This is a genomic window from Serratia sp. NPDC078593 (genome assembly GCF_050268245.1).
In the GTDB taxonomy this organism is placed as follows: Bacteria; Pseudomonadota; Gammaproteobacteria; order Enterobacterales; family Enterobacteriaceae; genus JBNNGK01.
The window spans coordinates 1-57,671 of the sequence record NZ_JBNNGK010000008.1; the positions used below are offsets into that span (position 1 = coordinate 1).

General features: G+C 49.6%; 53 protein-coding genes and 1 pseudogene (1 of these 54 running past the window's edge). 26 read left to right on the plus strand and 28 right to left on the minus strand.

Annotated features, from left to right (window positions below; translation table 11 throughout):
* Window positions 1–99: 99 nt before the first annotated feature.
* Complete coding sequence (gene znuB, locus ACQKDS_RS10610; RefSeq protein WP_399669780.1) at window positions 100–885, minus strand: zinc ABC transporter permease subunit ZnuB; 786 nt, start codon at window positions 883–885, stop codon at window positions 100–102.
* Complete coding sequence (gene znuC, locus ACQKDS_RS10615; protein WP_399669783.1) at window positions 882–1,640, minus strand: zinc ABC transporter ATP-binding protein ZnuC; 759 nt, start codon at window positions 1,638–1,640, stop codon at window positions 882–884. The genes znuB and znuC overlap by 4 nt, the downstream gene beginning before the upstream one ends.
* A 78-nt stretch (window positions 1,641–1,718) precedes the next feature.
* Here znuC and znuA point away from each other — a divergent pair, with 78 nt between their 5' ends.
* From znuA to lpxM, 3 genes are all read left to right on the plus strand, one after another.
* Window positions 1,719–2,678, plus strand: a complete 960-nt coding sequence (gene znuA, locus ACQKDS_RS10620) for a zinc ABC transporter substrate-binding protein ZnuA (protein ID WP_399669786.1) — start codon at window positions 1,719–1,721, stop codon at window positions 2,676–2,678.
* A 21-nt stretch (window positions 2,679–2,699) separates the two neighbouring features.
* Window positions 2,700–4,022, plus strand: a complete 1,323-nt coding sequence (gene mepM, locus ACQKDS_RS10625) for a murein DD-endopeptidase MepM (RefSeq protein WP_399669789.1) — start codon at window positions 2,700–2,702, stop codon at window positions 4,020–4,022.
* Between the two features lie 131 nt (window positions 4,023–4,153).
* Entirely contained in the window at window positions 4,154–5,122 is a 969-nt protein-coding gene (gene lpxM, locus ACQKDS_RS10630; protein WP_399669792.1) for a lauroyl-Kdo(2)-lipid IV(A) myristoyltransferase, read from the plus strand.
* A gap of 52 nt (window positions 5,123–5,174) precedes the next feature.
* On the opposite strand, the gene ACQKDS_RS10635 is transcribed toward lpxM, so the two are convergent.
* The 3 genes from ACQKDS_RS10635 to ACQKDS_RS10645 all read right to left on the minus strand — a co-directional run bounded on the left by ACQKDS_RS10635 (window position 5,175) and on the right by ACQKDS_RS10645 (window position 8,674).
* Window positions 5,175–6,107 carry a leucine-rich repeat domain-containing protein gene (locus ACQKDS_RS10635; protein WP_399669795.1) on the minus strand — a complete coding sequence of 311 codons (933 nt, stop codon included), beginning with the start codon at window positions 6,105–6,107 and terminating at the stop codon, window positions 5,175–5,177.
* Between the two features lie 55 nt (window positions 6,108–6,162).
* Complete coding sequence (gene pyk, locus ACQKDS_RS10640) at window positions 6,163–7,605, minus strand: pyruvate kinase (RefSeq protein WP_399669798.1); 1,443 nt, start codon at window positions 7,603–7,605, stop codon at window positions 6,163–6,165.
* 196 nt (window positions 7,606–7,801) lie between these two features.
* Window positions 7,802–8,674, minus strand: a complete 873-nt coding sequence (locus ACQKDS_RS10645) for a MurR/RpiR family transcriptional regulator (RefSeq protein ID WP_399669801.1) — start codon at window positions 8,672–8,674, stop codon at window positions 7,802–7,804.
* A 378-nt stretch (window positions 8,675–9,052) separates the two neighbouring features.
* Here ACQKDS_RS10645 and zwf point away from each other — a divergent pair, with 378 nt between their 5' ends.
* The 4 genes from zwf to mdtI all read left to right on the plus strand — a co-directional run bounded on the left by zwf (window position 9,053) and on the right by mdtI (window position 12,715).
* The gene (gene zwf, locus ACQKDS_RS10650; RefSeq protein ID WP_399669804.1) at window positions 9,053–10,528 is read left to right on the plus strand and encodes a glucose-6-phosphate dehydrogenase; all 1,476 of its coding nucleotides are present in this window, start codon (window positions 9,053–9,055) and stop codon (window positions 10,526–10,528) included.
* A 290-nt stretch (window positions 10,529–10,818) separates the two neighbouring features.
* Entirely contained in the window at window positions 10,819–11,460 is a 642-nt protein-coding gene (locus ACQKDS_RS10655) for a bifunctional 4-hydroxy-2-oxoglutarate aldolase/2-dehydro-3-deoxy-phosphogluconate aldolase (RefSeq protein WP_399669807.1), read from the plus strand.
* A 570-nt stretch (window positions 11,461–12,030) separates the two neighbouring features.
* A complete protein-coding gene (gene mdtJ / locus ACQKDS_RS10660) occupies window positions 12,031–12,399 on the plus strand; it encodes a multidrug/spermidine efflux SMR transporter subunit MdtJ (RefSeq protein ID WP_399669809.1) in 369 nt (122 codons plus the stop codon).
* On the plus strand, window positions 12,386–12,715 hold the full coding sequence (mdtI, locus tag ACQKDS_RS10665; protein WP_399669812.1) for a multidrug/spermidine efflux SMR transporter subunit MdtI: 330 nt from the start codon (window positions 12,386–12,388) through the stop codon (window positions 12,713–12,715). Before mdtJ ends, mdtI begins: the two co-directional genes overlap by 14 nt.
* 53 nt (window positions 12,716–12,768) lie before the next feature.
* Here the strand turns inward: mdtI and ACQKDS_RS10670 are convergent, their stop codons facing one another.
* A complete protein-coding gene (locus ACQKDS_RS10670) occupies window positions 12,769–13,113 on the minus strand; it encodes a RidA family protein (protein ID WP_399669815.1) in 345 nt (114 codons plus the stop codon).
* Window positions 13,114–13,236: 123 nt separating this feature from the next.
* Here ACQKDS_RS10670 and ACQKDS_RS10675 point away from each other — a divergent pair, with 123 nt between their 5' ends.
* The 5 genes and pseudogenes from ACQKDS_RS10675 (at window position 13,237) to rnd (ending at window position 19,686) form a co-directional block, all read left to right on the plus strand.
* Window positions 13,237–15,138, plus strand: a complete 1,902-nt coding sequence (locus ACQKDS_RS10675; RefSeq protein ID WP_399669818.1) for an ATP-dependent DNA helicase — start codon at window positions 13,237–13,239, stop codon at window positions 15,136–15,138.
* Window positions 15,139–15,196: 58 nt separating this feature from the next.
* Window positions 15,197–15,898, plus strand: a complete 702-nt coding sequence (gene tsaB, locus ACQKDS_RS10680; RefSeq protein ID WP_399669821.1) for a tRNA (adenosine(37)-N6)-threonylcarbamoyltransferase complex dimerization subunit type 1 TsaB — start codon at window positions 15,197–15,199, stop codon at window positions 15,896–15,898.
* Window positions 15,899–15,998: 100 nt separating this feature from the next.
* Complete coding sequence (locus tag ACQKDS_RS10685) at window positions 15,999–16,589, plus strand: Slp family lipoprotein (RefSeq protein WP_399669824.1); 591 nt, start codon at window positions 15,999–16,001, stop codon at window positions 16,587–16,589.
* A gap of 208 nt (window positions 16,590–16,797) precedes the next feature.
* Window positions 16,798–18,479, plus strand: a pseudogene (gene fadD / locus ACQKDS_RS10690) (long-chain-fatty-acid--CoA ligase FadD).
* 85 nt (window positions 18,480–18,564) lie between these two features.
* Window positions 18,565–19,686: a ribonuclease D gene (rnd, locus tag ACQKDS_RS10695; protein ID WP_399669827.1), complete on the plus strand. Its 1,122-nt coding sequence runs from the start codon at window positions 18,565–18,567 to the stop codon at window positions 19,684–19,686.
* Window positions 19,687–19,923: 237 nt separating this feature from the next.
* Here rnd and minE read toward each other — a convergent pair whose 3' ends face one another.
* From minE to minC, 3 genes are read right to left on the minus strand one after another with little or no spacing between them, the layout of a single operon-like run.
* Window positions 19,924–20,193 (minus strand): cell division topological specificity factor MinE, encoded by a 270-nt coding sequence (gene minE, locus ACQKDS_RS10700; protein ID WP_088499709.1) that lies wholly within the window; start codon window positions 20,191–20,193, stop codon window positions 19,924–19,926.
* Window positions 20,194–20,196: 3 nt separating this feature from the next.
* Entirely contained in the window at window positions 20,197–21,009 is an 813-nt protein-coding gene (minD, locus tag ACQKDS_RS10705) for a septum site-determining protein MinD (RefSeq protein ID WP_399669831.1), read from the minus strand.
* A gap of 25 nt (window positions 21,010–21,034) precedes the next feature.
* Window positions 21,035–21,730 (minus strand): septum site-determining protein MinC, encoded by a 696-nt coding sequence (gene minC / locus ACQKDS_RS10710; RefSeq protein WP_399669834.1) that lies wholly within the window; start codon window positions 21,728–21,730, stop codon window positions 21,035–21,037.
* Window positions 21,731–21,866: 136 nt separating this feature from the next.
* On the opposite strand from minC, the gene ACQKDS_RS10715 reads away from it, so the two are divergent.
* The 4 genes from ACQKDS_RS10715 to ACQKDS_RS10730 all read left to right on the plus strand — a co-directional run bounded on the left by ACQKDS_RS10715 (window position 21,867) and on the right by ACQKDS_RS10730 (window position 24,821).
* The gene (locus ACQKDS_RS10715; protein ID WP_399669837.1) at window positions 21,867–22,136 is read left to right on the plus strand and encodes a YcgL domain-containing protein; all 270 of its coding nucleotides are present in this window, start codon (window positions 21,867–21,869) and stop codon (window positions 22,134–22,136) included.
* A gap of 81 nt (window positions 22,137–22,217) precedes the next feature.
* Window positions 22,218–23,282, plus strand: a complete 1,065-nt coding sequence (locus tag ACQKDS_RS10720; protein WP_399669840.1) for a lytic transglycosylase domain-containing protein — start codon at window positions 22,218–22,220, stop codon at window positions 23,280–23,282.
* A 191-nt stretch (window positions 23,283–23,473) separates the two neighbouring features.
* Window positions 23,474–24,130 (plus strand): fumarylacetoacetate hydrolase family protein, encoded by a 657-nt coding sequence (locus tag ACQKDS_RS10725; protein WP_399669843.1) that lies wholly within the window; start codon window positions 23,474–23,476, stop codon window positions 24,128–24,130.
* Window positions 24,131–24,374: 244 nt separating this feature from the next.
* Window positions 24,375–24,821: a YcgN family cysteine cluster protein gene (locus ACQKDS_RS10730; RefSeq protein WP_399669846.1), complete on the plus strand. Its 447-nt coding sequence runs from the start codon at window positions 24,375–24,377 to the stop codon at window positions 24,819–24,821.
* A gap of 376 nt (window positions 24,822–25,197) precedes the next feature.
* Here the strand turns inward: ACQKDS_RS10730 and dsbB are convergent, their stop codons facing one another.
* Together dsbB and nhaB are read right to left on the minus strand one after the other, a co-directional pair.
* Window positions 25,198–25,728, minus strand: coding sequence for a disulfide bond formation protein DsbB (gene dsbB, locus ACQKDS_RS10735; RefSeq protein WP_399669848.1), 531 nt, complete (start codon window positions 25,726–25,728; stop codon window positions 25,198–25,200).
* A gap of 125 nt (window positions 25,729–25,853) precedes the next feature.
* The gene (nhaB, locus tag ACQKDS_RS10740; protein WP_399669851.1) at window positions 25,854–27,443 is read right to left on the minus strand and encodes a sodium/proton antiporter NhaB; all 1,590 of its coding nucleotides are present in this window, start codon (window positions 27,441–27,443) and stop codon (window positions 25,854–25,856) included.
* 240 nt (window positions 27,444–27,683) lie between these two features.
* On the opposite strand from nhaB, the gene fadR reads away from it, so the two are divergent.
* A complete protein-coding gene (gene fadR, locus ACQKDS_RS10745; RefSeq protein WP_399669853.1) occupies window positions 27,684–28,403 on the plus strand; it encodes a fatty acid metabolism transcriptional regulator FadR in 720 nt (239 codons plus the stop codon).
* A gap of 313 nt (window positions 28,404–28,716) precedes the next feature.
* Here the strand turns inward: fadR and ACQKDS_RS10750 are convergent, their stop codons facing one another.
* Window positions 28,717–29,748 carry a fatty acid desaturase gene (locus ACQKDS_RS10750; protein WP_399669856.1) on the minus strand — a complete coding sequence of 344 codons (1,032 nt, stop codon included), beginning with the start codon at window positions 29,746–29,748 and terminating at the stop codon, window positions 28,717–28,719.
* 360 nt (window positions 29,749–30,108) lie between these two features.
* The gene (locus tag ACQKDS_RS10755; protein ID WP_399669859.1) at window positions 30,109–31,644 is read right to left on the minus strand and encodes a SpoVR family protein; all 1,536 of its coding nucleotides are present in this window, start codon (window positions 31,642–31,644) and stop codon (window positions 30,109–30,111) included.
* Window positions 31,645–32,167: 523 nt separating this feature from the next.
* Between ACQKDS_RS10755 and ACQKDS_RS10760 the strand changes: the two genes are divergently transcribed.
* Together ACQKDS_RS10760 and dadX are read left to right on the plus strand one after the other, a co-directional pair.
* A complete protein-coding gene (locus tag ACQKDS_RS10760) occupies window positions 32,168–33,472 on the plus strand; it encodes a D-amino acid dehydrogenase (RefSeq protein ID WP_399669862.1) in 1,305 nt (434 codons plus the stop codon).
* 62 nt (window positions 33,473–33,534) lie between these two features.
* Window positions 33,535–34,605 (plus strand): catabolic alanine racemase DadX, encoded by a 1,071-nt coding sequence (gene dadX, locus ACQKDS_RS10765; protein WP_399669865.1) that lies wholly within the window; start codon window positions 33,535–33,537, stop codon window positions 34,603–34,605.
* Between the two features lie 5 nt (window positions 34,606–34,610).
* On the opposite strand, the gene ACQKDS_RS10770 is transcribed toward dadX, so the two are convergent.
* The 6 genes from ACQKDS_RS10770 to ACQKDS_RS10795 all read right to left on the minus strand — a co-directional run bounded on the left by ACQKDS_RS10770 (window position 34,611) and on the right by ACQKDS_RS10795 (window position 41,348).
* The gene (locus ACQKDS_RS10770; protein ID WP_399669868.1) at window positions 34,611–35,804 is read right to left on the minus strand and encodes a multidrug effflux MFS transporter; all 1,194 of its coding nucleotides are present in this window, start codon (window positions 35,802–35,804) and stop codon (window positions 34,611–34,613) included.
* A gap of 99 nt (window positions 35,805–35,903) precedes the next feature.
* Window positions 35,904–36,461, minus strand: a complete 558-nt coding sequence (locus tag ACQKDS_RS10775) for a 3'-5' exonuclease (protein WP_399669871.1) — start codon at window positions 36,459–36,461, stop codon at window positions 35,904–35,906.
* Between the two features lie 29 nt (window positions 36,462–36,490).
* Window positions 36,491–38,245, minus strand: a complete 1,755-nt coding sequence (locus ACQKDS_RS10780; RefSeq protein ID WP_399669873.1) for an ABC transporter permease subunit — start codon at window positions 38,243–38,245, stop codon at window positions 36,491–36,493.
* Window positions 38,245–39,753 carry an ABC transporter substrate-binding protein gene (locus ACQKDS_RS10785; protein ID WP_399669875.1) on the minus strand — a complete coding sequence of 503 codons (1,509 nt, stop codon included), beginning with the start codon at window positions 39,751–39,753 and terminating at the stop codon, window positions 38,245–38,247. Before ACQKDS_RS10785 ends, ACQKDS_RS10780 begins: the two co-directional genes overlap by 1 nt.
* 18 nt (window positions 39,754–39,771) lie before the next feature.
* Window positions 39,772–40,536 carry an ABC transporter ATP-binding protein gene (locus ACQKDS_RS10790; RefSeq protein ID WP_399669878.1) on the minus strand — a complete coding sequence of 255 codons (765 nt, stop codon included), beginning with the start codon at window positions 40,534–40,536 and terminating at the stop codon, window positions 39,772–39,774.
* Between the two features lie 2 nt (window positions 40,537–40,538).
* On the minus strand, window positions 40,539–41,348 hold the full coding sequence (locus ACQKDS_RS10795; RefSeq protein WP_399669881.1) for an ATP-binding cassette domain-containing protein: 810 nt from the start codon (window positions 41,346–41,348) through the stop codon (window positions 40,539–40,541).
* 152 nt (window positions 41,349–41,500) lie between these two features.
* Between ACQKDS_RS10795 and ACQKDS_RS10800 the strand changes: the two genes are divergently transcribed.
* Window positions 41,501–41,680, plus strand: a complete 180-nt coding sequence (locus ACQKDS_RS10800; RefSeq protein WP_399669884.1) for a hypothetical protein — start codon at window positions 41,501–41,503, stop codon at window positions 41,678–41,680.
* Here ACQKDS_RS10800 and ACQKDS_RS10805 read toward each other — a convergent pair.
* Window positions 41,668–42,150 carry a hypothetical protein gene (locus tag ACQKDS_RS10805; RefSeq protein WP_399669887.1) on the minus strand — a complete coding sequence of 161 codons (483 nt, stop codon included), beginning with the start codon at window positions 42,148–42,150 and terminating at the stop codon, window positions 41,668–41,670. The two genes, ACQKDS_RS10800 and ACQKDS_RS10805, sit on opposite strands and share 13 nt — an antisense overlap.
* Window positions 42,151–43,001: 851 nt before the next feature.
* Here ACQKDS_RS10805 and ACQKDS_RS10810 point away from each other — a divergent pair.
* Window positions 43,002–45,119, plus strand: coding sequence for a TonB-dependent siderophore receptor (locus ACQKDS_RS10810; protein ID WP_399669890.1), 2,118 nt, complete (start codon window positions 43,002–43,004; stop codon window positions 45,117–45,119).
* A 49-nt stretch (window positions 45,120–45,168) separates the two neighbouring features.
* Here ACQKDS_RS10810 and ACQKDS_RS10815 read toward each other — a convergent pair whose 3' ends face one another.
* Window positions 45,169–45,345, minus strand: a complete 177-nt coding sequence (locus ACQKDS_RS10815; RefSeq protein WP_399669893.1) for a GhoT/OrtT family toxin — start codon at window positions 45,343–45,345, stop codon at window positions 45,169–45,171.
* Window positions 45,346–45,705: 360 nt separating this feature from the next.
* Here ACQKDS_RS10815 and ACQKDS_RS10820 point away from each other — a divergent pair, with 360 nt between their 5' ends.
* Window positions 45,706–46,731, plus strand: a complete 1,026-nt coding sequence (locus ACQKDS_RS10820) for a CAP-Gly protein (RefSeq protein WP_399669896.1) — start codon at window positions 45,706–45,708, stop codon at window positions 46,729–46,731.
* A 185-nt stretch (window positions 46,732–46,916) separates the two neighbouring features.
* Window positions 46,917–47,078 carry a YqaE/Pmp3 family membrane protein gene (locus ACQKDS_RS10825; protein WP_399670277.1) on the plus strand — a complete coding sequence of 54 codons (162 nt, stop codon included), beginning with the start codon at window positions 46,917–46,919 and terminating at the stop codon, window positions 47,076–47,078.
* Between the two features lie 195 nt (window positions 47,079–47,273).
* On the opposite strand, the gene ACQKDS_RS10830 is transcribed toward ACQKDS_RS10825, so the two are convergent.
* Both ACQKDS_RS10830 and yeaG read right to left on the minus strand, forming a co-directional pair.
* Window positions 47,274–48,545: a YeaH/YhbH family protein gene (locus tag ACQKDS_RS10830; protein ID WP_399669899.1), complete on the minus strand. Its 1,272-nt coding sequence runs from the start codon at window positions 48,543–48,545 to the stop codon at window positions 47,274–47,276.
* A 187-nt stretch (window positions 48,546–48,732) separates the two neighbouring features.
* Entirely contained in the window at window positions 48,733–50,667 is a 1,935-nt protein-coding gene (gene yeaG, locus ACQKDS_RS10835) for a protein kinase YeaG (RefSeq protein ID WP_399669902.1), read from the minus strand.
* Between the two features lie 432 nt (window positions 50,668–51,099).
* Here yeaG and ACQKDS_RS10840 point away from each other — a divergent pair, with 432 nt between their 5' ends.
* Window positions 51,100–51,864 carry a MipA/OmpV family protein gene (locus ACQKDS_RS10840; RefSeq protein WP_399669905.1) on the plus strand — a complete coding sequence of 255 codons (765 nt, stop codon included), beginning with the start codon at window positions 51,100–51,102 and terminating at the stop codon, window positions 51,862–51,864.
* Between the two features lie 206 nt (window positions 51,865–52,070).
* Here the strand turns inward: ACQKDS_RS10840 and ACQKDS_RS10845 are convergent, their stop codons facing one another.
* Window positions 52,071–52,946, minus strand: coding sequence for a D-hexose-6-phosphate mutarotase (locus tag ACQKDS_RS10845; protein WP_399669907.1), 876 nt, complete (start codon window positions 52,944–52,946; stop codon window positions 52,071–52,073).
* 90 nt (window positions 52,947–53,036) lie between these two features.
* Window positions 53,037–54,032: a glyceraldehyde-3-phosphate dehydrogenase gene (gene gapA, locus ACQKDS_RS10850; protein ID WP_399669910.1), complete on the minus strand. Its 996-nt coding sequence runs from the start codon at window positions 54,030–54,032 to the stop codon at window positions 53,037–53,039.
* A gap of 347 nt (window positions 54,033–54,379) precedes the next feature.
* Here gapA and msrB point away from each other — a divergent pair, with 347 nt between their 5' ends.
* Window positions 54,380–54,793: a peptide-methionine (R)-S-oxide reductase MsrB gene (gene msrB, locus ACQKDS_RS10855; protein WP_399669913.1), complete on the plus strand. Its 414-nt coding sequence runs from the start codon at window positions 54,380–54,382 to the stop codon at window positions 54,791–54,793.
* 61 nt (window positions 54,794–54,854) lie between these two features.
* A complete protein-coding gene (locus ACQKDS_RS10860) occupies window positions 54,855–55,127 on the plus strand; it encodes a YeaC family protein (RefSeq protein WP_399669916.1) in 273 nt (90 codons plus the stop codon).
* A 185-nt stretch (window positions 55,128–55,312) separates the two neighbouring features.
* On the opposite strand, the gene pncA is transcribed toward ACQKDS_RS10860, so the two are convergent.
* The 3 genes from pncA to sppA form a co-directional block, all read right to left on the minus strand.
* Window positions 55,313–55,945 carry a bifunctional nicotinamidase/pyrazinamidase gene (gene pncA, locus ACQKDS_RS10865; protein ID WP_399669919.1) on the minus strand — a complete coding sequence of 211 codons (633 nt, stop codon included), beginning with the start codon at window positions 55,943–55,945 and terminating at the stop codon, window positions 55,313–55,315.
* Between the two features lie 15 nt (window positions 55,946–55,960).
* Entirely contained in the window at window positions 55,961–56,977 is a 1,017-nt protein-coding gene (gene ansA, locus ACQKDS_RS10870; protein ID WP_399669922.1) for an asparaginase, read from the minus strand.
* A 92-nt stretch (window positions 56,978–57,069) separates the two neighbouring features.
* A protein-coding gene (sppA, locus tag ACQKDS_RS10875) for a signal peptide peptidase SppA (RefSeq protein WP_399669925.1) crosses the window boundary here: on the minus strand, window positions 57,070–57,671 show its 3' end. It continues 1,252 nt past the right edge of the window; only the last 602 of its 1,854 coding nucleotides appear in the window; its start codon lies beyond the right edge, outside the window; the stop codon is at window positions 57,070–57,072.

Sequence of the window (57,671 nt, forward strand, 5' to 3'; positions counted from 1 at the left end):
TGTCAGATTGCTATGCGCCTGTTAGGGCGCGGCTGGTAACAGAGCCTTATAGGCGCATATGAAAAACCTCCGGCTATGCCGGAGGATATTTATTTTGTGCTAAGCCTGCTGCTTCTTGGTTAAGCTAAGCACGAACAGAATGGCTGCGCTTAGCACCACTGAAGGGCCGGCGGGCGTATCGTAGCAGGCCGAAAAGGTTAACCCGCCGGTGACGGCAATCATGCCAAATAGCACCGCATAACCGGCCATTTGCTCGGGGGTACGGGCAAAGCGACGCGCGGTGGCGGCAGGAATAATGAGCAGTGAGGTGATGATCAGTGCGCCGACGAACTTCATCGCCAAACCGATAGTTAATGCCGTCACCAGCATTAATACGGTGCGCGCCCGTACCAGATTAACTCCGTCAACATGGGCCATTTCCGGGCTGATGGTCATCGACAACAAATCACGCCATTGCCACGCCAGCACGACCAACACCATCACTACGCCGATTGCGATCATCGTGATATCGCTTAGCGTCACCGATAGCAAATCGCCAAATAGATAGGCCATGAGATCGACGCGCACGTTCGACATCAGTGCAACGACGACTAAACCCAGTGATAAGGCGCTATGTGCCATGATGCCCAGCAAGGTATCGACGGAAAGCTGTGGCCGGCGTTCCAGCCACACTAAGGCCAATGCCAGTACCAAGGTGACGGCGATGACGGCGTAAAAAGGATTTACATTGAGCAGCAAACCAAACGCGACGCCCAGCAGTGAGGCATGTGCCAAGGTATCGCCGAAATAAGACATGCGCCGCCAAACGACAAAGGAACCTAACGGGCCGGCCGCACTGGCTAACAAAATCCCGGCGAGCCAGCCGGGGAACAACAATTCAATCATGCTTCACGACCCTCGGTTTTTTTTAACACAATTCTTCCTTTCAGATCGTGGCGGTGGTTATGGTGGTGGCGGTAAATGGCTAATTGTTCGGCTCCGCGATTGCCAAACATGGCGATAAACTCGGGGTGCATTGATACCACTTCTGGGGTGCCGGAGCAGCAAATATGCTGATTCAGGCACAGAACTTCATCCGTTTTTGCCATCACTAAATGCAGGTCGTGCGATACCATCAATACGGCACAGCCCAGCTCTTTGCGCAATTGATCGATCAGATCATACAGAGCCAATTGACCATTGACATCAACACCTTGTGTTGGCTCATCGAGTACCAATAACTGCGGTTTATTGAGCAACGCGCGTGCGAGTAGAACGCGTTGATTTTCTCCACCAGACAGTTTTTGCATCGGTTGATCGAGCAAGTGCGCGGCATTGACCCGTTTCAATGCGGGTAAAATATCGGCTTTTTTCACGCCAGGTTTCAGGCGCATAAACCGGCTAACCGTTAATGGCAAGGTGGCGTCCAGATGTAATTTTTGTGGGACGTAGCCAATGCGCAAACCCGGTAGGCGTTCAACCTCACCTTGCGTGGGGGCGATCAGCCCCAAAACCACACGAACTAGAGTCGATTTACCCGCGCCATTGGGGCCAAGTAGCGTCAAAATACGCCCTGGTTGCAGGTTGAGTGAAATATTCGACAGCACATTACGGCTGCCAAAAGAGAGGGAGATATTTTTTAGTGTTGTCAGTGTAGACATGTCTGATTACATTTTGCAGAACTAACCGAATGTTATAATATCACGCCTCACTGATGAACACGATGGGGATAATTGACAATGAGACAAAAAAATAAATGGCTGCAGCGAACCTTATTAGCGAGTGCGCTGATGCTGGCTGGCAGCGCTTATGCTGCGGTGGTGACGACGTTACGCCCGATAGGATTTATTGCCTCAGAAATTGCAGATGGGGTTACCGATACGGAAATACTGTTGCCGGATGGTGCCTCACCGCATGATTTTGCCTTGCGGCCATCAGATATTCAGCGTTTGAGATCGGCCGATCTGGTGATATGGGTCGGGCCGGAAATGGAGGCGTTTTTGACTAAAGCGTTGCAACCCATCGCAAATAATAAGCAGTTGGCCATTGCCGAGTTATCAACGGTTAAACCGTTGTTGATGAAAGGTGACGACGACGATGATCATCATCATGACCATGCGGATCATGCGCATAGTCATGCGGGTCACGAACATCACCATGATCATCACCATGATCATCACCATGGTGAATATAATATGCACGTTTGGCTGTCGCCAGAAATAGCAAAAGTGACTGCGATCGCGATTCACGACAGATTGTTGGAACTTATGCCGCAAAACAAGGACAAATTAGACGCAAACCTGCGCCAGTTCGAGGATCAGCTAGCGCAAACTGACAAAAATCTTGTTAAGATGCTTACGCCTGTGCAAGGTAAGGGTTATTTTGTTTTTCATGATGCTTATGGCTACTTTGAAAAACACTTCGGTCTGGCTCCATTAGGCCATTTTACCGTCAACCCTGAAATCCAGCCTGGAGCGCAGCGCTTACATCAAATTCGAACACAGTTGGTTGAGCAGAAAGCAGAATGTGTTTTTGCTGAACCACAATTCAGGCCGGCCGTAATCAATGCCGTTGCCAAGGGGACCAATGTGCGTTCTGGAACGCTGGATCCGTTGGGTAGCGGCATCGCATTGGGGAAGGGCAGCTACGGGAATTTCCTGACAGCGCTGTCGAACCAATACGTGAGCTGCCTGAATTAGAGATTATGAGGATAAAATCGAGTGCAGCAGATAGTCCGAACTATCGCTCTGGCGTATAACAACCTGCCACGACCCCATCGCGTTATGCTGGGGTCGTTGACAGTGGTTACTTTGGCCGTTGCCGTTTGGCGGCCTTTTGTTTATCACCCAGAACAGAACCCCATCGTTAAAAATGTTGAGCTAGAATCCGGTCAGTTACGTTCGCTGTTGCCAGAGGCCAGTGAACCCATTGATATCGACCAACCTACCCCCGATGATGACATCCCGCAGGATGAGCTGGACCAAAAGGTCGCCGGAGAGGAAGGTGTGCATGAATATGTCGTCTCAACCGGGGATACGCTGAGCAGTATTTTGACCCAGTACGGCATCGAAATGTCGGATGTGGCCTTGCTGGCGTCGCAAAATCGCGAATTACGTAACTTAAAAATCGGTCAACAACTGTCCTGGACAGTCAATGATGCCGGCGATCTTCAACGCTTGACGTGGGAAGTGTCTCGCCGTGAAACGCGTACCTATGATCGCACGGGGGATACCTTCAAAGAAACGAAGGAAACCCAGAAGGGTGAATGGCGCAATCAGGTGCTCAGTGGCCGCTTAAGCGGTAGCTTTGTCAGCAGCGCGTCGGCGGCAGGCCTGAACCGCGGCGAAATCAGCGCGGTAATTAAAGCATTACAGTGGCAATTGGATTTTCGCAAGTTACGTAAAGGCGACCGTTTTTCTGTGTTGATGTCTCGTGAAATATTTGAAGGCAAGAGCGAGCAAAGCCATCTACTTGGCGTACGTTTGCGCACCGGCGGCAAAGATTATTATGCTATTCGTGCCGAAGACGGTAAATTTTACGATCGCCAAGGTTCTGGTTTAGCGCGTGGTTTTATGCGCTTCCCTACTACGAAGCAGTTCCGTATTTCTTCCAACTTTAATCCGCGCCGTGTTAACCCGGTTACGGGGCGTATTGCACCGCATAAAGGTGTTGACTTCGCTATGCCGCAGGGCACGCCGGTATTGGCTGTAGGGGACGGTGAGGTGGTCATCGCTAAGCGCAGCGGCGCTGCTGGCAACTATGTGGCAATTCGCCATGGCCGCCAATACACGACGCGTTACATGCACTTGAAAAAGCTGCTGGTTAAGCCTGGGCAGAAAGTTAAACGCGGCGATCGTATCGCGCTTTCCGGCAATACGGGGCGTTCAACCGGTCCACATCTGCACTATGAATTCTGGGTAGGCAATCAGGTGGTGAACCCGTTGACGGCGAAACTGCCGCGCTCCGAAGGTTTGAGCGGAAAAGACCGCAGCGATTACTTAGCTCAGGTGCGTCAAGTCGTGCCGCAACTGCAGCTGGATTAATCCCCTCAATACAATTAACGCGTCGGTCTGATGTTCAGGCCGACGCTTTCTTTTGGCGCTTTGTGATAGTTAATTGCAAATCCTTCCTCCGCAATTATTATTAGTCGAACCGCTAAATTAAGAGTTAGTGCATGCAAAACGAGAACAAGTCGAACGTAGAGTTCATTCCACAATTTAAAAAAGCCTTTCTCCATCCGCGTTATTGGGGAGTTTGGCTGGGAACGGGCTTGATGGCCGGTGTTTCGATGATCCCTGCGCGTATGCGCGATCCGGTACTTGGCGCGTTGGGTAGGCTGGTCGGAAAAGTTGCCAAAGGCGCACGACGCCGGGCTCGCATTAATTTGCTGTATTGCCTGCCGGAGATCTCGGAAAGTGAACGTGAACACATCATCGATGAAATGTTCGCTACTGCACCGCAATCGATGGTGTTAATGGCTGAGCTGGCATGCACCAACCCGCAGCGGGTATTGCAGCGGGTGAATTGGCACGGTGAGGAGGTGCTGGAGAAGATTCGTGCCGAAGGGCGTAACGTCATTTTCCTGGTACCGCACGGGTGGGCCGTCGATGTGCCTGCAATGTTGATGGCGGCTCGCGGCCAGCCCATGGCAGCCATGTTCCATAACCAGCGTAACCAACTGGTGGATTATTTGTGGAATGCGGTACGGCGAAAATTTGGTGGACGAATGCATGCACGTAATGACGGCATCAAACCATTTATCAGTTCTGTTCGTCAGGGATACTGGGGATATTATCTGCCAGACCAAGATCACGGTGCGGAACACAGCGAATTTGTCGATTTCTTTGCGACGTACAAGGCAACGTTGCCAGCAGTCGGGCGTTTAATGAAGGTTTGTCGTGCGGCGATTGTCCCTTTATTCCCGGTTTATAATGGCAAAACCAGTATGCTAGATATTTATATTCGTGAGCCAATGGATGATTTGGCGCAGGCCGACGATCTTCGCATTGCACGCCGAATGAATGAAGAAGTGGAAAACTTGGTTGCACCGAATCCTGAACAATACACGTGGATACTTAAGTTGTTGAAGACGAGAAAAGAGGGGGAGGTTGAGCCTTACTCACGCGACGACTTATACCGTTAACTCCCAATACTGCGCAACGGGCACCGATTAATCACTTCGGTGCTTTTGGCTTTCACAGATGAACCATACAACCCTGGCTTATCAAACGATCAATCACTGCAGGAGTGTGAACGAAATCGTTCCAGCGTAAATCAAGCCGCCGCAGGTTTTTCATATCTGCCATATTGTCGGGTAACTCGCTGAGATGGTTGGCGCGTAGATCCAGTGATTGTAATGATGCCAGTTGGGCAACGCTGTCGGGTAGCCGTGTTAAACGGTTAAACCGTAAGTTGACCTCGTGGAGCTGGTCTAGCTGGCAGAATGTATCTGGGAACTGTTCAATAAGGTTATTTGAGAGATCGAGAGTGGTTAATGCTGTCAAACCGGCAATACTATTCGGTAGCACGGTTAACCGATTATTCATCAGATGCAATTCGCGTAAGTTGGTCAATTGGCCGATCGTATCCGGGACTAAAGCGATTCGATTATTATAAAGCCGTAGTTCTTGTAAGGCTGATAGTTCGCATACAGCAGAAGGTAGCTGAGTTAAATGATTATCGGTGATATTCAAATAGCGTAATGCTGTGAGCTTAGCTAGCGTTGCGGGTACGTCGTCAAATAGGTTATTGCTGAGATAGAGATAGGTTAACTGCGAGAGCTGACCGATCTCCTCAGGGATGAACGATGCCCGATTGTGCCCAAAATCAAACATCTGTAACGCGCGCAGCGCACCGATTTCCGGCGGTAATTGTGTCAGTTGATTACATGAAATATTCAATACCTGCAAATTCGTGTGGTTGAATATTTTCTGCGGAAATATCGTAAGGCAATTATTGTACAAACTGATTTTACGCAATGCTGAACCATCGAGTTCTTGCGGGGCGAGCTGTGTCAGTTTCAGATTATCGCGTTCAAGATGTGTTGCTGGCTCAAGGTGACTCGGCGGCGTATGCTGATGATACATCTCGGTGACGTCCTGATGAGAGAGTAAAAGAGGAAGAGCCATTTAGCGCAACAAGAAGAATGCCGGTTAGCATTAACCAACCGGCATAGAAGGCACATTACTCAACGCGTAGAATGCGGCTCGTGTTGGTGGTGCCAACGGTGCCCATCACATCGCCCTGGGTAACCAGAACCAAATCCCCAGACAGCAGATACCCCTTATCACGCAGGCGGCTGATCGCATCATTGGCGGCGGCAACGCCATCAATATGACTGTCAAAATATACGGGTGTCACACCACGATATAATGCAGTGAGGTTCAGCGTATTCTCGTGGCGAGACATAGCGAAGATAGGCAAGCCAGAGCTAATACGCGACATCATCAGCGCGGTACGGCCGGACTCCGTCATCGCGATAATCGCGGTCACCCCTTTCAGATGGTTGGCCGCGTACATGGAGGACATGGCTATCGCTTCTTCGATGTTGTCAAATTGCACATCAAGACGGTGTTTGGACACATTGATACTTGGGATTTTCTCAGCACCTAAACAGACGCGGGCCATCGCCGCGACGGTTTCCGCCGGGTATTGGCCCGCGGCAGTCTCTGCGGATAACATGACCGCATCCGTTCCATCCAGCACGGCGTTCGCCACGTCCATCACTTCCGCGCGGGTTGGCATCGGGTTGGTAATCATGGATTCCATCATTTGCGTGGCGGTAATCACGGCGCGATTAAGCGTGCGGGCACGACGAATCAGCGTCTTCTGGATGCCGACCAATTCAGGATCGCCAATTTCTACACCCAAATCGCCCCGCGCGACCATCACAACGTCTGACGCCAGAATAATATCGTCCATTGCTTCTTCGCTGCAGACGGCCTCAGCGCGCTCAACCTTGGAGACAATTTTGGCGTTACAGCCGGCATCTCGCGCCAGACGGCGCGCGTAATTTAAGTCTTCGCCGGTACGCGGGAAAGATACCGCTAAGTAGTCAACGCCAATTTTTGCCGCGGTGACGATATCAGCTTTATCTTTTTCAGTCAGCGCCTCAGCAGACAGGCCACCACCCAGTTTGTTGATGCCTTTGTTGTTCGACAGTGGGCCGCCGACGGTGACTTCAGTGAAGACTTTCATCCCCTGAACTTCAATGACTTTCAGTTGTACTCGGCCATCATCGAGCAGCAGTATGTCACCGGGGACGACATCAGTAGGTAGGCCTTTGTAGTCAATACCAACCTTTTCTTTATCGCCTTCGCCTTTCGCCATGTTGGCATCGAGCAGGAATTTGTCGCCGATATTCAGGAAAATTTTGCCTTCCTTGAAGGTGGAAACGCGAATTTTTGGCCCTTGAAGATCGCCAAGGATTGCAACATGACGCCCCAATTTAGCAGCAATCTTACGCACTTTGTCCGCACGAGCCTGATGATCTTCCGCAGTGCCGTGAGAAAAGTTAAGCCGAACTACGTTGGCACCCGCAGCAATGATCTTTTCCAGATTATTGTCGCGGTCAGTAGCCGGACCCAGTGTGGTAACAATTTTGGTTCTTCTGAGCCGTCTTGACATGTCTTACTCCGTTGACTGGTGTAGCAAATAAAGTGGTGCGAGAAGCCTCGGATAATGAAACCCAGTGCGAAATATCATTAAACTACACGGATGTTTCACCTGGGTTACCCGCATGTGCGTACTGACACGGTACAGCCTATAATGCTGCCGATCAAATGGCCCATGGTGAGCCTGCGTACGCTGGTTTTTATTTCGATTACTTTTCAAACGTGTTAGGAATGATAGCGCCTTTATCAAAGCGCGATTCTTTCAACGCTTCCTTGACCCGCTTCAAGTTATCTCTGAATTTAGCCCCTCGGCGTAAAGTAAATCCGGTTGCTAACACATCAATGAGCGTTAATTGTGCAATTCGCGACACCATTGGCATATAAACGTCGGTATCTTCGGGAACATCGAGCAGCAGTGCTAGCGTTGCTTCGTGCGCCAATGGGGTGTCGTGTGAGGTAATGGCGATGACGGTAGCGTCGTTTTCGCGTGCTAGTTGCGCCATTTCCACCAGATTTTTGGTTCGGCCAGTGTGCGAGATCAAGACGACGACGTCACCCTCGGCGGAGTTCATGCAGCTCATACGTTGCATCACGATGTCGTCAAAGTAGATCACGGGAATATTGAAGCGGAAAAATTTATTCATCGCATCATGAGCGACTGCCGCAGAGGCGCCTAAACCGAAAAACGAGATCTTTTTTGCCTGTGTTAACAGATCAACCGCACGATTTATTGCGGCAATATCCAGATTAGCCTTTACATTATCCAGGCTGGCCATGACGGATTCAAAAATTTTACTGGTATAGGAATCGACGCTGTCGTCTTCTTCAACGTTGCGATTCACATAGGGCGTACCATTTGCCAGGCTTTGCGCCAGATGTAATTTGAAGTCTGGAAAGCCTTTGGTGTCGAGCCTGCGACAAAAGCGATTAACCGTTGGTTCACTGACGTCGGCCATGCGTGCCAGCGTGGCGATACTGGAGTGAATGGCCGTTTGTGGCGCCGCGAGGATCACCTCAGCGACTTTCCGTTCAGATTTGCTCAGGTGTTCCAGATGGCCCTGGATTTTTTCCAGCGTATTCATATGGCGGGATCACTCATGGTTTTTTCTCCTAAGCTCAGATTGATTGGGTATATCGATTTCAATCAAAGGAGAAATCAATGCCGATTTAGTGAAAATATACTACGTGCCGGTAACCGTTGGCAGTGTCGACAGAGTCATTGTTGTGATTTTTCATCAGAACATGAGCTGTGTCTAACTTTCATAATGGTAAAAGAGCGTCAAAAAAGACAAAAAATTACAATATCCCGCACCTGCGGCGGTTGTTTTGCCGCGTAGTGCATAACAGTAGAATTTCTGAGGCTTTTTTTCTGCTTTTGATCCGGGTTTACTGGCCGTAGGCAAAGAGAGTACATTAGTAATGTAAGAAAATTACAAATATCCTGCAACGAGGAGATGAACATGGCGGTAACCTCTACAGCCCAGGCGTGTGACCTGGTTATTTTCGGCGCGAAGGGCGATTTGGCGCGTCGTAAGCTGCTGCCTTCCCTGTACCAATTAGAGAAAGCCGATCACATCCACCCGGATACCCGTATTATCGGGGTGGGGCGCGCCGAATGGGATAAAGAAGCCTATACCAAAGTAGTGAAAGAAGCGCTCGCTACATTTATGAAAGAAGAGCTGGATGAAGAGTTGTGGGCACGGCTCAGTGCGCGTCTTGATTTTTGTAATCTTGATGTTAATGACAGTAAGAACTTTGCCAAACTTGGCAAAATGCTCGATCAAAAAAATCGCACCACGATTAACTATTTTGCGATGCCGCCAAGCACTTTCGGCGCAATCTGCAAAGGGCTGGGTGAAGCGAAGCTGAATGCCGATCCTGCACGCGTGGTTATGGAAAAGCCATTGGGTACCGATCTGGCTTCTTCCCGGGTGATTAACGATCAGGTGGCTGAGTACTTTAACGAATCACAGGTTTACCGTATCGACCACTATCTTGGCAAAGAAACGGTGCTGAACCTGTTGGCGTTGCGCTTCGCTAACTCACTTTTCTCTTCCAATTGGGATAACCGCACCATCGATCACGTGCAGATTACCGTGGCGGAAGAAGTGGGTATCGAAGGGCGTTGGGGCTATTTTGATCAAGCCGGGCAAATGCGCGACATGATTCAGAATCACCTGTTGCAAATTCTGACTATGATTGCCATGTCGCCACCGGCCGATCTGACAACCGACCGTATTCGTGACGAAAAAGTGAAAGTATTGCGTTCATTACGCCGCATTGACCAGACTAATGTCCGTGAAACGACGGTGCGTGGCCAGTACACTGCCGGTTTTGTGCAGGGTAAAAAAGTACCAGGCTATCTGGAAGAGGAGGGCGCGAACAAAACCAGCAACACGGAAACATTTGTGTCTATCCGTGTTGATATCGATAACTGGCAGTGGGCTGGCGTACCGTTCTACCTGCGTACCGGCAAGCGTCTGCCGACTAAATGTTCAGAAGTCGTGGTGTACTTCAAAAACCCGCCACTCAATCTATTCAGTGATTCGTATCAGCAGCTACCGCAGAACAAATTGACCATTCGTTTGCAACCGGATGAGGGTATTGAAATTCAGGTACTGAATAAGGTACCGGGCTTAGATCACAAACACCGTCTGCAAACCACCAAATTGGATCTGAGCTTCTCAGAAACCTTCAACCAGGAACATGTGGCAGATGCCTACGAGCGTTTGTTGTTAGAAACCATGCGCGGTATCCAGGCGCTGTTCGTGCGTCGTGATGAGGTGGAAGAGGCATGGAAGTGGATTGACTCTATCATGAACGCATGGAAAGCCGACAACGAAGCACCGAAACCCTATCAGTCAGGGACTTGGGGGCCAGTGGCATCGGTCGCGATGATTACCCGAGATGGTCGTTCTTGGAACGAATTCGAATAATGAACTGCCGGCAGCTTGGCTGCCGGCTCTGACAGCAAATAATCTTTTACTGCTGCCACGTAGGAGCGTCGTGCAGCCTCTGGCGCCTATTTCTATCACCATTTGGAAGTGTGAGCCGAATCTGCTTGGATCCTACGCGTTCAGCAACTTTATCACTTTATTATTAATCTCGGCTTTTTAACTGCATTACGCAGAATGAGGGTGCGGCCGGACGTCTACGATCTCGTATCGCAGCGCCCTGTGGCAGGGGCGTGCCAGACAACAACCTCAAGTAGTGGAGAATAACCACCATGTCTAATTGGAAAACCAGTGCTGAACAGATCTTGGCGGCCGGGCCAGTCGTCCCGGTTATTGTGATCAATAAACTGGAACAGGCGGTGCCGTTGGCAAAAGCGCTGGTTGCCGGTGGCGTAAGAGTATTGGAAGTGACGCTGCGCACAGATTGCGCTGTGGACGCGATTCGAGCAATCGCGAATGCGGTGCCGGATGCGATTATTGGTGCCGGTACCGTGTTGAATTCGCAGCAGTTACAACAGGTAACCGATGCGGGAGCGCAATTCGCTATAAGCCCGGGCCTGACAGACAATCTGCTCAAGGCTGCTGTTGCGGGCAGTATCCCGCTGATTCCAGGCATCAGTAGCGTTTCTGAATTGATGTTGGGTATGGATTATGGTCTGCGTGAGTTTAAATTCTTCCCGGCAGAAGCAAACGGCGGCGTAAAAGCGCTGCAAGCGATAGCTGGCCCATTCCCAGAGGTACGATTCTGCCCGACTGGCGGTATTTCGCCGAAAAATTACCGCGATTATCTGGCATTAAAAAGTGTGTTGTGCATCGGAGGATCGTGGCTCGTCCCGACAGAAGCGTTGGAAAAAGGTGACTTTGCACGCATCACCGAATTAGCGCGTGAAGCGGTCAGCGGTGCGCGTGATTAGCGCTACCATGCGCATACGCTGTTTGAGTTGTTAAACATTTCAAGAATTCAGAAGGTTCAAGCAGTTGTTGAGCCTTTTTTTATTTTTGATTTATTTAATTAACTTATTTTTATGCTTATTTTTTGAATTTTTTGTGAAAATAGAGGTTTGATTTATATTTTTCGCTGTGGTACAACTATCTCCGTTAACATTAATACTAATGAGGATATTGAGCAAATCGCACGTGGTGTTTTCCGTTGATGTGCGGCTGAAGATAGAGAATAAAATTATGATAACACTTAACGAAATCACACTCAGAACTTCGCCTTGTCAGCTCTTCCTATCCGCTATCCTTGCCAGTGAACAACACTGGTGCAGCGAGCTATAGCGTCTTTCTCCCTTAACCGGTATTGCTGATAATAGGGGTAATCTCACCTCGTTCAGCATCGTCGGGTAAACCACTTTATTACGTTTGGGTCAGTTTATCCCCAGGTATCTTTGTGTCTACTGCGCCGTATTACGCCGCATAGACAAGATAAATTGGGATAAATACGCCTTTGCGTGCGTTATTTGCCGTTTGGGAGAGAAATCATGATTTATTGGATCTTTTTAGCCTTGGCCATAGTGGCCGAAATTATTGGTACGCTGTCGATGAAATATGCCAGCATCACGGGGGGGATGACTGGGCATATTGTCATGTATGTGATGATAACCTGTTCATACGTGATGTTGTCAGTAGCGATTAAGCGCGTGGCGCTCGGTGTCGCTTATGCGCTATGGGAAGGTATCGGCATTCTGTTTATTACCTTGTTCAGTGTGATGTGGTTTGATGAACCGATCTCTGTGCTGAAAGTGTTGGGGCTGATAACGCTGATCGCGGGAATATTGCTGCTGAAGTCGGGTACTCGCAAAAGCCGAAAACAGGCGATTGCGCGAGGTGACAATCATGCAACAGCTTGAGTTATACCATATCGGGTTTTTGGCGTTGGCCATCGTACTTGAAATTATCGCGAACATCTTTTTGAAAATGTCGGATGGTTTTCGCAAACTGTGGTTGGGATTATTGTCGCTCTTGTCGGTGTTAGGGGCGTTTAGCGCATTGGCACAGGCAGTGAAGGGCATTGATCTGTCCGTTGCCTACGCGTTGTGGGGCGGATTCGGTATTGCTGCCACCATTGCTGCCGGTTGGATTCTATTTGGCCAACGGTTGAATACAAAAGGTTGGATAGGATTGGTATTGCTGTTGGCGGGGATGGTGATCATTAAAGTTGCTTAACGCAACGCCGTTGTCAGTGATGCGGCGGGCAATTGTTTCGCCCGCCGTTTATTTTACTGTGCAGCAATGATTTTAATTTCAACCTTATACTTCGGATTCATCAATTTTGCTTGCACGGTGCAACGTACGGGGGCATTACCGGGGACGACCCAGGCATCCCAAGCGGCATTCATTGCAGCGAAGTCTGCGCTGTCGGCAAGAAAAATGGTCGCATCTAAAATACGACTTTTATCTGAGCCTACCCGAGCCAACAGCACGTCAATGGCTGCCAATGCGTTTGCCGTTTGTGCGGTGGCGTCGTCGTCCAGATTTTCCGGTACGCTGGTGTAATAAACGGTTTCATTGTGGATGACCGCTTCCGACCAGCGCTGCTCAGGATCAATTCGTTCAATATTCATTCAGTTATCTCCATGTCATCATCATCGCTAGATTAACACAGCACTGCGCGGGTTGCTGCCCCCTGCACGGGGGCGCGTATTGTGTATATAATCACAGTTGAATTTTCCCGGCAGAGAGATAGCGTGGCAGACGATTTCGCAATAGAAGGTGCCTTGGCGCAGGCAATCAGCGGCTTTAAACCGCGTGAAGCGCAGCGATTAATGGCCGAGGCGGTAACCGAAGCGATTAACTTTAAGCAATCTCTGGTGGTAGAAGCGGGCACGGGTACGGGCAAAACGTTTGCCTATTTGGCTCCTGCACTTCGCTCCAAGCGAAAAGTCATTATTTCGACCGGTTCTAAAGCACTGCAGGATCAACTGTACGCGCGTGATTTGCCGACCATGGTTAATGCCTTAAAATTTAAAGGTAAATTGGCATTACTGAAAGGGCGCTCTAACTACTTATGTCTGGAGCGTTTGGAGCAGCAATCCATGGCCGGTGGTGAACTGGCTGGCCAAACGCTGATCGATCTGGTGCGTCTGCGTGGTTGGTCATCGCAAACGGTGGAAGGTGACATCAGCACGTGCAGCGAGGTAGCAGAAGACAGTTTTGTCTGGCCGCTGGTGACCAGCACCAATGACAACTGTCTAGGTAGCGATTGCCCACTGTATAAAGAGTGCTTTGTGGTTAAAGCGCGTCGTCGAGCAATGGATGCTGACGTGGTGGTGGTCAATCATCATCTGTTCCTGGCGGATATGGTGGTCAAAGAGAGCGGTTTTGCTGAATTGATCCCTGACGCAGATGTGATGATTTTCGATGAGGCACACCAGATCCCGGATATTGCCAGCCAATACTTCGGGAAACAACTGACCAGCCGTCAACTAATGGATCTCGCCAAAGATATCACTATTGCCTATCGCACCGAGGTGCGTGATTCTGCCCAATTGCAAAAAAGTGCAGACCGTTTAAATCAAAGCACGCAGGATTTTCGGCTGGCTCTAGGGGAACCCGGGTTTCGCGGTAATCTGCGTGAGGTACTGAACCAACCCAACGTACAGCGTGCGCTGCTGTTACTCGATGATGCCTTAGAACTGTGTTACGACGTCATTAAACTGTCGCTGGGGCGTTCAGCTTTACTGGACGCCGCGTTTGAGCGGGCGACGCAGTATCGTGCACGGCTTAAACTGTTGAAACAGGTCAATGAACCGGGGTTCAGTTATTGGTATGAATGCCATTCACGTAATTTTATTTTAGCGTTAACGCCGCTGACGGTGTCCGATCGTTTTCGTGAGCTGATGGATGACAAGCCGGGAAGTTGGATTTTTACCTCTGCGACGTTATCGGTGAATGAACAAATGAGCCATTTTACCGATCGGCTCGGGCTCAATCAGGCCAAAACGTTACTGCTACCTAGCCCGTTTGATTACGCTAATCAGGCGTTGCTGTGTGTACCCCGTTTTCTACCTTCGCCTAATCAACCCGGCGGAGCGCGGCAGCTGGCGCGCATGTTGCGCCCGTTGATTGAAGCGAATCAGGGGCGCTGTTTTTTTCTGTGTACCTCCCATCAAATGATGCGCGAATTGGCTGAAGAGTTTCGTGCCATCATGACGTTACCCGTATTGTTACAAGGGGAAACCAGTAAAGGCCAATTATTGGCGCAGTTTGTTGAAGCTGGTAATGCGTTGCTGGTGGCAACCAGCAGTTTTTGGGAAGGCGTAGACGTACGTGGCGATGCGCTGTCGTGCGTGATTATCGATAAACTGCCTTTTACTTCGCCGGACGATCCGCTGCTGAAAGCGCGCATTGAAGATTGCCGCTTACGCGGCGGTGATCCGTTTAATGATGTACAACTGCCCGACGCGGTGATCACCTTGAAGCAGGGCGTGGGGCGTCTAATTCGCGATAGCGACGATCGCGGTGTGTTGGTGATTTGCGATAATCGGTTGGTGATGCGTCCTTATGGTGAGGTGTTTCTCAACAGCTTGCCGCCGACACCGCGCACCCGCGATTTGGCGCAGGCCATTGACTTCCTGAAGGCGGAATAGTCGTAACATATGGGCTGTGCTATAATTCGCGCCCTATTTTCTCCCGCCTGAGGTTGGCATGTCCCCGCGAATTTTAGCGATAGATACGGCGACGGAAGCCTGTTCCGTTGCCCTCTGGAATCAAGGTGAAACTCACGCCCTGTTTGAACTGTGTCCACGCGAGCATACACAACGTATTTTGCCCTTGGTGCAGCAGATATTGGCGGAGTCTGGCTTATCACTCTCTCAGCTCGATGCGTTGGCCTTTGGTCGGGGCCCGGGCAGCTTTACTGGCGTGCGCATTGGTATTGGTATCGCGCAAGGTTTGGCGCTGGGTGCCGAGCTGCCAATGTTAGGCATTTCTACCTTACAAACTATGGCCCAGGGTGCCTGGCGTATGACCGGTGCTGAACGCGTATTGGCCGCTATTGATGCCCGCATGGGGGAGGTTTACTGGGGGCAGTTTGAACGCCAGCCTGACGGCAGTTGGCAGGAAAGCGCAGGTGAAGCGGTACTGTCGCCAGCGCAGGCATTAGATCGTGCGCAACGATTGGCCGGGGAATGGGCGCAAGTGGGCACCGGTTGGCAAACTTATCCTGAGTTGGTTGCCGGTGCGCCGATAACGCTCCGCGATGGACACATGTTATTGCCGCAGGCTGAAGATATGTTACCACTGGCGTTACGCGCTTGGCAGCGAGGTTTAGCGGTTAGCGTGGAAAATGCGGAACCAACCTATTTGCGCAATGAAGTAACCTGGAAAAAGTTACCGGGACGCGAATAATCGCGTTTCGTTGAGTCTGGGTTAAAGCAAGGATGGCGCACATTGCAACTTGCGGCTAAAAACGCAGTCGAAGTTACAGCATTTTCAGGAGATTGCGATCATGTTAATTCATACTGTAACGAAAATACGGTCGCTGCTGGCGATAGCTGGTGGCGTTATGCTGTTGTCCGGTTGCGTGACCGTACCGGATGTGATCAAAGGTAACTCGCCTACGCCGGTTGTTGATCTTGCGTCGGTGCAAAACGCACCCAGTATGTTTAGCGGGGCTGACGCGCGCTTTGGCGGCAAGGTAATAAGCGTACTCAATGAGCAGGGTAAGACCGTGCTGGAGATTGCAGCGGCACCGCTGGATGCAGGCGCGCGGCCGATTCTTGGTGAACCCTCTCAGGGCCGGTTGCTGGCATCGGTTAAGGGGTTTCTTGAACCTTCCGATTTCAGAGGCCATTTGGTGACAGTGGTCGGGCCCATCACTGGGGTGCAGCAGGGAAAAATTGGTACCACGCCGTATAAATTTGTCACCATGGATGCCACGGGTTTTAAACGTTGGCGGTTGGCGCAACAAATCGTTATGCCACCTGCCCCGATGGGGCCATGGGGCTGGCGAAGTGGGCCATGGGGGCCTGGCTGGGGCGCAGGTTACGGCTGGTATAACCCAGGCCCTGCCCAGGTGCAGACTATCGTTACCGAATAAGTTACGTGTAGAACATTCAATGTTATTAGGGCGGCTTATAGGCTGCCCTTTTCTTTTGGTGAAAGGATTCGCTAGCAATTAGTGACCTACATCGCAACCTGAATATTGTTTAAAACGCAAACTGGTACGCTGAGTTAAAATATTGTTAAAGTTTGCTGCGTGTTTGGGGGCTGCGATAATAATGAGTAATGATTTCAGGAGTAATACCTTGGATAAGGTCTGGTTAAAACGTTACCCGGCAGATGTTCCGGCAGAAATCGACGCCATTCGTCTTTAGTCGAAATGTTTGAAAGCGCGGCACTGCGTTATGCCGATCAACCGGCCTTCATCAACATGGGCGAAGTGATGACCTTCCGAAAACTGGAAGAGCGCAGCCGTGCTTTTGCCGCCTATTTGCAAAATGAACTGGGCTTGCACAAAGGCGACCGTGTTGCCCTGATGATGCCTAACTTATTGCAATATCCGATTGCGCTATTCGGTGTTTTACGTGCTGGCATGGTGGTGGTTAATGTTAACCCGCTTTATACCCCGCGCGAGCTGGAGCATCAGTTAAATGACAGTGGGGCAGCGGCGATTGTCATCGTATCCAATTTCGCGCATACGCTGGAAAAAGTGGTATTCAAAACCCAAGTAAAACACGTCATTTTGACGCGTATGGGCGATCAGCTCTCTGCTGCCAAAGGTACCTTGGTTAACTTTGTGGTGAAGTATATTAAACGTTTGGTGCCGAAGTATAATTTACCGGACGCTATTTCGTTTAGAGTTGCTTTGCAGCGTGGCCGCCGGTTGCAATATGTGAAACCGGACATCATTAATTCCGATTTGGCGTTTTTGCAATATACCGGTGGCACGACCGGCGTCGCCAAAGGCACGATGCTGACGCACCGCAATATGCAGGCCAACTTGGAACAAGCGAAAGCCGCCTATGCGCCTTTATTCCGTGATGGACAGGAGTTGGTGGTCACTGCATTACCGTTGTACCACATCTTTGCTCTGACGGTGAATTGCCTGCTGTTTATTGATCTGGGCGGGCGCAACCTATTGATTACCAATCCTCGTGATATTCCCGGCTTGGTAAAAGAGTTAGGCAAATATCCGTTTACCGCGATGAGCGGCGTGAATACGCTATTCAACGCGTTGCTCAATAATGAAGAGTTCCACAAGCTGGATTTTTCTACGCTGCGTTTTTCCGTCGGCGGGGGGATGTCGGTACAAAAATCGGTGGCGGATCGCTGGGAGAAAACCACCGGTAAGCATTTACTGGAAGGTTATGGTCTGACGGAATGTGCGCCGTTAGTGGCAGGTAATCCGTATGATTTGAAACACTACAGTGGCAGTATCGGTTTGCCGGTACCGTCAACCGACATTCGGTTGGTAGACGATAACGGTCAAGATGTTGCTCTGGGCGAACCGGGCGAACTGTGGGTCAAAGGGCCGCAAGTTATGTTAGGCTATTGGCAGCGGCCTGAAGCGACCGATGAAGTGCTGAAAGACGGCTGGCTGGCCACTGGCGATATTGTCACCGTGGATAAGGACGGTTTTATCCGGGTAGTCGATCGTAAGAAAGATATGATTCTGGTTTCAGGATTTAACGTTTATCCGAATGAAATTGAAGAGGTTGTCAGTCAGCATGCGAAGGTATTGGAATGCGCGGCGATTGGTGTCCCAAGTGATGTATCCGGTGAGGCCGTCAAGATTTGTGTGGTAAAGAAAGATGCGTCGCTCACTAAAGATGAGCTGTTAACACATTGTCGTCGTTATCTTACCGGGTATAAAGTGCCTAAGATTGTCGATTTTCGCGATGAGTTGCCAAAATCGAACGTAGGCAAAATTTTGCGGCGGGAGCTGCGCGACGAACAGAATACGCCAAAGTCGACCAAGATGGATTGATTTCTGCCTCGCAGTCCCTTTTATGAACAACGCCGGTGAATACCGGCGTTGCTGTGTTTGAATCATGAAATAAGAGAATGATGTTTTGAATTATACGTTGATCACAACCGATGCCGGATTGCAGCAGGTCTGCGAGCAGGCAAGAAAACATGCCCAGATTGCGCTCGATACCGAATTTGTCAGAACGCGCACCTACTATCCGCAGTTAGGTCTGATCCAGTTATACGATGGTGAACAACTCTCCCTGATCGATCCATTGCCGATCACGCATTGGCAGCCGTTTATCGACTTGCTGGTCGATACGGCAGTAGTGAAGTTTTTACATGCGGGTAGTGAAGATCTTGAGGTTTTCCTGAATGCCTTCAAGGTATTGCCGACGCCATTAGTGGATACTCAGATTCTAGCGGCCTTTACTGGCAAGCCGTTGTCATGTGGTTTTGCTACGTTGGTGGCGGAATATATGCAGGTCGAATTGGACAAAAGCGAATCGCGAACCGATTGGTTGGCACGCCCACTAACCGAACGTCAGTGTATTTATGCCGCGGCTGATGTGTTCTATTTACTGCCGATGGCGAAACAACTGGTGTTGGAAACCGAACAGGCCGGTTGGACAGCCGCTGCCAGCAGTGAGTGCCTGTTGTTGTGCCAACGGCGTAGTGAGGCATTGACGCCCGAATTGGCCTATCGTGAAATCACAAATGCATGGCAATTGCGCGGGCGTCAGTTGGCATGTCTGCAAAAGTTGGCAGAATGGCGGTTACGCCAGGCGCGCGAACGCGATCTGGCCGTCAACTTTGTGGTGCGCGAAGAAAACTTGTGGGCTGTCGCACGTTACATGCCGGGTTCACTGGGGGAATTGGACGCGCTTGGCTTAAGTGGTCCGGAAATTCGTTATCATGGCAAAACATTATTGGCGCTGGTAGCGGAAGCCAATGAACTGGATGAGGCTAATTTTCCGCCGCCGGTGGAAAACTTAATCGATCAGCCCGGCTATAAGAAAGTATTTAAAGATATCAAAGCGGCGATCGTCACTGTCAGTGAGCAAAGTGGTTTGAGCAGTGAATTGTTAGCGTCACGGCGTCAAATTAATCAACTATTGAATTGGCATTGGAAATTAAAAAACAGTGAGAATTTACCAGAATTAATCAGCGGTTGGCGTGCAGATTTATTAGCCGAGCCGTTGCAGGCTATTCTAAAGAATTACTAATAGAATGATAAAAATAGCGGGGCAGGGGAATCACACTTTGCTCCGATTATTGAGTGATAAAATAAATATTGGATTATTAGACGCGCCAGTGTTTACTTTAAAGAATCCTATTGCCAAATTAATTGGGATTAATCTCAAAGGTTAACAATAACATTTTAGCGAGGGTTACTCTTTATTAACTGTGTATGTATACAGTTACCCCCTGAAAAAATACAGGGGGTAATTAATGCGTCGCAATCATTTAGCTGCTTCTTCCGATTCCGGTAACGTCACGTTAAGTTCAAGTACCGAAATATCGTCCCCTTTTTGTTCAAACTGTACATGCAGCATTTCAGGGTCGATTTGAATATATTTGCAGATCACTGCCAGAATATCGCGTTTTAAATCAGGCAGATACGGGGGCTCACTGTCCCCGCGGCGACGTTCTGCAACGATGATTTGCAGCCGTTCCTTGGCTACACTGGCTGTCGATTTTTTGCGGGACAGAAAGAAGTCTAACAAAGCCATGGTTTATCCCCCAAAAAGGCGTTTCAGGAAGCCCTTCTTCTCTTCTTCGATGAAGCGGAATGGGCGTTCTTCTCCTAACAAACGGTTAACGGTATCGTCGTAGGCCTTACCGGCATCTGACTCGTGATCTAGAATGACAGGCTCGCCCTGATTGGACGCGCGCAGTACAGATTGGTCTTCTGGGATCACACCGACCAACGGAATACGCAAGATATCTAAAACGTCTTCCATGCTCAGCATGTCACCACGGCTAACCCGGCCTGGATTGTAACGGGTGAGAAGCAGGTGTTCTTTGATGGGATCTTGGCCCTTTTCTGCACGGCGTGACTTGGAGGACAAGATGCCCAGAATACGGTCTGAGTCGCGCACAGACGACACTTCTGGGTTGGTAGTGATGATGGCTTCATCAGCAAAGTACAGTGCCATCAGCGCCCCGGTTTCGATGCCTGCCGGTGAGTCGCAAACGACAAATTCAAAATCCATTTCACCGAGTTCGTTGAGCACTTTCTCTACGCCTTCTCGTGTCAGTGCGTCTTTGTCACGTGTTTGCGACGCAGGCAAGATGAACAGATTTTCGGTGCGTTTGTCTTTAATTAACGCTTGGTTCAGCGTGGCATCACCCTGAATCACATTAACGAAATCGTAAACCACGCGGCGCTCACAGCCCATGATCAGGTCAAGATTACGCAGGCCGATATCGAAATCGATGACCACGGTTTTCTTGCCTTTTTGGGCCAAGCCGGTCGCAATGGCCGCGCTCGAAGTGGTTTTGCCAACGCCCCCTTTACCTGAGGTAACAACAATAATGCGTGCCATGAAGTGGATTCCTTGTCAAAAGGGCTTAATTTAAAGGTTGTATGGTTAAAGCGTTATCCAACAGGCTGAGTCGCACGGCCTGCCCGACGTATTCGGACGGGATTTGGTCGCTCAACCAGTACTGCCCTGCGATAGAGACTAGCTCAGCGCCAAGGTGTGTGCAAAAAATCTGGCACTGTGTATCCCCTGATGCGCCTGCTAGTGCACGACCACGCATCGAACCGTAAACATGAATGTTGCCATCGGCAATCAATTCAGCACCGGCGCTGACGCTGCTGGTCACGATCAAATCACAGTTACGGGCATAAATTTGTTGGCCAGAACGGACAGGCGCGTTGATAATACGCGTTTTTGCAGGGGTGGTTTCGGCGACGGGTTCAGGCGCTGGCACGGGTGCCGTCGCTGTTTTCTGGCCTTTACCTTCACTCATCAACGGCAAGCCGGCACGGACGATAGCCCGTTTTTGCCGCTCGTCTTTACACCCGCTGATGCCTACGACGCGCAAGCCGGCAGCCGTAAAGGCCTGTTGGAGTTCTTTCCAGTTCGCATCGCCGTTAAGCGTAGCAACGTTAATAACAACAGGGGCGTTCTTAAGAAAAGCGGGCGCTTGCTCGACTTTTTCCTGTAACGCCTGACGAATTACCTCGGGTTGCGAATTATGCAAATGAACAACCGATAGGGTAAAACTGCTGCCTTTTAGCTCAATTGGCGATTGTGACATCTATCCTGACTCAGTCTCAGCAACTTTTAATCCCCGGAATACCACTCCGGGTGCGATATTCCGATGTACTATAAGCATGTTATAGTCAGAGTTATATCCAAGCAAGATACTGTCCCAATTAAATAGAGTTAAAAACATGCTTTGTGTGATCTATAGAAGCTCAAAACGCGATCAAACTTATCTATATGTCGAAAAAAAAGACGATTTCTCCCGAGTGCCGGAAGATTTACTCAAAAGTTTCGGCACGCCGCAGTTTGCGATGATGCTCGATCTTGAAGGCCGTAAAAGATTAGCCAACGCGGATATTGAGAAAGTAAAAGCGGCCTTGCAACAAGAAGGGTTTTATCTGCAATTTCCACCGCCGGTAGAAAATTTATTAAATCAACATTTGACCGGCGAAGAATAATATTCGTTGGTTATTCGATAACAAATCGGGCGATTGCTGTTGCCGGCAATCGTTTCGGTTAACGTGAAGAAGGAAATAGCGATGAGATCGTCGGCGTCTACCTTCATGTTGGCTACGCTGATAGCGGCTGGTTTTTCCAGTATCAGCAGCATGGCAGCTCCGCCATCACCAACGTTAGCGGCGGTACAAAAACCCGCAGAAAAAACGTTAGCGAAAACCGGGCGCGATCCGGCTGAGTTTCCGGCCTTTATCTTACAACTGAAAACGCACGCGCTTTCACAAGGGATTCACCAAAACACGGTCGACAGCGCATTTGCTAATGTGCATTTCGTCGATCGGGTGATCAAGGCTGATCGCAACCAGTTAGAAAAGCGGATCACCCTGGATGATTATCTGCGTCGAACGTTGTCGAATAGCAAAATACGTCAAGGGCGCGCGATGCTGCAACAGTATCAACCGCATCTGGCACGCGTTACGGCACGTTATGGTGTACCAGCGCATTACATCGTGGCGTTGTGGGGCATGGAAAGCCACTTCGGTAAAATTCAGGGTAAAGAAGATGTCGTGTCTGCGTTATCGACGTTGGCATTCGAAGGGCGGCGCGAGGCATTTTTCACTGAGCAGTTGATGGCGGCCTTGCAGATTATTCAACAAGGGCACACGAGCGCCGAGGGATTGAAAGGTTCGTGGGCAGGTGCGATGGGGCAATGCCAATTTATGCCAAGTTCTTTCCTGACCTATGGTGCCGACGGTGATGGCGATGGTCGTATCGATATTTGGAATAATATTGATGATGTATTTGCGTCGACAGCTAACTATCTGGCAACAGAGGGATGGACGCCGGGCATCCGGTGGGGGCGCGAAGTGAAATTGCCGGTCGGGTTGAGTCGCGCGAATCTGGGGCTGAAGAACGAACAGGCTTACCGTGTGGAGCAGTGGGCTGCGATGGGGGTCACGCAACCAGATGGTTCCGCGTTACCGGGGTCGACCTTGCGCAGTTGGATAATAACGCCAGATGATATGCAAGGCCGCGCCTTCATGGTTTATGATAATTTCCGTACACTCATGCATTGGAATCGCTCGTACTATTTTGCCCTCAGTGTCGGCATGATGGCTGATGCGATCGCTATGCCGTTCGATAGATAGATTTATTCCCAATAGATCTCGTGTTGCGATGAGTCGGCAGCTGCCGCGTGGTGATCGTCGATTAACCTATGTGTTAATCAAATGGCGAAGTGCGCTGCGCTTTAGATAGTTGGCGCATCAGCTATTGAATACGTTACATCATAAATATGATATAGCTTGAAGGTCGAAGGTGATTTTGTCTGGAGTGAAATATGTATCAACATAGAGACTGGCAGGGCGCGTTACTCGATTTTCCGGTAAATAAAGTGGTATGTGTGGGCAGCAATTACGCCGATCACATCAAAGAGATGGGCAGTGCTCAATCACCTGAACCGGTGATATTTATCAAACCTGAAACTGCGCTGTGCGATATCCGCCAGCCAGTGGCAATACCAAAAGATTTCGGTTCCGTACACCATGAAATCGAACTGGCGGTATTGATCGGTACGCCACTCAAACAGGCTAACGAGGATCGTGTGGCGAGAGCGATCGCAGGCTACGGTGTTGCTCTGGATCTCACGTTGCGAGATTTACAGGCGAGCTTCAAAAAAGCGGGCCAACCGTGGGAAAAGGCCAAGGGTTTTGACGGTTCTTGCCCCATTTCCGGGTTTATTCCGGTGGCTGAGTTTGGCGATCCGCAAAATGTGGAGTTGGTATTGTCAGTGAATGACGAGGTGCGCCAGCGCGGTAATACCCGTGACATGATCACCCCCATTCTGTCGCTAATTAGCTACATGAGCCGTTTCTTTACCCTGCGTGCGGGCGACATCATTCTAACCGGCACTCCACAAGGTGTTGGGCCGATGGTATCGGGCGATATGCTAAAAATTTGTTTGAATGGAAAAACGTTGACCAGCCGGGTAATTTAATCTTTTGTCGCTGCCGTGTGTACCACGATGGCGACGTCTAACGTTATTTAGCGTGGCAGCGGCGTGGGCGCTCTGTAGAGTGCCATTCACTCATTTATTATCTGTGCTTTTATCCAATCAATACGCTTGTCAGATTACCGATTCCCACTGAAGGGGTGATGCATCGGTCATTTCCTCGTATAATGTCGGTTATAATTGCAGCCTGTAACTAGGCTAACGTTCATCTATCAATACCGGATTTAACATGTCACAACGCCCTTTTTGGCAAACTAAAACGCTGGCAGAAATGTCAGAAAAAGAGTGGGAATCGCTGTGCGACGGGTGTGGGCAATGCTGTTTGAATAAGTTGATTGACGAAGATACCGACGAAATTTATTTTACCAATGTCGCCTGCAATCAGCTGAATATCAAATCGTGCCAGTGTCGCAATTACGATCGCCGTTTTGAACTTGAAGAAGACTGCATCAAGCTCACCCGTGAGAATCTGGTCACCTTCGATTGGCTGCCGCCAACCTGCGCTTACCGTTTGATTGGCGAAGGTAAACCGTTGTTCGCGTGGCATCCGTTGATCAGTGGTTCCAAAGCCGCGATGCACGGTGAACGCATTACTGTACGTCATATCGCGGTGCGTGAAAGCGAAGTGGTAGACTGGCAGGATCACATCTTGAACAAGCCAAGTTGGGCTCGGTGAGCGATGTCGTCGACATTCTGGCTTAAGGTTGTGTAAATCCGCTGATTAACGCCACTTGAACGCTTCATATTGTAATGAGGAATGGGTAAGTTAGTTGCCCCTCCGCTTAACGAAAAAGTTATCAACTATGAAGATGATGCGTTTGTTTGCCGCTGCTGGCGCCTTGATTGTGCTCGTTTATTTCCTTACACATTAGTTGGTGTTTGATTTGAGTCGAACGGTATGTTGGCAAACTTAGCTGATGTCGGTACGTTCTTGCTCTAACGCGATGGTTCGGTGGGGCAGTGGCGATGAGGTTGCTAGCGATTTTCTCATTAAGGTGTTTGCGGAAGATCTAAAATGGCGCCGGGTGGCGCCATTTTAATGTCTGAATACCTTAGCGGCCAAAGAGGTCGCGGCGACGTGGGCGAACAAATTGCGCCACGAGCACGAGAATAGCGATAGCCAGATAAGCGGCAAAAATCCCTACCAGCCACTGAGGCATTTCTAAGGTCAGGAATTGCCATTGGCGTACCGCGCAATCACCAGATGCATGGAATACCGCGGGTAGCCATTTATCAAGAGGCAGCCAAGACGGGAAGTTGACGAAGAAATCGCAGGTGTTAAAAGGCGAAGGATGCAACTGAATCATAGTGTGCTTCCACGCCAGTTGGACGCCTTCCCACGCACTGTAGATCCACAACAGAATGGCGGCGTAACGTAACGGCGTTTTGGGTGCGATGGCACCAACCAAGGCTGCCCCCATTATGCCAAATAGCGCACAACGTTCATAAATGCACATGACACAGGGCTGCAGCAACATTACATGCTGAAAATAGAGCGCCGCCAGCTCCAGAACCAGTGCGGTCAGGGCTAACAGTAGCCATGCACCGCGTCCCTGTGAGCAGCGGTTAAAAAATTGCAACATATCTTTATTCTTCCATGCAGTAAGCAATTGAACCCGCAGTGTAAACCAATTCAATCCTGCTGCCAGCCACTTGAGGTGAATTCAGCGTAAAAAATGAGTCGCTGGCAGCGGTCGGTTAATGGTGATTAATGTGCGCTGACGGGTGCTGGCGCCATTGCGTCCATTGGTGGCAGGGTTAACCAGTGCCATTGAGTTAATAACTCGGTCATAGGGGCTAACGTATACTCCACACAAAGCAGACCGATCAAGGTTAATACGATGGTATAGGGCAGTGCCATCCACACCATTCGACCATAGGAAAGACGAACCAAAGGCGCGATGGCGGAGGTTAGTAAGAACAGGAATGCGGCTTGGCCATTTGGCGTGGCTACCGAAGGCAGGTTAGTCCCGGTATTAATCGCTACCGCCAGCATTTCGAACTGTTTGAGGGAAATAACGCCGTCAGCCAACGCGGTACGCGCTTCATTGATATATACCGTACCGACAAACACATTATCAGATACGGAAGACAACAGGCCATTGAACAGATAGAACAGCATCAGTTGTGCAGATGGTTCAGCCTGAAGCACAAATGAAATCACCGGGGTGAACAAGTGTTGTTCGATGATCACGGCGACAATAGTAAAGAACACGGTAAGCAGGGCGGTAAAAGGTAATGCCTCTTGGAACGCTTTGCCGATGGCGTGTTCGTCGGTCACACCGCACAGTGATGTGGCTAAAATAATAACCGACAGTCCAATTAGCCCGACCTCTGCCAGATGCAGGGCCAACGCGGCGACCAGCCAAATGCCGATCAGCGCCTGAACGATTAATTTAACTTTGTCTTGGCGATTGCGTTTGGCGGTGGCTTTTACATCGAAATCTTTTAGTACTTCACGTACGCGTTCAGGCAGCTTGGCGCCGTAGCCAAATACGCCGAAGCGTTCTACCAATAAACAGACGACCAGACCGCATACGAATACCGGCAATGTGACGGGCGACATGCGCAAGAAGAAGTCAAGAAAGCCCCAATCGGCGCTTTTAGCGATAATCAGGTTTTGTGGTTCCCCCACCATGGTCATGACCCCTCCCAATGCCGTACCGACACCGGCATGCATCAGCAGGCTGCGTAAGAACGCACGAAACTGTTCCAACGTTTGTTTGCGATCGTCACTGTCGATAGCACTATCATCACCCACATCATGTACGCCTTCAGGTCGATTAGAGGCCACATTGTGATAGATAGAATAAAACCCGGTGGCTACGCTGATCACCACGGCGACTACCGTTAATGCATCAAGGAAAGCGGAAAGAACTGCGGCTGCAATACAAAATGACAATGACAACAGCATTTTTGAACGAATGTTGAGCAGGAGCTTGGTGAAGACATACAACAGCAGCTGCTTCATGAAATAGATGCCGGCAACCATAAATATCAGCAGCAGCAACACTTCCAGATTGTTGGCGATTTCCTCACCGACATGAGCAGGGCTGGTCATACCAATCGCAACGGCTTCTATCGCCAGTAAACCGCCCGGGAGTAATGGGTAACACTTAAGCGCCATGGCCAAGGTGAAAATGAACTCTACCACCAGCAGCCAGCCAGCGGTGAAAGGACTGACGAAGAAGAATACGATGGGGTTGATCACCAAAAAAATAAGAATTGCCAGCTTGTACCAGTCGGGCGACTGCCCAAGAAAATTCTTTATGAGCGCACTGCGCGTTGTCATTTCCATTTTGTTTCTATAACCCCTAATAAAGTAATGTTCATACCCTATCAATGCCGCTTACTGCGATGCAACCATGACAGGAATTACAATCGAAAATTCATAGGCTTTGCCGATTTTGCCCGTTTTTTGCCATGTTATGCACACTTTCGTTTATTGTTTTTCGCTCATGCTATGTCATATCTGAGCGATCTGGTATGATCAGCAGACTATTATTACTGATTATCGTCGCTACGGAACGTCAAACACATGGTCATTAAGGCGCAGAGTCCTGCCGGTTTCGCGGAAGAGTACATTATTGAAAGTATATGGAATAATCGCTTCCCTCCTGGCTCTATTTTGCCCGCGGAGCGCGAGCTTTCAGAACTGATTGGTGTCACGCGCACCACGTTACGTGAGGTTTTACAGCGTTTAGCCCGCGATGGTTGGTTAACCATCCAGCATGGCAAACCGACTAAGGTTAACAACTTCTGGGAGACGTCGGGTCTCAACATCCTGGAAACGCTGGCACGTCTCGATCATAACAGCGTGCCACAGTTAATCGATAATTTATTGTCGGTTCGCACAAATATTGCTTCGATCTTTATTCGTTCTGCGGTCCGTAACTACCCAGAACAGGCCCAGGAAGTATTAGCGAAAGCTGAAGAGGTCGAGGATCAGGCAGAGGCGTTTAACAAACTCGATTATGAGATTTTCCGTGGGTTGGCGTTTGTCTCTGGTAACCCGATTTACGGTTTGATCTTTAACGGGCTAAAAGGTCTGTATACGCGAGTGGGTCGTTATTACTTCTCTAATCCGGAAGCACGCAAGTTGGCGCTTAACTTCTATAGCAAGCTGTCCACTCTTTGCCATGAAAAAACCTACGATCAGGTGATGGAGACGGTGCGTAACTACGGTAAAGAGAGTGGGGCGATTTGGCAGAGTATGCAGGGCACCATGCCTAGCGATCTCACTGAGGCACGTCGCTAAAACATTTTGTTGATGGGGGGCTTGTTCTGCCCCCTTTAGGTGTCAATGGGATAACGGGCTATCCCATTTACTGTAATGTTACGGGTTAATAGCCTTGCTATTTGAAACCCATCAACAGCGGCATTGTTCATCAATACGGTTACTCGATAAATACGCGGTAAAGTGCTACAGAATGTGCTCACCCATTTGCATGCGCTTCCAATGCCTTTGCATCTTTTCACTGCGTGTTAATCGATCGCTATTCCACTGAGCTGTGATTGTTAATGTATAAGGCGATGCCAACTCTGCTTGTTCGCAATAGCCGAATTGGCAGTCAAGTTCTATCCTGCTTACTCCATCGATTAGAACGGCGAAATGTCCCAAAATCATTAAACCGCACTCCCATCTTCTTCATTGCCTGATGTGAAGTTTTGGCTGACATTTGCCGGATGTAAAACGGCTCATTCACGACAAAGTGGTGGATGCTATGGGTGCTGCCGAAGTTTGCACAGAACATATTTAATGGCCACATCCAGTAACTATTCATTACCTGTGTTTGTTGCGTGACGTTGTTGCTGTCAATATCGCCATAATAATGCATGTTTGAACTCACAAAATGCAGGCAGAAAGTCCAAAGCACATTTGGCGCGATAAGAATCACGGTGGTGATGTTTAAATAATGAATGAAGGTTAACAAATTATCAGACCATGAAATCGGATTCCCGGATAAGGTGAATAATCCATCAATGGTATGAAACAGTAAAAAGCAATACCAGAGGAGCCAGGTTAATGCGGTCACAGGAACATAGGATTTAAATCCCACCCAGCTAGCATGAAGTTTACCTTTCCAAGTCTCAATATCCGCAATCACTTTTATTGAAGAGAGCATTAAATCGGCCATCATATAAAAGCGTGGTAATCCCCATTGAAAGCCATTGGTCAGCGCTCTTTCCTCTAAGTCCTCCTTACTGCCTGATATTTGGTGATGACGCAGATGAAGTTTGCGTCTAACCCACGGGTTAGGGCTGCTGGGCCTTACCAACCAGGCCAGGCTCAGCATGGTATTATGCATCAACTTATTTTTTTTGAAGTAAAGTTGGTGGATGAGATCATGTTCAATTTCATGCACGATAGAAATAAAAAAGGCGTTTAACAGAACGCAAAGCCACCATGGGATACTGTTTTCTATATATAAAACAGAACTGATGATAGTGAGGATAATCATCAATATTAATATTGATAAACCTATGGCATTTTGATGCCGTAACCAGCGATGTTTTTCACGTAACGTTTTATTATATTGTGTGATGGCATGTCTAATATACTTTGTCTGATAGGCGGGTGAATTATCATCAATAGCAGTCATTTTGAATAAGCCTCTGTGATAACGGTAGCAAAATGGGTGTCCATCATGTTTTCCGTCGATCGGATAATTAAGTCTTATTAAGGTTTAGAACAACTGCAGAGATAATCCAGTTAATGGCGAATAAAATACATAACGACATGAATTTCATTGTTTTTATTTGCATATTGCGACGAAATTTTTTTTCCCTCCGTTCTAGGGCTCGTAATTATTCATTATGAGTGCTGATTAGTTCTTGTTATATGCACTTATTTATCCAAACCGTATAGACCCACAGTTTTAATGGGGTTTATTTTTGGACATATGCCATGTTGAAGTGTGGCTGCTAAGCAGCCACCTCTCCTAAGGCCTTTATTGCCCGGTTTATAACGAATTGGGCCGCGGTGGACATCTTTCCAAGTGTTCCACACTGCCGTCTTCGTTTTGCTGCTCTAAAATGACGTCAAAGCCCCATAAGCGGTGTAAGTGCTTCATCACCTCACGGCGGCTTCTATCCAGTGGTGCGCGCTCTTGCGGGACGTAGCGCAGTGTCAGTGAGCGGTCGCCACGCAAATCAACGTTCCAAATTTGAATATTTGGCTCGAGGTTGCTGAGATTGTATTGCGCGGATAATTCTTGCCGAATCGCGCGGTAACCGGCTTCATCATGAATGGCTGAAATTTCCAGATAATTATTGCGATCGTCATCCAGTACGGTAAATAACCTAAAGTCACGCATCACTTTCGGCGACAAGAATTGGCTGATAAAACTTTCGTCCTTGAAGTCACGCATGGCGAAATGCAGCGTCTCTAGCCAGTCTTTACCGGCAATATCCGGGAACCAGTGACGATCTTCCTCCGTGGGTGACTGACAAATGCGTTTGATATCTTGAAACATGGCAAAACCGAGTGCATAGGGATTGATGCCGTTGTAATAAGGACTGTTATACGGTGGTTGATAAACCACATTGGTATGGCTGTGTAAGAACTCAAGCATGAAGCTTTCGGTGACACGCCCCTCATCATACAGATGGTTCAAAATAGTGTAATGCCAAAAGGTAGCCCATCCCTCATTCATCACCTGCGTTTGTTTTTGTGGGTAAAAATATTGACTCACTTTACGCACGATACGTAACACTTCGCGTTGCCATGGTTCCAGCAGCGGGGCGTTCTTCTCCATAAAATAGAGAAGGTTTTCCTGTGGTTCGGCAGGGTAACGACGCGCCTGTTCCGGGGCTTCCTCCCGTTCGATGCGCGGTAGAGTTTTCCACAGCGAATTAACCTGGCTTTGCAAATACTCCTCACGGCTTTTTTGGCGTGCTTTTTCTTCTTGTAGGGAGATTTTTTGCGGTCGTTTGTAGCGATCCACTCCGTAGTTCATGAGGGCGTGACATGAATCCAGTAATTTCTCAACTTCTTCGACACCATAGCGTTCTTCACACTCGCTGATATAGTGACGGGCAAAGAGCAGATAATCGACGATGGAACTGGCGTCGGTCCAACTGCGAAACAGATAGTTGTTTTTGAAAAATGAGTTATGCCCGTAACAGGCATGTGCCATCACCAAGGCTTGCAGGGTAATGGTGTTTTCTTCCATCAAATAAGCAATGCACGGATTGGAGTTAATGACAATTTCATAGGCCAGACCTTGTTGCCCATGTTTATAGCGTTGCTCAGTTTCGATGAATTTTTTGCCGAATGACCAGTGGGTATAGTTAATTGGCATGCCGACGCTTGAGTAAGCGTCCATCATCTGTTCGGACGTAATCACCTCAATTTGATGCGGATAAGTATCCAGTTGGTAATGTTTAGCCACTCGGTCTATCTGCTCCAGATACTCCTGCAACAGTTCGAACGTCCAGTCCGGTCCATCGCTCAGACGTTTTTCATCCAAAACGTGATCATGTGTTGAAGTAGTCATCAGCGCACCCTCGTTTTTAACGGACCTGGCTCATTGTGGCGGCCCTGTAACAATCGTAGCTCATAACTTGGCAGCCTACGGCTGACAAAGCCTAAAAATTCAATCAACTGGCGGTTGACAGGGCATTACCGGTATTCAGCGCAATTTATTCTGTGCATCACTCATCGTATTGTGTGTGGCGTATTATTCTAATTTAATATTTAAATTTGTAATTTTATTCTTAATTTTGGTCGAGCAGTTAAATTATCATCTGTTAATTTATTGTTGCATGTTTGATGTTTTTCTCAGGTTCACAATACCAGCAAGGTGCATGATTACCGCATGAATTATCGTCAAATTCGTCCTTTGCCGCAGCTTATCGCTAATTTTGACGCCCCTATTGCAAAAGAAAGTGTGTTGAACGATAAATTAATTGTGAAATATGTCACGATTGATGATTAATATGTTGGCTGGTTTTTTCCACTGAGTTAATTTGCTGTTTGCAGAAGAATATGCTTTTTTGTGCCTTGGGCTGGAGTCAGCGATGCGAGTTTTAATTTTAGGTAGCGGGGTAGTCGGCGTAGCCAGTGCTTGGTATTTGGCGAAAGCTGGCCATGAGGTCACGGTAATCGATCGACAAGAAGGGCCGGCGATGGAAACCAGCGCGGCCAATGCGGGGCAAATCTCACCTGGATATGCGGCACCGTGGGCTGCGCCGGGCGTCCCGTTAAAAGCGGTTAAATGGATGTTCCAACGCCATGCGCCGCTGGCAATCCGTCTAGACGGTAGCCGTTTCCAGTTGAACTGGATGTGGCAGATGCTGAAAAACTGTAACACAGCGCACTATATGACCAATAAGGGGCGCATGGTGCGTCTGGCGGAATATAGCCGTGATTGCATCAAAGCGTTGCGACAGGAAACAGGCATTCAATACGAAGGGCGGCAGGGGGGAACGTTGCAGCTGTTCCGCACTCAGCAGCAGTTTGACAATGCGGCCAAGGATATTGCGGTTCTGGAAGACGCTGGCGTACCGTATCAACTCCTCGAAGCCAGCCGACTTGCGACGGTTGAACCGGCGCTGGCTCAGGTAGCGCATAAATTGACCGGTGGGCTGCAATTGCCGAATGATGAAACCGGTGATTGCCAATTATTCACGCAGCAATTGGCGAAAATGGCGCAGCAGGCGGGTGTCACCTTCTTGTATAACCACAGTGTGGACCGGTTGCTGGTGGATGGCGATCAAATTAGCGGTGTGCAGTGCGGTGAGCAAATATTTAAAGCCGATAGTTATGTGGTTGCATTTGGCTCCTACTCCACCGCACTGCTCCGTGGGTTAGTGTCGATTCCGGTTTATCCGTTGAAAGGTTATTCGTTGACCATCCCAATTACCGATGGGGCAGCCGCACCGCACTCCACCGTTTTAGATGAAACCTATAAAATAGCGATTACCCGTTTCGACCAGCGTATACGGGTTGGCGGTATGGCGGAGATTGTCGGCTTTAACACGGAACTGGAACAAAAGCGGCGTGCAACACTGGAAATGGTGGTGCGTGATTTATATCCGAACGGTGGTCAGGTTGAGCAAGCGACCTTCTGGACCGGCCTGCGGCCAATGACGCCCGATGGTACACCAATCGTTGGCAAGACTTCCGTGAAAAATCTGTATCTTAATACCGGGCATGGAACCTTGGGGTGGACGATGGCCTGCGGTTCGGGTCAGTTACTGTCCGATCTTATGTCTGGCATCTCACCGGCGATCCCATCCGATGATTTATCGGTGGCGCGTTACAGCGATGGGTTTTGCAACGCGCGTAACATCCCATTAAAAGGTGTTCACGCCGCGCGTTAATCATTGAATATTGCCGCAGGCGCAGTCTTGCGGCTATGTCGTTAGCCCTCAAAGGAGTACCCATGCCCCGCCCGATTAGCGCCAAGCTCCATCTTGCTGCTTTTGACAACAATTTACAGGTTATCCGCCGTTTTGCACCGAACGCTAAGGTGTGGGCAGTAATAAAAGCCAATGCGTATGGTCATGGTATTAAGCGTGTTTGGCAAAGCCTGGCGCGCACCGATGGCTTCGCGTTGCTCGATCTGGAAGAGGCCGTTTTGTTACGTGAATCCGGTTGGCAAGGGCCGATATTGTTGCTAGAGGGTTTTTTCCAACCCGAAGATTTAGCGGTAATCGATCGTTATCGATTAACCACCACTGTACACAGCGATTGGCAGTTAGCGGCGATCGCGAAAACGCCACTTTCGGCGCCGCTGGATGTATATCTCAAAATCAATAGCGGCATGAATCGCCTAGGGTTTGCGCCAGAGCGGTTGCCGCTGGTTTGGCGACAAGCGCAAGCCATCCCAAATATTGCGTCGCTGACGCTGATGAGCCATTTCGCGACGGCGGATAGTGCGGAAGGTGTGGTGGCGCAAATGGCGACAATTGAAGCAGGCGCCGTTGGGGTATCTTCACCGCGCAGCCTTGCCAACTCTGCCGCAACGCTATGGCATCCGGAAACGCACGGGAGTTGGGTGAGGCCCGGTATTATTCTGTACGGCGCTTCACCAAGCGGTCAGTGGTCTGATATTGCCGACACTGGGTTGCAGGCAACTTTGTCGTTGCGCAGTGAAATTATCGCCGTTCAACAGCTGAAAGCGGGCGATCGCGTGGGTTATGGTTGGCGCTATGCGGCTAACGCGGTGCAGCGAGTGGGTATCGTGGCCTGCGGTTATGCCGATGGCTATCCACGCCATGCACCAAGCGGCACACCAATATGGGTGGATGGCGTCATGACGCGTACGGTGGGAACGGTATCGATGGACATGCTGGCCGTGGATTTAACACCGTGTCCCCAGGCCAATATCGGTGCAGAAGTGGAACTTTGGGGGCGTCGTTTACCGGTGGATGATGTGGCCGCCGCAGCGGGTACGCTAGGCTACGAGCTGCTGACGGCAATCGCACCACGGGTGCCTGTGGTGACGGTGTAACGCACTCATACTACGTTTTTGAGTTCGCCTTTAATGTGTTTACTGCGCTGTCGTGCGTGCAGTGCCAGTAAACACCCTACCAGCATCACCAACGCTAGCGACAGTTTGGGTTGCATCGGCAGCGCCATAGCGCATAACCCCAGCACGGCTCCACCGGCCATTTGCGCAAAACCCACTAAGGCTGAGGCGACACCGGCCTCATTGGAGTATGGCTCTAGCGCATAGCTGGTGGCCGGCCCCATGACAAATGCCAACCCTGCGCAGGCGCTTGCAACCGGTAACATATAGGCCAGCCAATGAGTTTGTGCGGCTGGTGACAGCAACGCTATGCCCAACACTAAACCGATGCATCCCAGTCCCATTAAAACGCCGCCGGTTGCCAAACAAAATGGTCGCCCGACTTTGCGAATCAGCCGGTTGGCAAAAAAACTCACCAACATGATCCAGAAACCATTCGCACCGAATACCAGTGAAAACTGTAGTGGCGTCAGTTTGGCGGTGCCCATCAGCACGTTGGGTGCCAGAGAAACATAAGTCAACGCCATACCCATTGCGCCTGAATTCACCACAGCGAATGATAAAAAGCGCCGCTGACGCAAAATTTTTGCGTATTGGCGCAACGGCAAATTTTTAACCGGTAGCGTCCCGGTTGGTCGGGTTTCAGGCAGCAACACGGCGATTAAAATAAGCACCAACAGTGCATAGAGTGCTAAGAACCAGAAGGGCGCACGCCAGCCGAAGGCTTCTGCTAATAGGCCGCCGAGCAGCGGGGCTAACGCAGGAATGATATTCAACGTGCCGTTTAGAAAGCCAAATGCGCGCGCTGCGTCGTCACCGTTCATACGATCGCGCACTCCGCTAAAGGCCACGACGGAGGTACAGCATACCGCCACACCTTGTAATAAACGTGAGGCGATGAATAACGCCGGGGTCGTTGCCAGCGCTGCCATAGCAGCACCGAGCATGTAGATGACGATGCCTGCTAAAGCCACCGGTTTGCGGCCATAATTATCAACCAAGGGGCCGGCGATCACCTGGCCTAAACCCAACACGAGAATAAAGAGCGAGATTGTGGATTGAATCAACGCTTCGCTACTGTTGAGCCCCGCAGCGATAGCCGGAATAGTCGGCAGATAAAGATCGATGCCCAATGGACCCAGCAGCACCAGACTGAGGAGCAGAAGTAGGAATTTTTGCATAACAAAAACAGCATATCCAAATGATAAAGATGGCTAGAGTAGAGTGTCTATCGTTAAATGAAAAGCAGCCATGTCAGATATGTCATGGCTCTGCTTTCGTCAAAGCGAACGGGGGCGATAATATAGGGCAGATACCACATCGGCGACATAACGCGCCTGATGTTTGGCATCGTCCAGTGCTCGGTGCGGTGTACCCTCAAAGGGGCGAGTTTTTTTGGGATTAAAGCCGTGCAGTTCTGCCAGTGTAATCACGGTGCGGACGTCTTGCGTATCCCAGAAGTTCCACGGGCAACTGATAGCAAGCTGCTGATAAGCATGTTCAAGAATGGTGCAATCAAACTCTTTACCATTGCCCCAGACTTTGACCGTAGCCGTGCTGTTAATGTGAATAAACTGGCTCAGATTGGTCAGGGCACGCTTGAGACTGTCACTGCCACCAAATGCCAGCTTGCGTGCCTCATCAGACTGTTTTGCCCACCACGCAACGGTATCCAAACTCATGGTGCGCTCGGGTTGATCTTTTTGGCAATTGATTGCGGTTTCAAATTCGGCACCTAATTCCCCGGTTTTCGGATCGAAGAAGACCGCCGCAATCACCAAAATCACTGCCGAGGGCTTAATATCCAGCGTTTCAATATCCAACATCAAATGGTGCATCGGTGTACTCAAATCGGCTTTATATCGTTTTATTGTACTACAGAGGCGCGGCGGCTGCGCGGCTGCCCATGGGCTGAGCCTAGCGTGCTCGCCAGAGAAATAGCCAGTAATGACAGGAGCAGTAGTGCACTGGCCGGCGCCAATACCGCCCAAGGCGCACGTTCGATATAAGGCATTCCCTCGGCCAACACCAGCCCCCATTCTGCACTCGGCGGTTGCGGTCCTAAGCCGAGAAAGCCCAGTGCAGCTAAGGCTAACGCGATCCCCGGAAGGCGCAACATGGCGTGGCGTAATAGCGGGCTTATCACCGCAGGGAGCAAGTAATGGCTAAAACTGCGCAGGCGGCCAATGCCCAGTACCGGTAACATGCGGATATACGACTGGCTGCGCGCTTCGCCCAGCAGTGAGGCACAGTGCGCAGCAAGAGGGGCCCAACTGACCAGCATCACTGAGCAGGCGGCACCGTAAGCCGACGGCCCAGTTACCGCGACAACCATGAGGCCAGCAATAATCGGCGGGGTTGCATTAGCGGTTTCAATGACACCGCACATGAGCCGTGGCATCAGACCAAATAATAATCCCAGCACCAGCGATGCCATACTGACTGCCAATGCCAACAGGCAGGTATTGAGTGCGCCGTACGCTACCCGCGCCAAAATATCGCGGCCCGTGGCGTCGGCTCCCAACGGCAAAGCCAGGCTCGGCGATTCCAACCGTAGATGCAGGGACGAAAGCGGATCGCGCAATAGCCCACTCAACACAATTAAAGCCAAGAGGGCGGCGGTGACACCAACGATCAAAAAACCGCTGTTATCGGTGACTACCGGCGGCGGTGTATTTGGCAAGGTTGCGCCGATACGTCCTAGCAGAAGATAGTGCAGCAGGTGCATCACTATACCTGCGGCAAAGGCCAGCGCTAGCAGTAATAAAATACCACATTGTAGCGCGGGCAAATCTTGCGCGACGGCGGCACCCAAGGTGGCACGCCCTAACCCGGGAATGGCAAACACCTTTTCAACCGCCACGGCGCCGCCGGTTAGGCCGACCAAAACTAACCCTAACTGCGGCAATAATGCGGGTAAGGTTCGGTGGAAAACGGCCAACAGTCGCTGATGCTTGGGGATACCGGCCAGACACCATGTTTGTAACCAGCGTTCACTGAAGGTCGCCGATAATCTGTCACTCAATAATAAGCCTATTAACCCGCCGGCCGGTAAACCCAATGCGAGTGCGGGCAATAGGGCATGTTGCCAGCTTTGCCAACCAAATGGCGGTAACCAACGTAACCATACCGCACCGACGATCAATAATAATGCGGCCAGCAGAAACTCCGGCAATGCGGTCAGGCTAGTGGCAAGTATGCCGGTAGTGGGACGTGTATCGCCCCGCATGCCGCGTCGCAACGTGGGCAGCACCAGCAGGATAGCGATGCATAAAGCGACTACCAGAGCATAAGCCATCAAGGTTAATGACACCCCCGTTGCGCGGAGCATACCTTGCAGCACCGGTTCACCTGAGATCCACGAATGGCCAGCATCGCCTTCTAGCAACCCGACGAGCCAACGGCCGAGTAGAATCAATGGCCCTTCATCAAGCCCGAAACGTTGGCGAATACTGTCCAGTGCTTCGGCGGTGGCTTCCTGCTCGCCGGATCTTGCTCGCAGCAGACTGAGCGCCGGATCGCGTCCCGATAACCACGGTAATAAACCGACCAATAACACCATGCCGATGAGTGCGAGTAGGCGTGATAACCACGGCAAACAGCATTGTAGTAGGCGTAACATTATGGTTGCGCGACCTGTGTCGTTGGCATCACTAATTGGCGCTCACGCGGATCGCGTGCGGCATGGCGCAAATTGATAGCCTCGCCTTGAATCACTCGCTCATGCAGCAATGGGATTGCCGCATGGGTGGCCAAAATGTGGTTTTCCGCGTCGATAATCGCTTGGCGGCGTTCTGGGCCGGCAGGAATAACCGCTGCACGAGCCAATGCGTCATCAACCGACTTATCGCATAACTGCGCAATATTAAATGAACCTTGGCAAGCAAAGTCGCTGTACATATAGGCGACAGGATCGCCGGAATCCAGCACGGTAGCGCGTGAAAGGATAAAAGCGTCGAATTTGCCAGCTAGCGCATCGGCTTCAATATGCGCATATTCCCGTACTTCCTGCTTCACCACAAAACCGGCGGCAGTCAATTGTTGGGCGAGATATACCGCGACCTCCGGCAGTTCAGTGCGATCGCTGAAGGTGGCCAGCGTGATAGTGGCGCCAGCGGCGGTTGCGTTTGGTTGCAGCGCTGCGGTTTGGGGTTTACGTAACGTGGCGGCCCAAGGAAGCGCGGGGCCGAGCAGGCCACTGGCGATATCCGCACGGCCTTCGTAGACATTTTTTACCAAGGTTTGCCGCTCGACGGCAGCAGCGGCAATGGCGCGCAATGACGGATCGCTGAAGGCACCCTGACGGGTATTAAGGTACAAGGTATTTGTACGCGGCATCGGCACTTCGTGCACCAGCGCGGGATCGATCAAAGGGACTTGGGCGACCGGTAAGGCTTCCACCAGATCGGCGTTGCCCGTCCGTAGTGCCGCCGCGCGTGCGGTTCCGTCTGGTACAAAGCTGACGTCAATCCCCGCAGCGGCGGCAGGCTGCCCCCAATACTCGTCAAAGCGCGTTAATTTAGCGTTGCTGGTGCCATTGATTTCAGTCAGCATAAACGCCCCCGTTCCAGCAAGAACCGGGTTGACCACCCCGTTAGCGCCATAAGCACGTTCCGCGAGTATGGCCAATTGCGGACTCGAAAGCCGTTGGGGAAGCAACGGATCTGCTTTCAGGATAGTGATCACTACCGCATGCTCACCGTCCGTCGCTGCGCTCAACTCTATGCCGTCCAAAATACGCGGTTTAGGCGCAGCCTGCATGGCAGCGGTAAGTGAACGCACCACGCTGTGTGCTGTCAATGGGGTACCATCATGAAATTTAACCCCCTTGCGCAGCTCGAAACGCCAGTGATGATCATCAACCTGTTGCCATTTCTCCGCTAATGCCGGCGTCGCGTCACCAGCCGCGTTCAATACCACCAAGGTTTCGGCATTGCTCCAGCGTGACAGTTTAAATGCGTCATCGCTCAACGGCGTCAATCCAGAGCGGGGGGGTTGTAGCATTACCACGCGGAGGCGCTTTTCACCGTCTGATATTTCTGGCGGTTCTGGTGGATCAAAACAACCGCTCAACACTAAGCTACCAGCCAACATCAGGCCAAACGGGGCGAACAAACGCAGGTATGACATGAAAAACTCCTTTAAAGTTCAGCAAGCGTAAGGAACAGAGGGGATCGCGGCAATCAGAGCCTGAGTTGCGCAATGGCGCGGGGTGCGTAGCAGTGCAGCGGTAGGTCTGTCTTCTACAATCACACCGTGATCCATGACCAGCGTCCGTTGGCATAAGCGACTAACCAATGACAAATCGTGGGAAACGACCAAAAGCCCCATTTCTTGCCGCTGAGAAATGTTGGCCAATAGCGAAATAATTTGCTGACGTAAAGGGAGATCCAGACCGCTAACCGGTTCGTCAGCAAGCAAGAAGCGGGGCTGCGGCGCAATGGCTCGAGCTAATGCCACACGCTGCGCTTGGCCGCCCGATAATTCACCAGGGCGGGCATGTAACAGTTGCCCGTCAAGTTCAACTTGTCTCAGAGCCCATTCAACACGTGGCGCCAGATTACGTTTGGAGGTTAACTGTCGCAGCGGTTCAGCGATCAGTTGAGCCACATTATGCCGGGGATTAAGAGAAGCATGTGCATCCTGCGGGACGTATTGCACCAGTCGTCGGTACCAGCGCAGTTTGGTGCTAGAGGCAGGTGTAATTTGTTGGCCTTGGCAAAAAATGCGTCCGCTGTCGCAATGCTCAAGGGCCAGAAGCAATTTCAGCAGGGTAGATTTTCCCGCACCGGAGCAGCCGACCAGGCCAACGCACTCCTTGGCGCGTAGATTGAGGTTACAGGCTTGCAAACCAGGGTGCTGTGTGCCGAAGGAACGGCTGACGTCTTGCAGACTGATGAATGTGTCCAACATGCTTAACTCACTTGCTGTAACGGTAAGCTGTTGGTGCGACGTTGCGGGTAAGCCGCAGCGACCAATTGCTGGGTGTAGTGATGTTTTGGTTGTTGTATTAATGCCTTTAATGAGCCACTTTCCACCAGCCGTCCCTGTGCCAGCACCAGTGCGCGTTGACATAAACCTGCAGCGACGGAAAGATCGTGGGTGATGAATAATTGTGCGGGTGCGCCGGGTTGTTGACTGAATTGACGCAGCATATCCAGCAGTTGGCGTTGGCTAACCGTGTCAAGTGCCGTCGTGGGTTCATCAGCAATGAGCAATGCCGGTTGACTGGCCAAGGCGATGGCGACGCAAATCCGTTGGCACTGCCCTCCAGAAAGCTGTCCCGGATAGCGAGTCAGGATCTGTTGCGGGGGCAGACCAAGCATTTGTAGCATGTCACTCGCGCAGCGGTTGGCATCTTCACGTGACAGCGCACGTTGATAACGCAATACCATGATTAACTGATGTCCAATCGTTACTAACGGATTCAACGCGCTAAACGGATTCTGAAAGATGGCCGCGAGCGGTAAAGTACCTCGCTGTTGCAGGTGAACACCTGCCAGTTGTTTTCCCAACAAACGAATAGATCCACTGACCGATGCATGAGTGGGTAAAGTGCCGAGTAACGCCGCGGCAGTGAGTGATTTGCCGGAACCCGAAGCGCCCAGTAAACACAGGCATTCTCCAGCGTGCAGGGTGAAGCTCAGGTTCTGCACTTTAGGAGCGTCATTAATTGATATGTTTAACTGTTCGACTACCAAAAGCGGTGAATGACGCTGTTCCATGTTACGGTCTGCATAAGATAATTTTTGATATGTGATAACATAACATTTTGTATCCGAAGATGACCAGCTTTAATCGTCGGTAGCCGTGATAGGCGTCCTACAGCAAATTAGGCTATGATGGGCAATAATTCGTTGCGAAGTGGTTGTTACTGGTGAGAACGCTAATTTTTATTTTATGTATGATGGCTTACCTATTGGTATTGGGGTATCTGGGGGCCTTTGTCACCGATAAAATTTGCGAACAATCGGGTAGTTACGGCAAAATTTGCCGCATGGTTGATATTTCGGAACCGCATATTCCGCAGGTTTCGTCGCCGGATCAGGCTAAGTAATCTGTTGTAATGAGCCGGGTAACTAACGCAGCGATGATGATCAGTAACATAGCTTGCCGCCAGCCAAGTTTGAACAGCCAGCCTCGTCGTATTTGGGGTGTGGTTAATTGCCCGACTACCATGTTGCCAGCGAGTAGCATCGTCACAATAATAAACACCAACCCTGTCATCACAACACTAAACTCAGCGTGTAGTACGTTGGCGTAATACAAACGCATACCGATAAAGTAGGCCGTCATTATCCATGCAAAGAGTGTCTTTTTTTTGAGTACCTGATAAAGCAGGAAAGCAATGAACATACTGTGGGCTGCCGAGAACAGTGGCGTATCAATCGGTTGACGGGCACAGATATTGTAGACCGTGAGGTAGATATTAAATATCAGCAGGGCGTAGATAACATAAATGTACCAACCATAGATTATTTTTAGTTTTCTTACGTCGGCAGGTGTTGGATAATCATCCTGTTGCATTGTTGTCTCCTTGAGCTGCTCTGTTTTTAACACTACATGATTAAATGAAAACTAAACATCCCTGTGGAATTATTGTTATCTAACTAGGGAACTTTACTATTTTTACTGCGGATGGTTATTTTCACTGCGATGCTTCCGTTGGAAAACGTTTGCTTATATTGGTCACGTCCTCTTATGAAAAATTTTAAAAATAGCCTTAGCACAACGATAATCATGGTCTTTATGTTGTGGCTCTATTTTGTTTTGCCATCGGCCCTAACAGCCTATTTTTTTGTCGAACTTAATCTCAACCCGTTCACTATTATTAGATTTTGGCATTACAACCCCTTTTCTGCCGATCGCGGTATTCCCGCCTATCAGCCATTTATCTATCTATTGATCATATGGTGCCTGTTAAACGGTCTATTGTTGGGCTGTATGTGGATAATTTTGCGTTTGGTAGCCTATTTCCGCGCACGCTGATTATCCTGAATGGCGCACTGCCGTTTGCCGGGGCGATACCCCTTCGCCGTTGCGCGGGTATCAGATAGCGTACTGTCTTGGTCAGTTAAACCGTTAAGCTGTGCTTATCCTCCTCGCTATAGGGCATTTTCACGCGCTAAGAGCGTGATGGCGCGGCTGTCATTATGCGAAGGTAATCGGATAAATATGAAATAAATCAATAAATTATTGGCTTTTTATCGTAAAAACCCCCTTGTATGATAAAGATAATAATTATCATTGTTATTTGCTTTATCATTAATCTATTTTATCCACACCGTGCACCAATAACCTCTGTGATAGGGCAGCCAGCGATGCTGCCTCAGCTTCTTTGCGGTGTGCTTTTAATAGCCTCTATAGGGATTACAGCTATGTACCGGATTTCTCCTGCCAAGCATTCATCTATTTTTTGTGTTTTCGCGCTGTTTTTGCCGTTGAGCTCGGTAGCGGAAGAGACCGTAGTGGTCACAGCAAAACCGGCCGATACGGCGAATTCCGCCACGCAGGGCTACACGGCGACAACCAGCCAGGGAGCCACTAAAACTGATACGCCGCTGATATTAACCGGGCAATCCGTCTCGGTTATTACACGCCAGCAAATGACCGACCAAAATGCGCTCACCGTTAACGATGCGCTCAAATATACACCTGGCGTCTTTACTAATTTTGCTGGAGGCGCTACGCGTTACGATACTATTGCGTTACGTGGTTTCCACGGCGGTGATGTGAATAACACCTTTCTTGATGGCCTGCGTTTGTTAAGTGACAGCGGTAGCTACAATGCGTTACAGGTGGATCCTTGGTTTTTGGAACGTATTGACGTTATCAAGGGGCCCGCGTCAGTGATGTACGGCCAAAGCATCCCCGGAGGTCTAGTGGCGCTAACCAGCAAACAACCGAGATTCGCCTATGAAGGGCACATTAATATGATGGGCGGCAATCATAATACTCGGGGTGGCGCTTTTGACGTTACCGGACCGTTATCCGAACAGTGGGCTTATCGCTTGACGGGGATGACTCGTAGCAGTGACACTCAGTATGCTCACCAACGTGAGGAACGTTATGCTATTTCGCCGTCGTTATTGTGGCAACCGAGCGAGAATACCTCGTTGTTAATGAAAGCCTATTTGCAAAAAGATCCTTCAGGTGGGTATCACAGCGCGGTGCCTGCCGACGGCAGCCTGTATTCCACTCAGGGCGATAAACTTGGGCATGGATTTTTTGATGGGGACAGTGGCCATAACGTTTTCAAGCGTTGGGAACAGATATATAGCTATGCATTTTCGCACAGTTTCAATGATGTCTGGACTTTCCGTCAAAACGGCAGTTACACCCATTCCAATGTGGAATTGGAACAAGTTTATCAGATCGGCTGGCGGGACAATCGCAACATGTTGCACCGTTATTACAGTGGTTCCAGTACCTCGTTGGATGCCTATGCGGTTGATACTCAGTTGGAGGCCGAATTTGTCACTGGCATGCTGGAGCATAAATTCATGCTTGGGCTGGATTATCAACGCTTCCGTAATAACCTATGGGATGAAAAGGCAAATGCCAGCGACCTAAACCCTTTTACCGGTGTGGCGTTACAGCCGGTGATCAGCAATCTGGTGCACACTGATTTACAGCGACGCTATGAACAAACCGGTCTTTATCTGCAGGACGAAATTAACCTTAACCAATGGTATCTCAACCTGTCAGGACGCTATGACCGGCTGGAAAGTCGTAATATCAACCTGACAGCGGGCACTGTCGATGCACGCAATGACCACCATTTCAGCGGTCGAGCGTCTTTATTGTACAGTTTTGATAATGGGTTATCGCCGTATGCGAGCTACAGCTCCGCTATTACTCCGGAGGCGCTGGCAGATCAAGATGGGCATATGCTTAAGCCGAGTACCAGCCAACAATATGAAATAGGGCTAAAATATCAGCCGCCGGGCGGTTCATCACTCTATAGCGTGGCACTGTACGATTTGACACAAAAGGATGTGGCGAACCGGGTGATACAACAAAGTTTTTATGTACCGGCAGGAAAGGTGCATTCGCAGGGCATTGAATTGGAAGCGCGCAGCAAATTGACCGACCGCCTGAGTTTGGTTGCGGGATATACCTATAATCGCGTGAAGTTCAAAGATGTGGTAGATGGCAACAAGGGTAATACACCGTATCTGGCTCCGGAACAAATGGCTGCGTTGTGGGGGCAATATGATGCTGGATATGGCATTAATGTTGGAGCCGGTATGCGTTATATGGGTAAACAATGGGCTGATAACGAAAATACCCTGAGAATACCTTCGGCCACTCTATTGGATGCGTCTGTGCGAATGAAAATGGACCAGATTTGGCCCTCGCTAAAAGGCGCTTATGTTCAGCTTAACGTCAATAATCTGACGGATAGGAAATACGTTGCTGCGTGTTATGGCAAGGGCTACTGCTATTGGGGACAAACGCGTAGTATTGTGGCGACCCTCGGCTATGATTTTTAATTATATCAGTTGACTGATACCCCGATGACTATCGGGGTTGTTATTTTGTTTAGAACAGAGAGAATAATAATACCACTGGTAGACTTAATGGCCAGGTTAGGCCGATGGTAATCGCACTGAGGCAACGAATTCTAACGGTATCTCGACTGACCAGATAGGTAAAAACCATAGAAAATAAAAGGCCAAATAAATAAAAATATTGTGTTGCAACCCACAGCGACGACATGAACCCATTCCAATTTTATTTCAGGCCCACATTCTAGGCGCTTAGCGTGCTTGATTCAATGCTTAGCTGACGATAACTATTACGTTGGGTTGTAGAGGTGGGGCATTTTACATTGTTTGCTACACGGCAGTATTAATGGTAAATCATACTTACTGATATTGTGCATTGTAACGTGGGCGTTACAGTTGGCATGGTGTTTTGTTTTGTCCATGATGTTGATTGTGCTGGTTTATTTTTTTAATCGAGACTGCTTGCTCACTTACCGATCTAATGTAAAGCATGCTTAATATTAGAGACTATACTCAATGGTGCTGGCCTTTTGCCAGATAACTGACAGTGGTGCTAATAAGGAGCTACAGCATGGAAATAACCAACGATTCGCGCGCAGTAAAAAAAGTATCATGGGGAAGTATTATCGGTGGGGTAATTACCGTACTGGCAATCTCACTATTATTGTCCACACTTGGCACTAGCTTAGGTTTTGCCATTGTCGATCCGATGTCAGACGATCCAATCAATGGCGCAGGTATGACGGTCGTCATTTGGTCGGCGATCTCCATTATTATCAGTTTGGCTGCTGGGGCATTTGTTGCCGGCCATTTAGCGGGTAATGAGGGGGGAATCCACGGTTTTCTGGTATGGGCGACGGCGCTGATTGTCGCTGCGGTGTTAGGCAGTGTGGTATTGGGTGGCACCATTAAGGCGACCGGTAATGCGCTGGGGTCGATTGCTTCTGCAACCGGTAGCGTGATTTCCGGCGCCGGTTCTGCTGTTGGCGGCGGCCTTAAAGGGCTGACGAACCTGGGGCAAGACGCATTTGATGATCTGAGTTTGGATACCAAACTACAACCTGAAAAGTTAGATGACCAGGTCATTGCGGCGTTACGCAAAAGTAATATTGAATCTTTGCAACCAGAATATATGCAAAAGCAGTTAGACAGTGCCAAAACCGAAATTGTGGAAGCGATAAAACAAGTTGCAATGAACCCGGATAATAGCGACACGATCATTCAGGGTTTGACGGCTAAATTGAAGGAGCGTGGTGCGTCTATCACTCAGGATGTTGACCGTGATAGCCTGACCAAAGCGCTGGCCGATAATACGAACATGACTTCGGACGAAGTGAATAAAATGGTCGATAATCTGCTGACCAAGAAAGAGGAAACGGCTCAGGTTGTTAACCAGCGTTTGGATGATATTCAGGTGAGGATCGAGCAAGCGAAACAACACTATGCGCAACTGAAACAAAAGGCGCGTGAGCAGGCCGCCGCAGCGACAGACGTGGTGGCACGTGCGGCGATGTGGTCATTCTTTGCCTTATTCGTGGGGGCTGTTATCAGCGCACTGGCGGGGTTGTGGGGGGTGAAAAGCTGCCGTCGTCAGTAGTGGTGCAAGAACGCTGATTGAAATGCGACACAAAACTCCGGATTGTTGTCGGAGTTTTTATGGTTTAACGTCGTGTACTCTGCATTCAATCAGTGAATTCCCGCAGAGATAACATCGATATCTGTTTAAAGGTATTAATGGGTTCTAATAAGTCGATCGTTCAATAAGTCAGTTAAGGAGAAATGATGAGTTTTTGGCGTATTGTATTTACCATCATACTGCCACCGTTGGGCGTGCTGTTGGACAAAGGGATCGGTGGGGCGTTTATCCTTAATATCATCCTGACATTGTTAGGCTATTTCCCGGGGCTGATTCATGCCTTCTGGATACAAACAAAACAAGCGTAAGATTATTATTGCTTTTTACACCCCGGCCATTGCGTGCCGGGGTTTTGCATTTTAAGGAAGGCCGCGGACAGAACGGCTTCAATACATTAGGCGTACAGTACGCTACATTGCAGTAAGGCCGAAGTTAAATTTTCAGGAGTAGGCATTGTGGGAAAAAAACCGGCCAAGGTGGCCGGTTGACGCCAAGCCGTAAGACTAGGCGGTTTGGGTACGAAACAACTCGCGAAAAACAGGATAAATATCATCAGGTTCACGTATATGCTGCATGGCGAAATTATCGAACTTGGTCTGCAAATCCTCATATTCGCGCCACAGTGTTTGGTGAGCACGGCGGGTGATTTCGATATAACTGTAGTAGCGCACCATAGGCAGCAGCTTTTTGGCTAACAGTTCGTGGCACAGTGGTGAATCATCAGCCCAGTTATCACCATCCGATGCCTGGGCCGCGTAAATGTTCCATTGCGCCGGGTTATAGCGTTCCTCTACCACGTCATGCATCAGTTTTAGCGCACTGGAAACAATGGTGCCGCCCGTTTCCTGCGAGTAGAAGAACTCTTGTTCATCCACTTCTTTTGCCTGCGTATGATGGCGGATATAAACGACATCGACATTTTTATACGTCCGGCTTAGGAAGAGATAGAGCAGAATATAAAAACGTTTGGCCATGTCTTTAGTGGCTTGATCCATTGAGCCGGAAACATCCATTAAGCAGAACATTACGGCTTGGCTGGAAGGCTCAGGGCGACGTTCATAGTTTTTATAACGTAGGTCAAAGGTGTCGATAAAGGGAACGCGTTTGATTTTTTGCCGTAGCTCTGCGATGTCCTTACGCAACCGCTCCTCTTCGAGCAATTGTGCTGGCTCTGAGTTTTCCAGCGCGGTTAATTGTTGTTCCAATTGTGCTAACTCACGCCGTTTGCCTGCCGTCATCGCAGTACGACGTGCCAGTGAATTCTGGAGTGAGCGTACCACGCTGATATTGGCAGGTACGCCGTTGGCGGTATATCCCGCACGGTGTGTTTTAAACTCGGTTAATTGTTTGTATTGATTTTTCTTAAGATTCGGCAACGCCAAATCCTCAAACAAAAGATCGAGATACTCATCCTTCGATATCTGAAAGATGAATTCATCCTGGCCTTCACCATCCTGGCTGGCCTGGCCTTGGTCACTGCCGCCGCCGCCGCCGCCTCCTTGCGGCCGTTCAACCCGGTCATTCTGCACAAAATGATCGTTGCCGGGATGAACGCGATGGCGAGTGCCGCCACGGCCTTGGTGAAACATCGGTTCGTTAATATCGTCAGTCGGGATCGAGACCGATTCGCCACTGTCGATATCGGTTACCGAGCGCTTGTTGATGGCTTCGGCAATCGACTGTTTTATTTGCGACTTATAGCGGCGTAAGAAGCGTTGGCGGTTCACCATGCTCTTGTTTTTACCGTTAAGCCGTCGATCAATGAAATAAGCCATAGTTCCCCCAAACGACGTTGCCAACTATCATGCCCGTTATCACTCACGCCGTAGTGTGGTAGGTAGCGAGAGATGCCCCCATTTACCGGTTGGTCGATATAACTGGGGGCATCGTGCTCGTTACGGCGTCACTAAAACGCGATGCAAAATCCTTTGAGCATGCTTTTTATGACGTCAACGTCCTTCATTAGGACGATTTTCTCACCCGCAGATACCATTCACACAGCAGGCGTACCTGCTTGCGGGTGTACCCTTTTTCCATCATGCGATCGACAAAGTCGTCATGTTTCTTTTGCTCATCCGTTGAGGTTTTAGCATTGAACGAAATAACCGGCAGCAACTCTTCGGTGTTTGAGAACATTTTTTTCTCAATCACGGTACGTAATTTCTCGTAACTGGTCCAATTAGGATTGCGGCCGTTGTTATTAGCACGGGCACGCAGCACAAAATTGACGATTTCGTTGCGGAAGTCTTTCGGGTTGCTGATACCCGCCGGTTTTTCGATTTTTTCCAGTTCGGCATTCAGGGATTCACGGTCAAACAGCTGACCGGTATCGGGATCGCGATATTCTTGATCCTGGATCCAGAAGTCGGCATAAGTTACATAGCGGTCAAAAATGTTTTGCCCATATTCAGAGTAAGATTCCAGATAGGCTGTCTGAATCTCTTTACCGATAAACTCGGCATATTTCGGGATTAAATAACCTTTAAGGTGTTCTAAATACTTTTCAGCCAGATCTTGCGGGAACTGTTCGCGTTCGATCTGTTGTTCCAGAACATAGAATAAATGCACGGGGTTCGCGGCCACTTCGGTGTGGTCGAAGTTGAATACCCGAGAGAGGATTTTAAAGGCGAAACGGGTAGAAAGACCGTTCATTCCTTCATCAACCCCAGCATAGTCGCGATACTCTTGATACGACTTAGCCTTCGGATCGGTGTCTTTCAGGCTTTCGCCATCGTACACCCGCATTTTTGAGTAGGTGCTGGAGTTTTCGGGTTCTTTTAGCCGTGACAACACGGCAAAGCGAGCCAATGTCTCCAGCGTACCTGGCGCGCAGGGCGCATGTGTCAATTCACTATGGTCGAGCAGCTTATCGTAGATCTTGATCTCTTCCGACACCCGCAGGCAGTAAGGCACCTTGACGATATAAACACGGTCAAGGAAGGCCTCGTTATTCTTATTATTACGGAACGTCACCCATTCCGATTCGTTTGAGTGCGCCAATATAATGCCGTTGAATGGCAGGGCAGAAATACCTTCGGTTCCGTTGTAGTTACCTTCTTGGGTGGCCGTGAGCAGTGGATGCAACACCTTGATGGGCGCTTTAAACATCTCGACAAACTCCATTATCCCTTGGTTGGCTCGGCATAATGCGCCGGAATAGCCGTAGGCATCAGGATCGTTTTGCGCGTGGTTTTCCAACTTACGAATATCCACCTTACCAACCAGCGCTGAGATATCTTGGTTGTTCTCATCACCGGGCTCTGTTTTGGCAATGGCTATCTGTTCCAGTATAGAAGGGCGAACTTTAACTACTTTGAACTTGGTGATATCGCCACCAAACTCATGCAGACGTTTCGCTGCCCACGGCGACATGATCGTGCCGAGGTAGCGGCGCGGAATGTTGTACTCTTTTTCCAGAATATTGGCGTCTTCTTGCGGATTAAACAGGCACAGCGGATGGTCATTGACCGGGCTACGCTCGCCGTTTGCACTCAACGTATAGATAGGCACCAGTTGCATCAAGGCCTTCAGCCGTTCGGCCAGCGATGATTTACCGCCGCCTACCGGACCCAGTAAATAAAGAATTTGTTTCTTTTCTTCGAGTCCTTGAGCGGCATGTTTGAGATAAGAGACAATCTGTTCGATTGCCTCCTCCATGCCGTAAAATTCCTCGAAAGCCGGATAGCGTGCGATGACGCGGTTGGAGAACAAGCGGGACATGCGTGACTCAAGCGCGGTGTCGACCATGACCGGCTCACCGATAGCCATGAGCAGACGTTCTGCGGCGTTGGCGTAGGCACTGCGATCCTGCTGGCAAATGGTAAGAAACTCCTGCAGTGTGAACTCTTCGTCCTTGGCAGCTTCATAGCGCTGGCGATAGTGGTCAAATATGTTCATAGCGATGCCCGTCCTTTCGTTATTAGCACAGGGTAAAGGGAGTGGTTTATCGTGTTCTGGCTCCCGAAAGAAGAAGTTAATATCTGAGTACAGCAACTCGTATGCCAACTTGGTGCGCTTATTATCGCGAGTTGCGCTGTATTGCTACTGCCCTCAGGATAAATTCACCTTCTGTTTTAAGCTTAGTTGGCATAATGAAAAATTTCCTGTTAGCGAAAAAGGTTTTTTTAAGTCATATCAATGACTCAGTTATTATAAGGTTTGAAGGTAAGTCTTGCTGGGTCTGGGCTGTGGGGTGAAACATCACGATACTGACATCATTTATACATATTTCAGAATTAACGTGATGGATCTTGCTAAATTTTGAATGTAAATTTTAAGCGCGTCAGTAAAATTTCGCATAAGCTATCGCCGCTATTAACCCTGTAATTTATGGAAAAAGACCCAGTGAAGAAGACTCAATTAAAAACGCTAGCTATTATCGTGACCGCTATGATGGGTACCCACAGTGCTCAAGCGGGGACCTGGTCACTCGGCGCCTCTGCGTTGGTTAGTCCGGATCCGTATCGCGGTTATCAGACACGGGTTTATCCTGTTCCGGTGATTAATTATGAAGCTGATGATTTTTACTTCCGCACGCTGACCGCTGGTTATTATTTGTGGAACGATCGGGAAAATAAGCTGAGTGTTATGGCGTACTATTCACCGTTACACTACAAACCCGGTGACAGCGATGACGATCGCATGAAGCGCTTGGATAAGCGTCGTGGAACGTTGATGGCTGGCGTAGCGTATTCCCATAATGCAGACTGGGGGACCATCCGCGCGACTTTCTCCGGCGATACGTTAGATAACAGTAATGGCCTGATTGGTGATGTGGCATACCTTTACAAGTTCAACTTTGACACATGGAGCTTGACGCCGGGTGTGGGCGTGACTTGGAACAGCAAGAACCAAAACAAATATTATTATGGCGTCAGCGATCACGAATCGCGCCGCAGCGGTCTGAACAGCTATACACCAGATGATAGCTGGGCGCCTTACCTTGAATTAACCGCTAACTATCAGATCAATAACGCGTGGAATACGTTCGTTATGGGGCGTTATATTCAACTATCGGATGAAATTAAAGATAGCCCGATGGTGGATAAATCTTACACGGGCGTGTTGTGGACCGGGGTGAGTTACAGCTTCTAACGCTGCCGTGAGGTATTGCGTAATTCGGCTATGTAAAAGGGGCTTTATGCCCCTTAATATTGATGACAACGTTGCCTTTGAACTCGAAGTACTCGAGCCTAGCGCAATGAGGGAAGCTCTGGCGGCAAGCTTTCCCAAATAACAGGTTTTGTCAGCCGTTTGAAGTGGGCTTGGTGCCCCATTTTTATATGACTCATTGACGCGGTCTATGCCCCTTTGCGACACCGCAAGGTCATAGCCAGCCGTGCAGGTTGCGCATCGCACGTTACCAGCGGTTTATTAATGCGCCCGGTTTCCACACAAACCATGGTTTTATAGCCGTTATTTGGCATGTCAGCCATGTTACAAGAGAGTACCTCACCCGGATTCCAGGCGATGACGTCACTCATATGGTGATGATGCACTTCAATGGTGCGTTGCAGCGTTGGGTCTTTAATCAGGCTAAACGGTTCTGGTTGGGTATAAACGCGGTCAGTCTGGCCGACAAAAGTCACATCGCCGTGCTGATTAGCTTCTGTGCCATCAGCGACTTTATCCAAATAGGGCTCGCCTAAGCCAGACACTTTCACCGTATCGATATCGCCGATGTGGAAGTAGGTGTGCAATGCTGCGGTCGCTTGATAGTTACCGTGCGACTCCAGCTCTACTTCACACTCTTTCCCCAACTTAAAGCGCGCGATTAGTGTGAATTCGTGCGGCCACAGTTCACGCGTTTGTTCGTTGTCTTGCAGCGTAAAGGTCAGAATTACGCCGTTGTCATCTTCATCATGGGCGGTAAGTTGCCAAGGTTGATTACGGGCAAAACCATGCGAAGGTTTACCCACGGGGCCGAACCACGGCCAGCAAATGGGCACGCCGCCGCGAATTGCTTTACCTGGCTCGAATGGCGTGTTGTTGCTTAACCAAACAACCGGTTGTTCACCGCTAGGCTGCCAAGCAATCAGATGGGCGCCTTGCAAGGTGATGGCTGCACGCACGTTAGGGTGCGAAACCACAATAACCGGCAGAGCCTCTAACTGACGTTGGCTAAGGTAGGGGGAAATTTGTTCCGTAACGGGCAGGGTGAAAATATTTTCGTTCATTGCATTGCCTCTTAATTCGATCCACCGCAGGAAGCAAAAAAAAGGGCGACATTAAAGTCGCCCTTATGATCTCAGTCGTTCATCATGCCATTATTTGGAGATGTGAGCGATCAGATCCAGAACCTTGTTGGAGTAGCCAGTTTCGTTGTCGTACCAAGAAACCAGTTTCACAAAGTTGTCGTTCAGCGCGATGCCTGCTTTAGCGTCAAACACGGAAGTCAGTTTTTCACCGTTGAAATCAGTAGAAACAACGTCGTCTTCGGTGTAACCCAGCACGCCTTTCAGTTCGCCTTCTGCTGCTGCTTTGATTGCAGCACAGATTTCTTTGTAAGACGCTGGTTTTTCCAGACGTGCGGTCAGGTCAACCACGGATACGTTTGGAGTAGGAACGCGGAATGCCATACCGGTCAGTTTGCCGTTCAACTCAGGAATAACCTTACCTACCGCTTTAGCTGCGCCGGTAGATGAAGGGATGATGTTCTGAGAAGCGCCACGGCCGCCGCGCCAGTCTTTATGAGACGGGCCATCAACGGTTTTCTGAGTAGCGGTAGTTGCGTGGACGGTGGTCATCAGCGCTTCAACGATACCGAAGTTGTCGTTAATAACTTTAGCCAGTGGAGCCAAGCAGTTAGTGGTGCAAGATGCGTTAGAAACGATTTCCTGACCAGCGTAAGATTTGTGGTTTACACCCATAACGAACATCGGGGTGTCATCTTTAGATGGGCCAGTCAGAACAACTTTCTTAGCGCCAGCAGCGATGTGTTTACGAGCAGTTTCGTCGGTCAGGAAGATACCGGTCGCTTCTGCAACAACGTCAACACCCACTTCGTTCCACTTCAGGTTAGCCGGGTCTTTCTCTGCGGTAACACGGATGGTTTTGCCGTTAACAACCAGATGGCCGTCTTTAACTTCTACAGTACCGTTGAAACGGCCATGAGTAGAGTCATATTTCAGCATGTAAGCCATGTACTCAGCGTCCAACAGATCGTTGATTGCAACGATTTCTACGTCAGAACGTTCTTGAGCAGCACGGAAAACAATGCGACCGATACGGCCAAAACCGTTGATACCTACTTTGATAGTCATATATTCCACCAGCTATTTGTTAGTGAATAAAAGGTTGGTTGTAAAATTACAAAAACCTTACCAAGCGTCAAGCGGAATCGTGTCAATTATTGCGGCAAGTCAAAGCTGAGAGTTTGATTTGCGCGCTTATTGCACATTCCGCCTACGTTTGGCCTCATTACGATATGGGGTCAAATCGCTAAGTTTAAAGAGCGTCATAACTAGATGTGTGATCTGTATCACATATAATTATGGCGTGAGCTTTATGGCCTACAGTTTAGGGTAAAAATGCCTGCAGTGCTGTTAATTTTTTGTTATCATTAATCATTGTTTTCGTTGACATTATCCATGTTTTGGGAATCGCACAAATGGCTAAAGAGAACTCCCCTCATCAACCGCTCACGGAACTGAATGAAATACAACGTTATGTGACTCAGGAGCGTGGTACGGAAGCGCCATACAGTGGCAAATTGCTGCACAACGCGCGCGATGGCATTTATCATTGCTTATGTTGCCATGCTCCGCTGTTTTATTCCTCAACCAAGTATGATTCTGGCTGCGGTTGGCCTAGCTTTTATCAGCCGATTTCAGATGAGTCTATTCGTTATCTTGATGATAAATCACATAATATGCATCGTGTGGAAATCCGTTGTGGTCATTGCGATGCGCATCTGGGGCACGTATTCCCTGATGGGCCGCAGCCTACCGGCGAACGTTTTTGCGTAAACTCTGCGTCGCTCAGTTTTACTGATGATGAAAATGGCGAGAAGATTGCGGGTTGAAGAGTTAAATGATCGACAAAATCGATTCAGCTATTATTCATGTTAAGAAGGAGGTGCGTTGATGGATGTAAAGGATTTGATAGCGGCGATGACGCCAGAAATCTATCAGCGCCTTGCGCTGGCGGTTGAGTTAGGTAAATGGCCGGATGGCGTTGCGCTGACGCCAGAACAGAAAGAGAATAGCCTGCAAGCGGTTATGTTATGGCAATCGATGCACAATAACGACCCGCAGCACATGAGCATTGGTACTGACGGGCAAATCGTCATGAAAAGCAAGCAAGAGCTGAAGCAACAGTTTGCTGCCGAAACGTTGGTTAAGCTGAAGCCGCAATAAATTGATGGGAAAGAGCGCTATAGCGCCCTGAGCTTGATGACGAAGTCGCCTGATAGCCTGAGATACCGGAGCCTAGCGTAGGCGAGGGGCGCTCAGGTGGCTTATGCCACTGCGACCCCACAGCCACGCTTAGCCCAATAACACGCTTTTCAGCAGTCTGAGGGAGCTAGAGCGCGCCCTAAAGCTTAGAACTGCAAAAATTGTGACAACGTCACGAGCCGAGCGCCGGCTTGCTGCATTGTTTGCAAAGCCTGCACGCTGTCAGCTGGCTGAAGATTTACGCCTCGACAACCGTCAGTAATCACCGTGGTCGAATATCCCAATTGCAGCGCATCCAGTACGCTGAATTTTACACAATAGTCGGTGGCTAACCCCATCGCCACCAAGTCAGTCACGCCCTGTGCACGTAACCAATCATCAAGCTCCGTTTTTGTCCGGTGACCGTTATCGAAGAACGCACTGTAACTGTCGATAACCGGATTTTGCCCTTTGCGAAAAATCCCAGCGATAGCCTGACGATGCAATTGTGGATGCAATTCGGCTCCGTGGCTATTTTGCACGCAATGCACCGGCCACCAGACCTGCGGCAGGCCATCGAGTTCACCCACTGTACCGATTTTTCCCGCCGAGTTGATGGCAAAGCTACGGTGGTTGGCTGGGTGCCAGTCTTGGCTGGCGACGACGGCATGACCACGAGCGAGGCAGGCAGCCATGGCTTGATTAGCGATAGCAATGGTTGCATCCCCCTCTGCCACCGCCAGTGCGCCACCCGCGCAGAAATCATTTTGCAGATCGATCAATAACAGCGCGGTTTTCATAGCGTCTCCCATTTATTAACCTGCGGTGCTGAGCTCGCCACGAAGGTCTTTTTGCATTTGCTGGCGGATTTGTTCTGGCGCTAGCGGTTGGCTTAACAGGAAATGCAGTTTAGTTAATGTTGCTTCTACTGTCATATCAAAACCGCTGATCACGCCAGCGTTAGCTAACGCATTGCCGGTAGCGTAACCTTCCATATTCACACGTCCAGAAATGCACTGGGTTAAGTTGACCACCACGATGCCTCGATCGGACGCGTCACGTAACTCATCAATCAGTTCCGGTTTTTGAGGTGCATTGCCGACGCCGTAGGAGCGTAGGATCAACGCCTTAACCGGCTGCAAAAGAAAATTGCGTACCACTGCGCCAGAAATGCCCGGATAAATCGTCACGACGCCAATAGGCTGCGGCGTAATAGTGTGCACCTTTAATTCGCCACGGCATTCGGGGGAAACGATGCCGTTTTGTCGACGAATATGAATACCCGCTTCCAGCAAAGGGGGCAGGTTTGGCGATGCAAACGCATCGAAGCCATCCGCGTGTGCCTTGGTGGTGCGATTACCGCGAAACAGTTTGTTATTAAAGAACAGGCTAACTTCATTGACCGGATAGTTAGCGGCCAGATACAACGCATTCAGCAAGTTGGTCTGACCGTCGGAACGCAGTTCAGCCAACGGAATTTGAGAACCTGTGACGATCACCGGTTTGGCAAGGTTTTCCAACATGAAAGACAGAGCTGATGCGGTAAACGCCATGGTATCTGTACCATGCAAAATGACGAAACCATCGTACCGATCGTAGTTTCTTTTTATATCGTTGGCGATATGCTGCCAGTCTTCCGGCGTCATATCGGAAGAATCAATCAATGGCGCATATTCATGAATGCTGAAATTAGGCATTTCTGGCCGATGGAATTCCGGCATCAATGCCAATTGGCGTTGTAGGTGGCCTGAAACCGGAATATAGCCATGCTCGGAACGTTGCATACCGATGGTACCGCCCGTATAGGCTACATAGATGGATTTTTTTTGCATTACAGGGATTCTGATAGTTATAAGATGGCTGAATTATAGGGTGATTAGCGCAGAAAAAAAGCCCGGCAAGCGCCGGGCTGGGGATTAAATTGTTAGCGAACGTCGCCGCAGTTGAGGCAAATTGCGTAGCGATTTTGTGGATCGTTGAGATTATTAAACAACCCCGGTTGATCTTTCATCGCTAAGGCAACCGAGGCCAGAGGCGCGGGCAGCACGGATTGGATCGCGGCGGGTAACATGGCATGAATTGACACGCCAAACTGACCGAGGAGTAAATCGGTCAGGCTCGGAGAATCAACAAACCAATTTAATTGCCACTGATTTAATTTGGCTAATTCAGCGGCTTTGCTCACTGCATCATCGAAATCGCCCAGTTGATCGACCAAACCATTCGATTTTGCATCGGCACCGGTCCAGACGTGGCCTTGCGCGATTTTATCCACCTGCACCGGCGTCATATTGCGCGACGTGGCGACCAGATCGATAAAGTTTTTATACCCATTCTCGATGTTCAGCTGCATCATTTTTGCAAACTCTGGCGGCAGCGCTTTGGTGATCGCCAAGTCAGCCAACGGTGAGGTGGCGACGCCATCAGCGTGGATGCCGACGCTATCAAGGGTATCTTGATAGGTGTTGATCACGCCAAAGATGCCGATAGAGCCGGTAAGGGTGCTTGGGCTGGCGACGATGTAGT

Coding starts and splice junctions, on each gene's coding strand:
- ACQKDS_RS10715 (WP_399669837.1), top strand. CDS start 21,867: ATGCTTTGTGTGATCTATAGAAGCTCAAAACGCGATCAAACTTATCTA.
- znuA (WP_399669786.1), top strand. CDS start 1,719: ATGAGACAAAAAAATAAATGGCTGCAGCGAACCTTATTAGCGAGTGCG.
- ACQKDS_RS10790 (WP_399669878.1), bottom strand. CDS start 40,536: ATGTTGGACACATTCATCAGTCTGCAAGACGTCAGCCGTTCCTTCGGC.
- znuC (WP_399669783.1), bottom strand. CDS start 1,640: ATGTCTACACTGACAACACTAAAAAATATCTCCCTCTCTTTTGGCAGC.
- ACQKDS_RS10820 (WP_399669896.1), top strand. CDS start 45,706: ATGGAAATAACCAACGATTCGCGCGCAGTAAAAAAAGTATCATGGGGA.
- ACQKDS_RS10830 (WP_399669899.1), bottom strand. CDS start 48,545: ATGGCTTATTTCATTGATCGACGGCTTAACGGTAAAAACAAGAGCATG.
- ACQKDS_RS10840 (WP_399669905.1), top strand. CDS start 51,100: ATGGAAAAAGACCCAGTGAAGAAGACTCAATTAAAAACGCTAGCTATT.
- dsbB (WP_399669848.1), bottom strand. CDS start 25,728: ATGTTGCAATTTTTTAACCGCTGCTCACAGGGACGCGGTGCATGGCTA.
- msrB (WP_399669913.1), top strand. CDS start 54,380: ATGGCTAAAGAGAACTCCCCTCATCAACCGCTCACGGAACTGAATGAA.
- znuB (WP_399669780.1), bottom strand. CDS start 885: ATGATTGAATTGTTGTTCCCCGGCTGGCTCGCCGGGATTTTGTTAGCC.
- ACQKDS_RS10685 (WP_399669824.1), top strand. CDS start 15,999: ATGTTAATTCATACTGTAACGAAAATACGGTCGCTGCTGGCGATAGCT.
- ACQKDS_RS10770 (WP_399669868.1), bottom strand. CDS start 35,804: ATGCAAAAATTCCTACTTCTGCTCCTCAGTCTGGTGCTGCTGGGTCCA.
- ACQKDS_RS10720 (WP_399669840.1), top strand. CDS start 22,218: ATGAGATCGTCGGCGTCTACCTTCATGTTGGCTACGCTGATAGCGGCT.
- pncA (WP_399669919.1), bottom strand. CDS start 55,945: ATGAAAACCGCGCTGTTATTGATCGATCTGCAAAATGATTTCTGCGCG.
- ACQKDS_RS10635 (WP_399669795.1), bottom strand. CDS start 6,107: ATGGCTCTTCCTCTTTTACTCTCTCATCAGGACGTCACCGAGATGTAT.
- ACQKDS_RS10725 (WP_399669843.1), top strand. CDS start 23,474: ATGTATCAACATAGAGACTGGCAGGGCGCGTTACTCGATTTTCCGGTA.
- ACQKDS_RS10645 (WP_399669801.1), bottom strand. CDS start 8,674: ATGAATACGCTGGAAAAAATCCAGGGCCATCTGGAACACCTGAGCAAA.
- ACQKDS_RS10805 (WP_399669887.1), bottom strand. CDS start 42,150: ATGCAACAGGATGATTATCCAACACCTGCCGACGTAAGAAAACTAAAA.
- minC (WP_399669834.1), bottom strand. CDS start 21,730: ATGTCACAATCGCCAATTGAGCTAAAAGGCAGCAGTTTTACCCTATCG.
- ACQKDS_RS10750 (WP_399669856.1), bottom strand. CDS start 29,748: ATGACTGCTATTGATGATAATTCACCCGCCTATCAGACAAAGTATATT.
- zwf (WP_399669804.1), top strand. CDS start 9,053: ATGGCGGTAACCTCTACAGCCCAGGCGTGTGACCTGGTTATTTTCGGC.
- ACQKDS_RS10730 (WP_399669846.1), top strand. CDS start 24,375: ATGTCACAACGCCCTTTTTGGCAAACTAAAACGCTGGCAGAAATGTCA.
- fadR (WP_399669853.1), top strand. CDS start 27,684: ATGGTCATTAAGGCGCAGAGTCCTGCCGGTTTCGCGGAAGAGTACATT.
- ACQKDS_RS10810 (WP_399669890.1), top strand. CDS start 43,002: ATGTACCGGATTTCTCCTGCCAAGCATTCATCTATTTTTTGTGTTTTC.
- ansA (WP_399669922.1), bottom strand. CDS start 56,977: ATGCAAAAAAAATCCATCTATGTAGCCTATACGGGCGGTACCATCGGT.
- ACQKDS_RS10860 (WP_399669916.1), top strand. CDS start 54,855: ATGGATGTAAAGGATTTGATAGCGGCGATGACGCCAGAAATCTATCAG.
- nhaB (WP_399669851.1), bottom strand. CDS start 27,443: ATGGAAATGACAACGCGCAGTGCGCTCATAAAGAATTTTCTTGGGCAG.
- ACQKDS_RS10775 (WP_399669871.1), bottom strand. CDS start 36,461: ATGCACCATTTGATGTTGGATATTGAAACGCTGGATATTAAGCCCTCG.
- gapA (WP_399669910.1), bottom strand. CDS start 54,032: ATGACTATCAAAGTAGGTATCAACGGTTTTGGCCGTATCGGTCGCATT.
- mdtI (WP_399669812.1), top strand. CDS start 12,386: ATGCAACAGCTTGAGTTATACCATATCGGGTTTTTGGCGTTGGCCATC.
- ACQKDS_RS10755 (WP_399669859.1), bottom strand. CDS start 31,644: ATGACTACTTCAACACATGATCACGTTTTGGATGAAAAACGTCTGAGC.
- lpxM (WP_399669792.1), top strand. CDS start 4,154: ATGCAAAACGAGAACAAGTCGAACGTAGAGTTCATTCCACAATTTAAA.
- dadX (WP_399669865.1), top strand. CDS start 33,535: ATGCCCCGCCCGATTAGCGCCAAGCTCCATCTTGCTGCTTTTGACAAC.
- ACQKDS_RS10795 (WP_399669881.1), bottom strand. CDS start 41,348: ATGGAACAGCGTCATTCACCGCTTTTGGTAGTCGAACAGTTAAACATA.
- pyk (WP_399669798.1), bottom strand. CDS start 7,605: ATGTCAAGACGGCTCAGAAGAACCAAAATTGTTACCACACTGGGTCCG.
- yeaG (WP_399669902.1), bottom strand. CDS start 50,667: ATGAACATATTTGACCACTATCGCCAGCGCTATGAAGCTGCCAAGGAC.
- ACQKDS_RS10655 (WP_399669807.1), top strand. CDS start 10,819: ATGTCTAATTGGAAAACCAGTGCTGAACAGATCTTGGCGGCCGGGCCA.
- minD (WP_399669831.1), bottom strand. CDS start 21,009: ATGGCACGCATTATTGTTGTTACCTCAGGTAAAGGGGGCGTTGGCAAA.
- ACQKDS_RS10760 (WP_399669862.1), top strand. CDS start 32,168: ATGCGAGTTTTAATTTTAGGTAGCGGGGTAGTCGGCGTAGCCAGTGCT.
- mdtJ (WP_399669809.1), top strand. CDS start 12,031: ATGATTTATTGGATCTTTTTAGCCTTGGCCATAGTGGCCGAAATTATT.
- tsaB (WP_399669821.1), top strand. CDS start 15,197: ATGTCCCCGCGAATTTTAGCGATAGATACGGCGACGGAAGCCTGTTCC.
- ACQKDS_RS10845 (WP_399669907.1), bottom strand. CDS start 52,946: ATGAACGAAAATATTTTCACCCTGCCCGTTACGGAACAAATTTCCCCC.
- ACQKDS_RS10825 (WP_399670277.1), top strand. CDS start 46,917: ATGAGTTTTTGGCGTATTGTATTTACCATCATACTGCCACCGTTGGGC.
- minE (WP_088499709.1), bottom strand. CDS start 20,193: ATGGCTTTGTTAGACTTCTTTCTGTCCCGCAAAAAATCGACAGCCAGT.
- ACQKDS_RS10670 (WP_399669815.1), bottom strand. CDS start 13,113: ATGAATATTGAACGAATTGATCCTGAGCAGCGCTGGTCGGAAGCGGTC.
- ACQKDS_RS10780 (WP_399669873.1), bottom strand. CDS start 38,245: ATGTTACGCCTACTACAATGCTGTTTGCCGTGGTTATCACGCCTACTC.
- ACQKDS_RS10785 (WP_399669875.1), bottom strand. CDS start 39,753: ATGTCATACCTGCGTTTGTTCGCCCCGTTTGGCCTGATGTTGGCTGGT.
- ACQKDS_RS10815 (WP_399669893.1), bottom strand. CDS start 45,345: ATGTCGTCGCTGTGGGTTGCAACACAATATTTTTATTTATTTGGCCTT.